The 57,671-nt window shown below is 48.5% G+C and carries 50 protein-coding genes (2 of these 50 running past the window's edge); 22 read left to right on the forward strand and 28 right to left on the reverse strand.

All coding sequences use genetic code 11. The features are described from left to right. The 5 genes from zwf to pgi all read left to right on the forward strand — a co-directional run. Positions 1-1,439, forward strand: the 3' portion of a protein-coding gene (zwf, locus tag ACTHSN_RS00535; RefSeq protein WP_070461365.1) for a glucose-6-phosphate dehydrogenase. 7 nt of this gene lie to the left of the window's left edge; 1,439 of the gene's 1,446 nt are visible here — the last part of the coding sequence; the start codon falls outside the window, past its left edge; the stop codon is at positions 1,437-1,439. Between the two features lie 63 nt (positions 1,440-1,502). Continuing rightward, complete coding sequence (gene pgl, locus ACTHSN_RS00540) at positions 1,503-2,198, forward strand: 6-phosphogluconolactonase (RefSeq protein WP_070461366.1); 696 nt, start codon at positions 1,503-1,505, stop codon at positions 2,196-2,198. Beyond that, positions 2,179-3,159, forward strand: a complete 981-nt coding sequence (locus tag ACTHSN_RS00545; RefSeq protein ID WP_070461367.1) for a glucokinase — start codon at positions 2,179-2,181, stop codon at positions 3,157-3,159. Before pgl ends, ACTHSN_RS00545 begins: the two co-directional genes overlap by 20 nt. A gap of 77 nt (positions 3,160-3,236) precedes the next feature. Continuing rightward, positions 3,237-4,085 carry a DNA-binding transcriptional regulator HexR gene (hexR, locus tag ACTHSN_RS00550; RefSeq protein WP_004519348.1) on the forward strand — a complete coding sequence of 283 codons (849 nt, stop codon included), beginning with the start codon at positions 3,237-3,239 and terminating at the stop codon, positions 4,083-4,085. Between the two features lie 143 nt (positions 4,086-4,228). Next, positions 4,229-5,872 carry a glucose-6-phosphate isomerase gene (gene pgi, locus ACTHSN_RS00555; RefSeq protein ID WP_070461368.1) on the forward strand — a complete coding sequence of 548 codons (1,644 nt, stop codon included), beginning with the start codon at positions 4,229-4,231 and terminating at the stop codon, positions 5,870-5,872. Between the two features lie 52 nt (positions 5,873-5,924). On the opposite strand, the gene ACTHSN_RS00560 is transcribed toward pgi, so the two are convergent. From ACTHSN_RS00560 to ACTHSN_RS00590, 7 genes are all read right to left on the reverse strand, one after another. Continuing rightward, a complete protein-coding gene (locus ACTHSN_RS00560; protein ID WP_070461369.1) occupies positions 5,925-7,022 on the reverse strand; it encodes an NnrS family protein in 1,098 nt (365 codons plus the stop codon). 294 nt (positions 7,023-7,316) lie between these two features. Further along, positions 7,317-7,931, reverse strand: coding sequence for a CadD family cadmium resistance transporter (locus ACTHSN_RS00565; RefSeq protein WP_003678684.1), 615 nt, complete (start codon positions 7,929-7,931; stop codon positions 7,317-7,319). Positions 7,932-8,240: 309 nt separating this feature from the next. Next, positions 8,241-8,933, reverse strand: a complete 693-nt coding sequence (locus ACTHSN_RS00570) for an ATP-binding cassette domain-containing protein (RefSeq protein ID WP_440365026.1) — start codon at positions 8,931-8,933, stop codon at positions 8,241-8,243. Further along, complete coding sequence (locus ACTHSN_RS00575) at positions 8,933-9,730, reverse strand: ABC transporter permease (protein ID WP_440364997.1); 798 nt, start codon at positions 9,728-9,730, stop codon at positions 8,933-8,935. The genes ACTHSN_RS00570 and ACTHSN_RS00575 overlap by 1 nt, the downstream gene beginning before the upstream one ends. A gap of 98 nt (positions 9,731-9,828) precedes the next feature. Beyond that, complete coding sequence (locus ACTHSN_RS00580; protein ID WP_440364998.1) at positions 9,829-11,187, reverse strand: HNH endonuclease; 1,359 nt, start codon at positions 11,185-11,187, stop codon at positions 9,829-9,831. 375 nt (positions 11,188-11,562) lie between these two features. After that, positions 11,563-12,540, reverse strand: a complete 978-nt coding sequence (locus tag ACTHSN_RS00585; RefSeq protein ID WP_440364999.1) for an ABC transporter substrate-binding protein — start codon at positions 12,538-12,540, stop codon at positions 11,563-11,565. 57 nt (positions 12,541-12,597) lie between these two features. Then, the gene (locus ACTHSN_RS00590; RefSeq protein ID WP_440365000.1) at positions 12,598-14,517 is read right to left on the reverse strand and encodes a TonB-dependent receptor; all 1,920 of its coding nucleotides are present in this window, start codon (positions 14,515-14,517) and stop codon (positions 12,598-12,600) included. A gap of 323 nt (positions 14,518-14,840) precedes the next feature. On the opposite strand from ACTHSN_RS00590, the gene fumC reads away from it, so the two are divergent. Next, positions 14,841-16,229: a class II fumarate hydratase gene (fumC, locus tag ACTHSN_RS00595; protein ID WP_440365001.1), complete on the forward strand. Its 1,389-nt coding sequence runs from the start codon at positions 14,841-14,843 to the stop codon at positions 16,227-16,229. 50 nt (positions 16,230-16,279) lie between these two features. On the opposite strand, the gene ACTHSN_RS00600 is transcribed toward fumC, so the two are convergent. Both ACTHSN_RS00600 and argH read right to left on the reverse strand, forming a co-directional pair. Continuing rightward, on the reverse strand, positions 16,280-16,804 hold the full coding sequence (locus ACTHSN_RS00600) for a hypothetical protein (RefSeq protein ID WP_070645540.1): 525 nt from the start codon (positions 16,802-16,804) through the stop codon (positions 16,280-16,282). Between the two features lie 167 nt (positions 16,805-16,971). Continuing rightward, on the reverse strand, positions 16,972-18,351 hold the full coding sequence (argH, locus tag ACTHSN_RS00605) for an argininosuccinate lyase (RefSeq protein ID WP_107810851.1): 1,380 nt from the start codon (positions 18,349-18,351) through the stop codon (positions 16,972-16,974). 93 nt (positions 18,352-18,444) lie between these two features. Between argH and ACTHSN_RS00610 the strand changes: the two genes are divergently transcribed. Together ACTHSN_RS00610 and acnB are read left to right on the forward strand one after the other, a co-directional pair. Continuing rightward, positions 18,445-19,482: a sensor histidine kinase gene (locus ACTHSN_RS00610; RefSeq protein WP_070461376.1), complete on the forward strand. Its 1,038-nt coding sequence runs from the start codon at positions 18,445-18,447 to the stop codon at positions 19,480-19,482. 200 nt (positions 19,483-19,682) lie between these two features. Beyond that, on the forward strand, positions 19,683-22,268 hold the full coding sequence (acnB, locus tag ACTHSN_RS00615) for a bifunctional aconitate hydratase 2/2-methylisocitrate dehydratase (protein ID WP_070461377.1): 2,586 nt from the start codon (positions 19,683-19,685) through the stop codon (positions 22,266-22,268). A 184-nt stretch (positions 22,269-22,452) separates the two neighbouring features. Here acnB and ACTHSN_RS00620 read toward each other — a convergent pair whose 3' ends face one another. Further along, entirely contained in the window at positions 22,453-23,847 is a 1,395-nt protein-coding gene (locus ACTHSN_RS00620) for a DEAD/DEAH box helicase (protein WP_107810871.1), read from the reverse strand. Positions 23,848-24,276: 429 nt separating this feature from the next. Here ACTHSN_RS00620 and ACTHSN_RS00625 point away from each other — a divergent pair, with 429 nt between their 5' ends. After that, positions 24,277-24,609, forward strand: a complete 333-nt coding sequence (locus tag ACTHSN_RS00625; protein WP_070461378.1) for a hypothetical protein — start codon at positions 24,277-24,279, stop codon at positions 24,607-24,609. Positions 24,610-24,817: 208 nt separating this feature from the next. On the opposite strand, the gene clpX is transcribed toward ACTHSN_RS00625, so the two are convergent. After that, positions 24,818-26,083, reverse strand: a complete 1,266-nt coding sequence (gene clpX, locus ACTHSN_RS00630) for an ATP-dependent Clp protease ATP-binding subunit ClpX (protein ID WP_070461379.1) — start codon at positions 26,081-26,083, stop codon at positions 24,818-24,820. A gap of 313 nt (positions 26,084-26,396) precedes the next feature. On the opposite strand from clpX, the gene ACTHSN_RS00635 reads away from it, so the two are divergent. Next, the gene (locus tag ACTHSN_RS00635; protein ID WP_371459479.1) at positions 26,397-27,305 is read left to right on the forward strand and encodes a serine hydrolase; all 909 of its coding nucleotides are present in this window, start codon (positions 26,397-26,399) and stop codon (positions 27,303-27,305) included. A 108-nt stretch (positions 27,306-27,413) separates the two neighbouring features. After that, positions 27,414-28,187: a M48 family metallopeptidase gene (locus tag ACTHSN_RS00640; RefSeq protein ID WP_003745777.1), complete on the forward strand. Its 774-nt coding sequence runs from the start codon at positions 27,414-27,416 to the stop codon at positions 28,185-28,187. Between the two features lie 63 nt (positions 28,188-28,250). Here ACTHSN_RS00640 and ACTHSN_RS00645 read toward each other — a convergent pair whose 3' ends face one another. Then, a complete protein-coding gene (locus tag ACTHSN_RS00645; protein ID WP_440365002.1) occupies positions 28,251-28,745 on the reverse strand; it encodes a DMP19 family protein in 495 nt (164 codons plus the stop codon). A 110-nt stretch (positions 28,746-28,855) separates the two neighbouring features. Here ACTHSN_RS00645 and ACTHSN_RS00650 point away from each other — a divergent pair, with 110 nt between their 5' ends. Together ACTHSN_RS00650 and ACTHSN_RS00655 are read left to right on the forward strand one after the other, a co-directional pair. Beyond that, positions 28,856-29,053 carry a zinc-finger domain-containing protein gene (locus ACTHSN_RS00650; protein ID WP_003745781.1) on the forward strand — a complete coding sequence of 66 codons (198 nt, stop codon included), beginning with the start codon at positions 28,856-28,858 and terminating at the stop codon, positions 29,051-29,053. 3 nt (positions 29,054-29,056) lie between these two features. Further along, complete coding sequence (locus ACTHSN_RS00655; protein WP_036473192.1) at positions 29,057-29,413, forward strand: hypothetical protein; 357 nt, start codon at positions 29,057-29,059, stop codon at positions 29,411-29,413. Between the two features lie 6 nt (positions 29,414-29,419). Here the strand turns inward: ACTHSN_RS00655 and mutY are convergent, their stop codons facing one another. Next, a complete protein-coding gene (gene mutY, locus ACTHSN_RS00660; RefSeq protein ID WP_440365003.1) occupies positions 29,420-30,454 on the reverse strand; it encodes an A/G-specific adenine glycosylase in 1,035 nt (344 codons plus the stop codon). 162 nt (positions 30,455-30,616) lie between these two features. Here mutY and ACTHSN_RS00665 point away from each other — a divergent pair, with 162 nt between their 5' ends. Continuing rightward, complete coding sequence (locus ACTHSN_RS00665; RefSeq protein WP_296186457.1) at positions 30,617-31,657, forward strand: zinc-dependent alcohol dehydrogenase family protein; 1,041 nt, start codon at positions 30,617-30,619, stop codon at positions 31,655-31,657. A gap of 69 nt (positions 31,658-31,726) precedes the next feature. Here ACTHSN_RS00665 and trmA read toward each other — a convergent pair whose 3' ends face one another. The 7 genes from trmA to ACTHSN_RS00700 form a co-directional block, all read right to left on the reverse strand. Beyond that, positions 31,727-32,809: a tRNA (uridine(54)-C5)-methyltransferase TrmA gene (trmA, locus tag ACTHSN_RS00670; RefSeq protein WP_440365004.1), complete on the reverse strand. Its 1,083-nt coding sequence runs from the start codon at positions 32,807-32,809 to the stop codon at positions 31,727-31,729. A 117-nt stretch (positions 32,810-32,926) separates the two neighbouring features. Further along, positions 32,927-34,429, reverse strand: coding sequence for a phosphate acetyltransferase (gene pta / locus ACTHSN_RS00675; protein ID WP_440365005.1), 1,503 nt, complete (start codon positions 34,427-34,429; stop codon positions 32,927-32,929). A 161-nt stretch (positions 34,430-34,590) separates the two neighbouring features. After that, the gene (gene prfA, locus ACTHSN_RS00680; protein ID WP_049329850.1) at positions 34,591-35,667 is read right to left on the reverse strand and encodes a peptide chain release factor 1; all 1,077 of its coding nucleotides are present in this window, start codon (positions 35,665-35,667) and stop codon (positions 34,591-34,593) included. A 155-nt stretch (positions 35,668-35,822) separates the two neighbouring features. Next, positions 35,823-37,091, reverse strand: a complete 1,269-nt coding sequence (locus tag ACTHSN_RS00685) for an NRAMP family divalent metal transporter (protein WP_070461382.1) — start codon at positions 37,089-37,091, stop codon at positions 35,823-35,825. A 287-nt stretch (positions 37,092-37,378) separates the two neighbouring features. Beyond that, entirely contained in the window at positions 37,379-38,146 is a 768-nt protein-coding gene (locus ACTHSN_RS00690) for a TatD family hydrolase (protein WP_070461383.1), read from the reverse strand. 13 nt (positions 38,147-38,159) lie between these two features. Then, positions 38,160-39,143, reverse strand: coding sequence for an asparaginase (locus ACTHSN_RS00695; RefSeq protein WP_107810849.1), 984 nt, complete (start codon positions 39,141-39,143; stop codon positions 38,160-38,162). A 66-nt stretch (positions 39,144-39,209) separates the two neighbouring features. Next, positions 39,210-39,872, reverse strand: a complete 663-nt coding sequence (locus tag ACTHSN_RS00700; RefSeq protein ID WP_440365006.1) for a DedA family protein — start codon at positions 39,870-39,872, stop codon at positions 39,210-39,212. 249 nt (positions 39,873-40,121) lie between these two features. Here ACTHSN_RS00700 and ubiD point away from each other — a divergent pair, with 249 nt between their 5' ends. Further along, positions 40,122-41,600, forward strand: coding sequence for a 4-hydroxy-3-polyprenylbenzoate decarboxylase (ubiD, locus tag ACTHSN_RS00705; protein ID WP_440365007.1), 1,479 nt, complete (start codon positions 40,122-40,124; stop codon positions 41,598-41,600). A 284-nt stretch (positions 41,601-41,884) separates the two neighbouring features. Here the strand turns inward: ubiD and ACTHSN_RS00710 are convergent, their stop codons facing one another. From ACTHSN_RS00710 to nirK, 4 genes are all read right to left on the reverse strand, one after another. Further along, positions 41,885-43,978: an AsmA family protein gene (locus ACTHSN_RS00710; RefSeq protein WP_070461387.1), complete on the reverse strand. Its 2,094-nt coding sequence runs from the start codon at positions 43,976-43,978 to the stop codon at positions 41,885-41,887. A 178-nt stretch (positions 43,979-44,156) separates the two neighbouring features. Beyond that, positions 44,157-44,426 carry a 30S ribosomal protein S15 gene (gene rpsO / locus ACTHSN_RS00715; protein WP_003679932.1) on the reverse strand — a complete coding sequence of 90 codons (270 nt, stop codon included), beginning with the start codon at positions 44,424-44,426 and terminating at the stop codon, positions 44,157-44,159. A gap of 212 nt (positions 44,427-44,638) precedes the next feature. After that, positions 44,639-45,394 carry a formylglycine-generating enzyme family protein gene (locus tag ACTHSN_RS00720; protein ID WP_070461388.1) on the reverse strand — a complete coding sequence of 252 codons (756 nt, stop codon included), beginning with the start codon at positions 45,392-45,394 and terminating at the stop codon, positions 44,639-44,641. Positions 45,395-45,568: 174 nt separating this feature from the next. After that, positions 45,569-46,726 carry a copper-containing nitrite reductase gene (nirK, locus tag ACTHSN_RS00725; RefSeq protein ID WP_440365008.1) on the reverse strand — a complete coding sequence of 386 codons (1,158 nt, stop codon included), beginning with the start codon at positions 46,724-46,726 and terminating at the stop codon, positions 45,569-45,571. Positions 46,727-47,124: 398 nt separating this feature from the next. On the opposite strand from nirK, the gene ACTHSN_RS00730 reads away from it, so the two are divergent. The 3 genes from ACTHSN_RS00730 (at position 47,125) to ACTHSN_RS00740 (ending at position 51,339) form a co-directional block, all read left to right on the forward strand. Further along, a complete protein-coding gene (locus ACTHSN_RS00730; protein WP_296184722.1) occupies positions 47,125-49,380 on the forward strand; it encodes a nitric-oxide reductase large subunit in 2,256 nt (751 codons plus the stop codon). A gap of 95 nt (positions 49,381-49,475) precedes the next feature. After that, positions 49,476-50,375: a 50S ribosomal protein L3 N(5)-glutamine methyltransferase gene (gene prmB, locus ACTHSN_RS00735; RefSeq protein ID WP_063076008.1), complete on the forward strand. Its 900-nt coding sequence runs from the start codon at positions 49,476-49,478 to the stop codon at positions 50,373-50,375. Between the two features lie 274 nt (positions 50,376-50,649). Continuing rightward, positions 50,650-51,339: a toxin-antitoxin system YwqK family antitoxin gene (locus ACTHSN_RS00740; RefSeq protein WP_440365027.1), complete on the forward strand. Its 690-nt coding sequence runs from the start codon at positions 50,650-50,652 to the stop codon at positions 51,337-51,339. 46 nt (positions 51,340-51,385) lie between these two features. Here ACTHSN_RS00740 and ACTHSN_RS00745 read toward each other — a convergent pair whose 3' ends face one another. After that, positions 51,386-51,946, reverse strand: coding sequence for an adenine phosphoribosyltransferase (locus tag ACTHSN_RS00745; protein ID WP_003682296.1), 561 nt, complete (start codon positions 51,944-51,946; stop codon positions 51,386-51,388). 168 nt (positions 51,947-52,114) lie between these two features. Between ACTHSN_RS00745 and gmk the strand changes: the two genes are divergently transcribed. From gmk to ACTHSN_RS00760, 3 genes are all read left to right on the forward strand, one after another. Then, entirely contained in the window at positions 52,115-52,732 is a 618-nt protein-coding gene (gene gmk, locus ACTHSN_RS00750) for a guanylate kinase (protein ID WP_003686079.1), read from the forward strand. 52 nt (positions 52,733-52,784) lie between these two features. Further along, positions 52,785-52,991 carry a DNA-directed RNA polymerase subunit omega gene (gene rpoZ / locus ACTHSN_RS00755; protein ID WP_003682294.1) on the forward strand — a complete coding sequence of 69 codons (207 nt, stop codon included), beginning with the start codon at positions 52,785-52,787 and terminating at the stop codon, positions 52,989-52,991. A gap of 104 nt (positions 52,992-53,095) precedes the next feature. After that, a complete protein-coding gene (locus ACTHSN_RS00760) occupies positions 53,096-55,252 on the forward strand; it encodes a RelA/SpoT family protein (RefSeq protein ID WP_440365009.1) in 2,157 nt (718 codons plus the stop codon). Between the two features lie 119 nt (positions 55,253-55,371). On the opposite strand, the gene ACTHSN_RS00765 is transcribed toward ACTHSN_RS00760, so the two are convergent. The 3 genes from ACTHSN_RS00765 to ACTHSN_RS00775 all read right to left on the reverse strand — a co-directional run bounded on the left by ACTHSN_RS00765 (position 55,372) and on the right by ACTHSN_RS00775 (position 56,884). After that, complete coding sequence (locus tag ACTHSN_RS00765; protein WP_049344044.1) at positions 55,372-55,533, reverse strand: hypothetical protein; 162 nt, start codon at positions 55,531-55,533, stop codon at positions 55,372-55,374. Between the two features lie 75 nt (positions 55,534-55,608). Then, positions 55,609-56,070: a recombination regulator RecX gene (gene recX, locus ACTHSN_RS00770; RefSeq protein WP_070461394.1), complete on the reverse strand. Its 462-nt coding sequence runs from the start codon at positions 56,068-56,070 to the stop codon at positions 55,609-55,611. Between the two features lie 100 nt (positions 56,071-56,170). Further along, the gene (locus tag ACTHSN_RS00775; RefSeq protein WP_070461395.1) at positions 56,171-56,884 is read right to left on the reverse strand and encodes a phosphoglycolate phosphatase; all 714 of its coding nucleotides are present in this window, start codon (positions 56,882-56,884) and stop codon (positions 56,171-56,173) included. A 421-nt stretch (positions 56,885-57,305) separates the two neighbouring features. Between ACTHSN_RS00775 and ACTHSN_RS00780 the strand changes: the two genes are divergently transcribed. After that, on the forward strand, positions 57,306-57,671 hold the 5' portion of the coding sequence (locus ACTHSN_RS00780; RefSeq protein WP_049331560.1) for a Glu/Leu/Phe/Val family dehydrogenase. The gene runs 900 nt beyond the window's last position; the window shows 366 of its 1,266 coding nt (coding positions 1-366); it begins with the start codon at positions 57,306-57,308; its stop codon lies off the right edge, out of view.

The raw sequence follows: 57,671 nt of genomic DNA on the forward strand, positions 1-57,671 counted from the left end.
CACAGACAAATTTTGATTTGGTGTTGTTTGGCGCGACCGGCGATTTGGCAATGCGTAAACTTTTGCCTTGCCTGTATCAGGCGCATGTAGCCGGTTTGCTTCATCCCGAAGGTCGTATTTTGGGCGTAAGCCGTAGCGAATTGGATACCGCCGGCTTTTTGGCTAAAGTGGAAACGAATTCTAAAATCCATGTCAAACAAAACTTCTCAGAAGAAGCGTGGGCATCGTTTATCCAACGTCTTGAGTATTTGAAAGTCGATGTGACAAAGAAAGACGACTTCATTGCTTTGGGCGACTTGGTAAAAGCGCGCAAGAATACTGAGAATGTCGTGATCTACCTCTCAACTGCGCCGAAATTCTTTGCGCAAGCCTGTGAAAACCTTGCCGAAATCGGTTTGAATGCCGATAACGTGCGCGTAGTTTTGGAAAAACCGTTGGGTACGGACTTGGCTTCTTCCCAGCAAATCAATACAGATGTGGCCCGTTATTTCAAAGAAGAGCAGATCTACCGTATCGACCATTATTTAGGTAAAGAAAGCCTGCAAAACCTGCTGGCCTTGCGTTTTGCCAATGTGATGTTCGAGCCTTTGTGGAACAACAAATATATTGAAAGTGTACAGCTGACCATCGCCGAGCAGTTGGGCGTGGAAGAACGCGGCGAGTTTTACGACATTACCGGCGCGTTGCGCGATATGGTGCAAAACCACTTGATGCAAATGCTTTGTATGACTGCCATGGAAGCACCGGCGAGCTTGGATGCGGATGCCGTACGCGACGAGAAAGTAAAAGTCATTAAATCGCTGAAACCGCTGACCATCGAATCCGTCAACGAAAATGTTATTCGCGGCCAATATGTTGCAGCAAACGGCATGAACGGCTATCTGGAAGAAGTCGATGTACCGAAAGACAGCTTCACTGAAACCTATGTTGCCATCAAAGCCGAAATTGAAAACGAGCGTTGGAAAGGCGTACCTTTCTACCTACGTACCGGCAAACGCATGGCAGGAAAAGTGGCGGAAATCGTGTTGAACTTCCATCCGCTGCAAAACCATATTTTTGACAACAGCCAACCTGCGCCGAATCGTTTGGTTATTGAACTACAACCGACCGAATCCGTCCGCCTTTACACTCAAGTAAAAACCCCGGGTGCAGGCAACAAAGTCGAAGTGACACCGATTGGCGTGGACTTGGGCACAGCAGTAGAGGGCCGCCGCGCTGAGGCTTATGAGCGCCTGCTGCTGGATGTGATTAACGGCAAACTCGCTTTGTTCAACCGCCGCGACGAACTCGAAGCCGCTTGGGAATATGTGATGCCTATCCTGGAAAACTGGGCGAACAATACAACGCCTCCGCATGCTTACGAAGCCCATTCTTGGGGTCCTGAAGCTGCGCGCGCGCTGTTGGCGCGTGACGGCAACAAGTGGCACGAAGAGCAATAATATTTCTTTCAGACGGCCTTGTTTTCCAACAAAAGGCCGTCTGAAACCATGAAAGGACGAAACATGTTTGTTTGGCACGAACAAGAAAACGCTGCAACTGCCGCGCAGGCTCTCGCTGATGCCGTTGCCGCTGCATTACAAACCGCGTTGAATGAGAAAGGCCATGCGGTTTTGGCTGTTTCCGGCGGTCGTTCGCCGATTGCGTTTTTCGAGGCTTTGTCGCAAAAAGATTTAAATTGGCAAAATGTCGGCATTACTTTGGTGGACGAGCGTATTGTCCCGACCACGCATGCCGACAGCAATACAGGCTTGGTACGTGAATATCTGCTCAAAAATAACGCGGCCGTTGCCACATGGATTCCTGTTGTTGAAGACGGAAAGTCTGAAACTGAATTACAACCTGAAGTTGTCGTTGCTTATGCATTGAAACATTACAAGCAACCTGACGTGCTGGTGTTGGGCATGGGAGGAGACGGGCATACAGCGTCGTTGTTCCCTCAAGCGCCTCAATTACAGGCCGCAATCAATGAAGCTGATGACCCGACATTGATTCATACTACGCCGGTTACCGCGCCGCATGAGCGTGTGAGCATGACTTTGGGTGCGATTGCCAAGACGCCGAATGTATTTTTGGCCATTCAAGGCGCAGAGAAAAAAGCAGTATTTGATAAAGCTGCCACAAGGGCTGATACCGAATATCCGACCAGCCTGATTCTCAATCACCAAGGAATTAACTGCCATGTCTACTATGCACACTGAAGCTTATCCCCGCCTGGTCGCCGATATCGGCGGTACGAATGCCCGTTTTGCGCTTGAAACTGCACCGCAAGTGATTGAGAAGGCTGAAGTTTTACCTTGTAAAGATTACGATACCGTCGTTGATGCCGTCAAAACTTATTTGGAACGCGCAGGCAGCCCGAAAGTTTTGCACGCCGCCTTTGCGATTGCCAATCCGATTTTGGGCGACTGGGTGCAGATGACCAACCACCACTGGGCGTTTTCCATCGAGACCACCCGTCAGGCTTTGGGTTTTGAAACGTTGATTCTGTTGAACGATTTTACCGCCCAAGCTTTGGCAGTGACCAAAACTGAAAAGAATGACTTGGTACAAATCGGCGGTCAAAAGCCCATCGAATTTGCACCTAAAGCCGTTATCGGCCCGGGTACCGGTTTGGGTGTCAGCGGTTTGGTGCACAGCGCTGCCGGCTGGGTGGCATTGGCAGGCGAGGGCGGCCATACCAGCTTCCCGCCGTTTGACGATATGGAAGTGTTGATTTGGCAATACGCTAAAAACAAATACGGCCATGTTTCTGCCGAGCGTTTCTTGAGCGGCGCAGGTTTGAGCCTGATTTACGAAGCATTGGCCAAACGCGACAACATCAAACAATGCCGTCTGAAACCTTCGGAAATCACCGATAAGGCATTGAGCGGAACATCGCCGATTTGCCGTCAGACTTTGGATATTTTCTGCGCCATGCTGGGTACGGTTGCTTCCAATTTGGCTTTGTCATTGGGTGCGCGCGGCGGCGTGTATTTGTGCGGCGGCATTATCCCGCGCGTGTTGGATTACTTTAAAACGTCCCCGTTCCGCAGCCGCTTTGAAAATAAAGGCCGCTTTGAGGCTTATCTTGCCGCTATTCCCGTGTATGTCGTATTGAGCGAGTTTCCGGGCATCGTCGGCGCGGCGGTCGCATTAGACAATCATTTAAATAACGTTTAAACACACAAACGGCGGTGCAGGGCAGGGGGTGGAAAAAACCCTTGTCCTGAACGTCAAAAAATCAAAGGGTAGAGTATATGTTAAGCAAAATCAGCGAATCATTGTCCAATCTCTCCGGCGCAGAACGCAAAGTTGCCGAATCTGCGTTGGCCGAGCCGAAATGGTTCGTTCATGCCGCTGTGGCCGAAATCGCCGAGCGTGCATCCGTCAGTCAGCCGACTGTAATCCGTTTCTGCCGCAGCTTGGGTTACAAAGGCTTGCCTGAGTTCAAACTCGCTTTGTCTGCCAGTATCGGTCATGAAGGTATGCCTTACGTTCATGAAGAATTAAACGCCGATGACAACATGGGCAGCGTGGTCGAAAAAGTGTTGGGCAACGCCGCAGCCTCCCTCTTGGGCGAGCGCCGCTTTCTGAAAGAATCCGAGCTGGAAAACGCGATTGCCATTCTGATGCACGCGCGACGCGTTGAGTTTTATGGAGTCGGCAACTCCGGCATCGTTGCCCAAGATGCGCAACACAAATTCTTCCGCTTCGGTATGTCCACCGTTGCCTATGTCGATACGCATACCCAGTTGATGGCAGCTTCCGTGTTGACCGAGCAGGATGTGTTGGTGGCGATTTCTAATACCGGCTCATCTATCGAATTGTTGGACGCGGCCAGTATCGCCAAAGAAAACGGCGCAGCCGTTATCGCGCTGACCCGCAATGATTCGCCGTTGGCTCAAATGGCCGACTGTGTATTGAGCATTGCCACTCAGGAAAATGCCGAGCTTTATACGCCTATGGTGTCCCGCCTTCTGCAGTTGGCCGTTATCGACATTCTTGCTATCGGCTTGGCCTTGCGCTTGGGCGATACTGCCAGCACGCAACTGCAAAAAAGTAAAAAAAGCATACATAACAAACACATCGAATACGATAAAGATTGATTCTTCACTGATATCTTCAGACGGCTCCAACCCACATCAAGGCCGTCTGAAACCTCAAAAAACGGAAACCACCCCGTTCCCGTTTCAGACGACCTCACGGCCGTTTTCTCAACAAAACTGTCCACTATCCAGGAGAGCATCCGATGAAACACCTTCACGATTTACCAGCTTGGTCAAAATTATGGATACATTTTGACGAAACCAAAGAACAACACATGCGTGAAATGTTCGAGCAAGATCCCGAACGTGCCGAGCGCTACTGGCTGCAGGTTGGCGGCCTGACTTTGGATTATTCTAAAAACCGTATCAACGACGAAACCATGGCACTGTTGTTCGAGCTGGCGCGTGAAGCAGGCGTACCGGAGCGGATGCAGCAAATGTTCCACGGCGAAAAAATCAATACGACAGAAAACCGCGCCGTACTCCACGTTGCCCTGCGCAACCGTACCAACGCCCCTATCGTCGTGGATGGCGAAGATGTCATGCCTAAGGTTAACCATGTCCTGCAACGCATGGGCGAGTTCGCGCATGAAGTCCGCAGCGGTAGCTGGTTGGGCTATACCAATCAAGTCATTACCGACGTCGTCAATATCGGTATCGGCGGCTCTGACCTCGGCCCTCTGATGATGTGTACCGCGCTCAAGCCTTTCGGCCATCCGCGTTTGAACATGCACTTCGTCTCCAATGTGGACGGCTCCCAACTGCGCGACGTATTGTCCAAAGTCCACCCCGAGACCACCCTCTTCATCATCGCCTCCAAAACCTTTACCACCCAAGAAACCCTGACCAACGCCCTGACCGCACGTAAATGGTTCTTGGATCATGCAGGCGATGAAAGCGCCGTGGCCAAACACTTCGTTGCCGTATCGACCAACCAAAAAGCCGTTGCCGAATTCGGTATCGATACCGCCAATATGTTTGAATTTTGGGACTGGGTCGGCGGACGATACAGCCTCTGGTCGGCCATCGGCCTACCGATTATGCTGTATCTCGGCGAAGAAAACTTCATCGAAATGCTCAACGGCGCACACCTGATGGACCAACACTTCATCAACACGCCGCTGGAGCGCAACCTGCCGGTTATCCTTGCCCTTATCGGTGTTTGGTACATCAACTACTACGGCGGCGGCAGCCACGTTATCGCTCCTTACGACCAACATCTCCACCGCCTGCCCAAATTCATCCAGCAGCTCGACATGGAGAGTAACGGCAAACAAGTTACCCTTGACGGTAAACCGGTCGGTTACGAAACTTCCCCGATTATTTGGGGCGAAACCGGTATCAACGGCCAGCATGCCTTCTTCCAACTGCTGCACCAAGGTACGCACATCACGCCGATTGACCTGATTGCATCCCTTGAAAAACGCAGCAATTTGCAAGGCCACCACGAAATCCTGTTGGCAAACGTCTTTGCCCAAGCCGAAGCCTTTATGCGAGGTAAAACGCCTGACGAAGTACGCGCCGAGCTTCAAGCACAAGGCATGGACGAAGCGCGTATCGAAGAGCTGGTTCCGCACAAAACCTTCTCCGGCAACCGCCCGACCAACCTCATCCTCATGGACAAAATCAACCCGCGCAATATGGGCAGCCTGATTGCCATGTACGAACACAAAACCTTCGTGCAAGGCATTATTTGGGGCATCAACAGCTTTGACCAATGGGGCGTAGAACTCGGCAAACAGTTGGCCAAAACCATTCTTGCCGAATTGACCGGCGAGACTGAAGTGCAAAAACACGACAGCTCCACTACACGCCTGATTAATCTTTATTTGAACGCCAACAAATAAAGCATTTATTTAAAACAAAAGGCCGTCTGAAAGTTTCAGACGGCCTTTTGTTTCATTCCGGATCATCCGTAAACGCATTTTCCCGAAATATCGGTACAAACGTGAAAAGATACAGTACGAACACGGCGATGGTCAGAATCGCAGGAACGGTAATGAAAAATATCGGGTTCACGTTCATCAAGAAAGCGCGCGAGATGGCGGCCATAAAGAGTAGGGGGATGGCAATGCGGCAGAGTTTCGGGTAGTCGAGTTTGGTAAAGCCGCTGTGCCACAGTCCGGCGGTCAGCCACACCATCATCACGCCGCCCATCATACCGCCGAGGGTAATCAAGTGTAATGGGGCGGAGGAAGGCAGATTTTGCAGTTTCTCCACGCCTGTCCACAGATAGCCTGCGGCGGCAAAAAGCTGGAGCAGGTAATAAGTGCAGACGTAGTGTTTGCGCAGGAGTTCGTGATGGTGGAGCTCACGCAGCTTGGCGAGCAGGATGAATCCGACGGCAAGCGCGGTAAAACCGGCGGTTTGTGCGGGCAGCCAAAGTTCGGCGGCGGCGTGCAGCAGCAGGAAAGTAATGGCGATGTTTTTATAAACGATATTTGGAATAAAAACAGGGTCTTTCAGACGGCATTCTTTAAGGGCTTCCGCGCCCAAAAGAATGCTGACGCGGACGGATACAAACATGACAGCTGCTATGTTCAGATGTACTTGCGCGCGCAGTAAGTTCAAATCGCCAGTTGCGGCGTAGGCCGTCTGAAAAACGGTAAATGCGGCGAGCAGCATTAGTAGGGCGAAGTTATCAGTGTTGCGATCAAGCCAAATCAGCCAAGTGCAGAACAGCAGCAATACCAGCCAATAGACAGCAACGAAAAACGAGGCAGTTTGCGGCGAAAAGGGCAGTATGGCGGATGCGGCGAGCAGTAATGCCGCCATCAAAGTAGCGACAGGTTTCAGACGGCCTTGATAGCCCGTCCATTCAAGCATGGCGGCAGTCAGAAAACCGCCGTATGCCGCAGGCAGCATGAGCTCTAAGAAGATTTGGCGGTGCAAAATGACGGCACCGGGGCCGATGAAAAACACCAACGCGCCGAGTATGGCAAGCACCGCCGCACCGACGAAAAACGGCCGCATGGGGTGGGTAAAAAACTTATTCATAGTTTGGCTTGATTCTGCATGAAGATGCTTTCGGATATAGATTTATTGGGAGGACAGGGCTGTATTTTTGCCAAACAGGCAAGCCTTCGGCTTGCTTACCCTCTCCCTAGCCCTCTCCCACGGGGAGAGGGGATTAAACTGCCAAACCCGAACATTTTTAGGTTTACCTGACATCTGATTCTCAATTCTACGTTCTTTGATTTTCAGCAACCTGATCCCCTCTCCCCGTGGGAGAGGTTTAGGGAGAGGGCAACGAACCGCAAGGTTTGTCAGATACTCAAATGCCCGTATCATTCATATTATTGATATTATTGTTTGAATTGTATTATTTTCAATAATAATAAATAATCCTAAACCAATATAAATAACAGCCATTATCCAACGACTAAACTTCTCTACAATTTCACCAACACCTGCAATATTAGCCAATCTTTGTGCTGTATATACTAAAACAAAAATCAATATTAAAAATACAAGAAGAGTAACTAATAAGTCGACAAGATCTAAAGTCACAAAGTAAGGAACAAAAAGTCCAATATTATCTGCACCACAGCTAGCAACTGTAACCAAAGCAACAATACCGACTAATTTTGACAACCCTTTTTCATCCAATTCTTTTTTAGCTCTTTTTTCGCCCTCACAATCGTCGTAAATAGCAACTTTAATACCTAAGTAAATTGGTATTAAACCTAATAAACCCAACACCCATTTTTCCGGAACATAATGCAAAACAAAAGCTAGAAATAAACTAACTAATATTAAAATTACAGAACCTAAATATTGTCCGATATAAATATCTCGATATTCTTTTCTAGTATTTGCTCTAGCAAAAAATATTAATAGTATTACCAACAAATCTACTGCTGTAGCAATATATAAAACAGCAGCAGTAATCACAGTCGAAAACATAAAGCACCTCATAATGAATCCCCTGCCCCCTTGGCACCACGGCTTTTTCAAAAACCGAATCGCGTTCGGATAACAGATTCGTATCTTTCGCTAAAGAGGCAAGCCTGCGGCTTGCTTACCCTCTCCCTAGCCATCTCCCACGGGGAGAGGGAATTGGGCTGTCGAGCCTGAACATTTTCAGGTTTACCTGACATCTGATTCCCAATTCTACGGCTCTCTGATTTTGAGAAACCTGATCCCCTTTCCCCGTGGGAGAGGGTTAGGGAGAGGGCAACGAACCGCAAGGTTTGTCAGAAATTTAAATTCCTATCACTCATAATAATGAATCCCCTGAAACTCTCTTGCCACCACGGCTTCTTCAAAAGCCGAATCGCGTTCGGACAGCGGCGTAGGCAGGGTAATCACGTTTTGCACGTTCATGCCCTTAGTGGAAAGCAGCATGATTTCATGGCTCAGGCGTGCGGCTTCGAAGCGGTCGTGCGTTACCAGCATACACGCCATGCCCTGCCGCTCGATTTTTTCCACCAGCATGGCGACTAAAATATCGCGCAAATCGCGGTCCAAACCGACAAACGGCTCATCCAGCAAAGCAAGGTCACAGCCGCACAGCAGCAGGCGCAAAAACGCTACCCGTTTCGCCATGCCGCCGGACAACTCGGTCGGATATTTGTTCAAATCGCCCGCAGTCAGCCCGACTTTCGCCGCCAGCTCGATGATTTCGCCTTCATCGGGTTTGTCCATAAAAATCGCGATATTCTGCATCGCGGTCAGGTTTTCAGGCAGGCGGTTTTCCTGAAACAGAAAACCCGTTTTACGAAAAGTATTGCGTATCGTGCCCGATTTCGGCGTTTCCAAGCCCGCAATCAGCCGCAAAACCGTCGTCTTGCCGCAGCCGCTCGGCCCGAACAAGGCCTTCACTTCGCCCTGTTGCAGGTTCAAACTGAAATCGCGTACGATGGGGTCGCGGAGAATTTCAAAACGCACGTTTTCAAGACAGAGCATCATCTCCTCCACGGCATAAACAAAATTTCCAAAGGCTTGGTAATCAGGTATTCAAACAGCGATACAAACACGATAACCAGCACCACATAAGCCATCACCGTCGAAGTCTCCAGCATCGCCCTCGCGTCTGCAATCCGCGCGCCCACGCCTTCGCTCGCGCCCAAGAGTTCCGCCATAATCACCACCTTCACCCCCATCGCCACCGCCACGCCGATGCTGGAAATCACATAGCCCGTCAGATGCGGGATATACAGATAACGGATTTTTTTCAGACGGCCTAATTTATAAGCGTCAAACAATTCCTCATGCTGCTTGTTCACGCTCGCCATCCCGACCGCCGCACTCGCAAACGTCAGCGGCGCAACCAACACAATGATGGTAAACAACACGCTCGGATTGCCGAAACCGAACCAAAACAACGCCATCACCACCCAAATAATCGGCGGCATCGCCAACAAAATCGTAATCACAGGCTTGAGCAACGCCATCGCCGTCTTAAAACTGCCCGCCACCAGCCCCGCCGCCAGTCCTGCTACCAAAGCAACCGAAATGCCCACCACCGACCGCCACAGCGAAATCCCGATGTCGTTTTCCTGAAAATGTTGCAATAAATCCAAAGATTTTCGAAACACCTCCACCGGCGCAGGCAGCATAAACTCACCGAACACGGCACTGCCCCACGCCCACAACGCCACCACCACCATCGCCACACTCAGACCGGCAAAGCCGCTCCAAAGGTAGTCGATGATGTAAAACACCGCAGGCTGCGGTTTGCGGATTTTGTCGGTTTTAATCATGGTTTGGGTGTTGGTTGATGGGGATGGTCTGGGAACGGTAAGTCGTCTGAAAAAATGGTGGTTAGGTTACGCATGTAGCTAACTGAATTTATAGATACTTATTTATATTCTATATCCCAAACTTGAAAATACTCTTTATTATCTCGAATTATCTTTATCATATTTTCTAATTTTTCTATTTTCCTATAATTGTATTTGCGAATAATATCTTCGTTTTTATTTTGGAGATAACATAAATCTTCCCAATAACAATCTTTTTTTATTTCTTTAGGATTTAAGCTTAGCATATATAATTTATGCCATATTTCAACTTCGGAATTATTTATTAATTTAGCATTTTTCTCATAGAATGATTTTAAACCTTTATACTGAATTAAGTCTTTACTTTGTTTATTACCGAATAATGTCAAACTTATAGTGATTGCATTAATTAAGTCAGAATAATATTTATCAAAATCTACTTCGTTAGGTTGTTTTCTAATTGCAGTATTAATTTTATTTAACGTACTTTCTGTGTAATCTAATTCGTCATTCTCTGATAGTAAGTGCCTATAAAGTAAAAGATCTTTATGTCTAGGTAAAGATGGTAACTCTTCTCTCTTTAATTTAAATATTGGTTGCATATATGAGCTATTAATATCTTGTCCTTTATAGCTCTCACTAAGAAGTATATAGCATTGAAAAGTCCCAAATATCTCAATATAACAAAACAATCTTTTTCCTATATTAAATAATTTTATTTGATGACATAAATACCGCAAATCATCACTAGAAAAACGTACTTCCTCAATAGCACCATTTATAAAATCCCATGGCATATAAAGTAGTAATGGTATTTTTTGATTTATATGATGATGCTCAATATCCAGAACATATTCCAATTCTTCACGTTTAACACCGTGCGCAATAGCAAACCCAATAGCTATTTTTGCCATACCTTGTTTGTATGCTTTATTATCTAAATTAAATGGAATGGCATAGTTATTATCAGAATAGCTATTAAAATCCCTAATAACAATAACATTCTCAGAATTTTCTATTCCAAAATTTTTCATCTTAGCCTTCTTAAGTCCTTCAAGATTTATTTCAGGCATTCCTTTAGGATAAAGGATAATTAATTTATTACCATGTTCAAATGCATCAACACCCGCAGGTAAAAAATTATTCTTATTAATTTTAAATTTAAACGATCTATTAAACTCAGGAATGAATATATCTCCGTCTTCAGTAAAATTTTTATTTTCCGATTTTCTATCAAAATTTATAGGTAACCTAGATGTATAATTTTTAAAAATCTCAACAAATGGTACATCTATCTCTTTACCTAAACGGTTTCCACAGCTTTCGCATAAAACACCTTTTTTTACTAATGTTCCTCCTAATGCTTGTTGGAAAATATGTTCACCATGATCATTTTCAGGTGTTAAATCCTCATTACATAAATAGCAATTTCCCATTATTATTTTTCCTTCTATCTAAAAAACTGCATATTACGCTACTGATAATGTCCTAAGAGGTCGTCTGAAAAATAATAAATCAGCAAGCGTAGGTTGGGTCATGACCCAACATTTCAGATAGTTCAACAGTTTTGTTGGGTTTAACAACTCAACCTACGGTTACTACCCGCCGTCATTCCCGCGCAGGCGGGAATCCAGAGGTTTGACGTCGCTGCAATTTTAAAACATTACTGCAATATCTAAGACTGGATTCCCACCTGCGTGGGAATGACGGCTTTTTGTGTACTGTTCTAACTATTATCTGATAGGTCGTCTGAAAAGGGTATATTGGATTCCCCAATACTACTTCTCCCTTTTCAAACGACCTCTTTCCCTTTAAGCCAAGAAGAACCCGTTATCCGGCAGCTTGCCGCCCAGAAGTTTCGGGTTGAACTGCATCAGGATTTCGTAAAACTTCAAAATCTCGTTCTTCACTTCGCTGCCTTTGGTTACCGTCAGCCGCGCACCGTCCAAGCCCATGACTAGGGCGGGCTCGGGGGCGGGGAGGTAGTTTTTGCCGATTTTCGCCGCGCTTTGGCGGTTGGCGAGTATCCAGTTGAGCGCGTTTTTCAAATCTTGATGGAAGATGTCAAACTGCGCCTTGTGCGCGTGGAAATATTCTTCGTTGGCGATGATGCCCGCCATCGGAATCAGCGGTTTGGTGTCAAACGCCTGTCCCCATGCTTTTACCAAATCAAAGCCGCGCACGACGTTTACGCCCATGGTTTTGCCTTTGAGCATACTGGCGCTCGCCATCGGTTCGGGTAGGATGGCGGCGTGGTAATCCTTACTCAAAAACAGCCCCACGGCTTCGGGCGGCGTGGCGGTGTAAGTGATGCCGACTTTGTGTGCGTCGATTTTCAGTTTTTTCAACAAGGCTTGCAACACGATGTCGGGCATGTCGTTTTTAAACGGCACGAGGATTTTTTTGCCGACCAAATCCTGCGGCGAGGTAATCGCGCTGCCTTTGCACATCAGCTGCGTGATGCCGTTGGTCAAAATATTCACCATGCCGACTTTCTGCCCTTGGTTACGCAGGTTTACGCCGACATTGCTCGGACTCATCATTACTTTAAATTGTCCGCTCGCCACGCCCGCGCGCAGTTGGTCGGGCGAGCGCCAGATTTTCAGCGATACATCCGCCTGCTTCGCCAGCTTGCCTTGCAACGCCGCTACGGCAATGGTTACGCTAGGCATTGCCGGTGCGCCGTACACGGTAAATTGTTCTTTACCGGCTGCTAACAATGAAGGCGAAACGCCTGCGGCTGCCAGCGCGGCGGTCATTTTTAAGAAATCACGTCTTTTCATATCCATTTTTTATCTCCTAATTCTTAATAAGCCAGTGTAGGCATTCTTTCAGACGGCCTGATTTTAAAACGCCGCGTGCAAACTCAACCAATATGTCCTGCCCGGTGCATACACTACGCTGGGCGACAGGGCGAGGACGTGGTCGCCGCTGATGTGTTCGGCGTATTTTTTGTTGAATACGTTGTTCACGCCCAAGCGCAAGCCGTATTTGTCTTTGATGTTTACGCCGGCATACACGTCGGCAACGGTAAAGCCTTTGGCTGCTTCGCGTTTGTCTATGCCCAGACCGCTTGCCGCGTCAAAATCGCCGCGCGTTTGTTTGGCGACAAAGCGTGTTGCCGCGCCGATGTTGTAGCTGCCGTGGGCAAAGTAGTTTTTGTAGTCGGCTTGAACGGCGGCTTCAAACGGACGGATTTGATAGAGCGGCCTGCCGTCGGTTTCGTTGTGTCCGTAGTTGTAGGTGGCTTTGATGCCTGCCGCCCAATGCGGATTGAAGTTGTAACGCGCGTAGGCTTGCGCGGTAAATAATCGCGCGTCCACGTTGCGTGTGATGATGCCGCCGCCTTTGGATGAAATACCGCTTTGTCCGTGTGCGCGGTCAAAAATAATCAGGTCTTTGACTTTGTCCGCCACAAGTGTGCCGCCCACGTTCCAGCCTGCGCCGGCCAACGAGTTCATGTAGCCGTTGTAGTAGTCGTTATGGCTGTCGGCGGTAAGCTTGATGCGGTTGTGTTTTTCGGTTTTCAGCAGGGGATTGCCTGCGATGGCGGCGGCTGGGTTTTGGTTCATCAATGCGCCGTTCATGCGGTTTTGCACGATGGCGGCAAGCGAGTTGAAGCGTTCGGTGTTGTCGCCGATTCGTTCTAAGTGAGCAAGGGAGACACTGTATTTTTGCGTTTCAGACGGCGTGAAATCGTATTTGAGTTCGCCCGACAAAGCATGACGGCGCACTTTGCCGTTGAAGTCGTAGCCGTAATGGGTTTTCCAGATTTGTTGCGATGAGGCGAAGGCAAGGTTGCGGTTCATCGGATGGGCGGGCTGCGCCGTATTTTTGCGTACGTCCGCTTCGTTGATTTCGTAGCTTAAGCCCAACCCCAGTTTGTGTTGGTCGTTGAACTTGTAAGACAGGGTATCGGCGATGCGCCAGCGGTCAATGTGCACATCGGCGAAACGGTAGCCGTTGAGGAAGTCACGCATGGCGGTGTGGGCGTTGCGCTCGCCGTTTTGGCTGTCGTTGCGGTAGCTGACGGCGGCCGTGTTGTGGAATTTGCCGAAATCCGCGTCGTGTTTGAGCGAGAAGTCGTACACTTTGCGGTCAAGCTCTACGAATACTTGCTGCGGCGTGTTGTTTGGACGCAGGGAGTAATTGTCGGCATGGCGTTTGAGTTTGATGACGCCTGCTTCCGCGCTGACCGTATTACTCAAATCGGCATTGCCCCAACGCGCGTTGAGTTTGGCGATGTGGCGTTCGGTGTCCAATGCATCGTTGACGAATTGCGGTTGGCGGTCATCGTTGATGTCGTCGTGTAGGTAGGTGAGGCGGTATTCTTGATTTTCAGACGGCACGAAACCGAGTACCAAAGCTTGATTGAAACGGCTGTATTTCCAATCGGTCTGATTGCCGTCGCCGTCTTTATAGCCGTTGGCCTTGGTGTGATTGAGGTTGGCCACGCCGTACACTTTCGCCCCGCGCGCTTGCGCGGTAACGGAGTTGTAAAAGCTTTTGCCGTAGAAGCCACTGTTTGCTTTCAACGGACGGAAGGCTTGGTCTATGTTTTCGGTAACAAAGTAATGATCGCTGCGGTCGGTGCGGTCGAATTGGTTTTCGGGGAAATAGCCTTGTGCGGCGGTCGGTGCAATCGGTTTGGGAGGGGAGAAGGTTTTGACAGACTGGATTTCATCAGGGTCTGCCAAGGTTTCGGCAAAGCCGTTTGCGGCGGCAAAACTGCTCATTAACAAGCAAATCAAATGGTTTTGTTTCATGATCTATATCCTGATAATCATTTTTATTTATTATGCTCTTAGAGAGAAACAAAGTAAAGAAACGATAAAGTGTCTGAAGCCGACAAAACTTTATTGTCGGCAAGGAAAGCTTTAGCCTTGAACACAAGCCGATACGGGCTAAAAACTTTTAGAAGAGGGGAGTGTTAGCGAGGTTTATATTTGCGTTTCATCTTGCGGTTGTGTTTTCCGTTTATAAAGCAGATAGGCCGTCTGAAAAAATATCTCTCTTTTCAGACGGCCTATTGCTGGTTATAATAATTTTACGAATCATTATTATTTCTATTTTAATGTAGGAGAAACGCATGAGTACCCGTACCGAACACGACACCATGGGCAATGTCGAAGTCCCATCCGAAGCCTATTGGGGCGCGCAGACCCAGCGTAGCCGCAACAATTTTAAAATCGGCGGCGAAACCTTGCCGCAGCCGTTGATTTATGCTTTGGCGCTGGTAAAAAAAGCCGCAGCCGCCACCAATGTTTCCCTCGGCAGAATTAAGCCCGAGCAGGCGGATTTGATTACGCAGGCAGCGGATGATGTGTTGAACGGCAAGCTTGACGGGCAGTTCCCATTGGTAGTGTGGCAGACCGGCTCCGGCACGCAATCCAATATGAATATGAACGAAGTGCTGGCAAACCGTGCCAACGAAATCGCTGGTACGGGTTTGGCAGCGTACCAGCCCGTACATCCCAACGACCATGTGAACCACGCGCAATCGACTAATGATGCGTTCCCAACCGCCATCCACGTCGCCGCCGCGATTGAAATCAACCGCCACCTTATTCCAGCGGTAAAAACCTTGCGCGACACCTTGGACAAAAAAGCCCAAGCCTTCGCCCCCATCGTCAAAATCGGCCGCACACATTTGCAAGACGCAACGCCGCTGACTTTGGGACAAGAGTTTTCCGGTTATGTTTCCCAGCTTGATCACGGTTTAGGCCGTCTGAACGATGCACTTAAAGACTTGTATGAACTCGCCTTGGGCGGCACAGCAGTCGGTACGGGATTAAACAGCCATCCCGAATACGCCGAAAAAGCCGCCGCCAAACTCGCCGAATTGTCCGGCCTGCCGTTTGTTAGTGCACCGAACAAATTTGAAGCCTTGGGCGGACGCGATGCCGCCGTTGCCGCTTCGGGCGCATTGAAAACGCTTGCGGCAAGCCTGAACAAAATCGCCAACGACATCCGCTGGCTGGCAAGCGGCCCGCGCTGCGGTTTGGGCGAGATCAAAATCCCCGAAAACGAGCCGGGTTCGTCCATCATGCCGGGTAAAGTCAACCCGACCCAATGCGAAGCGATGACCATGGTGTGCTGCCAAGTGTTCGGCAACGACGTCACCATCGGCATGGCGGGCGCATCGGGCAATTTCGAGCTGAACGTCTATATGCCCGTTATCGCCTACAACCTATTGCAATCCATCCGCCTCTTGGGTGACGCGTGCAACAGCTTCAACGAACACTGCGCCGTCGGCATCGAACCCGTGCCGGAAAAAATCGACTATTTCCTGCACCACTCCCTGATGCTGGTTACTGCGTTGAACCGTAAAATCGGCTACGAAAACGCTGCCAAAGTCGCCAAAACCGCCTACAAAAACGACAAATCGTTGCGCGAAACTGCCATCGAATTGGGCTTGTTAACAGGTGAAGAGTTTGACGAATTGGTCGTTCCTGCCGATATGGTTCATCCGCGTTAAGCTTTAATAATGAAACATGCCGTCTGAAAATGTGTTCAGACGGCATGTTTTTATGCTGCGGTTGTTTTTTCCTCGAATAGGGTAAAAATCATTGGCGTCAGATTGACGACCATTAGAAACATTATTGAGCTCAAAAATGTACGCCAGGCGTAATGCCACGCTTCCGTTCTGTCTGCTTGGGGGAGGAGCGATGCAGTATAGCGGTTGTGTAGGGTTTTTGCGGTGTCATTGTTTTCCAAATAGTCCAACGAAAGTACCAATAATTTGCCCGTGTCTTTGTGTTGCAAGAATTTGGCATGTTCAACCCAGATTCCTGGCTTGGCGTGTTCGCATAAAGATTCAATGCCGACGCAAGAGGCTAAGCTGTTTTGGTTGTTTTGCAAAATCGACAGCTCGTTTTTTTCGGCCTGCATGGCTGCGGGGGAGGTTTGATGAAGGTATACGCTCATGCCGTTGCTCTCTATTGCTTGAAAATCATGGAGCTGGCTGAATCCGCCATTTTCCCAAGCGACGAATACGGCATAGCATCCGCAGCATAGGCAGATCATGATCAATTTTAAGACAATGTTTTTCATCCTTGCTCCTTTTATTTGAAGATGGCGGCAAAGTCAGGAGGCGTGTTTTCTCGTTTGAAGGTAAGTTTAGGTTTATCTGTTTTTATTGTGAGGTTGAGTGTAACACAGGTAATCAAAAGGCCGTCTGAAAATTTTCAGGCGGCCTTTTATTATGTGTTTAGATGGGTTTAAGCCAATAATTCACGCCAGCGTTTGACTTGGAAACGGACTTGTTCAGGCGCGGTACCGCCCAAGTGGTTGCGCGCGTTTAAGCTGCCTTCGGGTGTCAGCACGCTGTAAACGTCGTCGGCAATCAAACCGCTGAAACCTTGCAGGACTTCAAGCGGCAATTCGCTTAAATCAACGCCAGCTTCATCGGCATGGCGCACGGCTTGGGCAACGACTTCGTGGCTGTCGCGGAAAGGCATGCCTTTTTTCACTAAGTAATCCGCCAAATCGGTAGCCGTTGCAAAACCCTGCATTACGGCGGCGCGCATATTGTCGGGTTTGACGGTCACGCCGCGCATCATGTCGGCGTAAATGCGCAGGGTGTCGATAAGCGTGTCGGCAGTATCAAACAAAGGCTCTTTGTCTTCCTGATTGTCTTTGTTGTATGCTAAAGGTTGCGATTTCATCAGGGTAACCAGGCCGATCAGGTGGCCAATCACGCGACCGGATTTACCGCGCACGAGTTCGGGTACATCGGGGTTTTTCTTTTGCGGCATGATGGAAGAGCCGGTGCAGAAACGGTCGGCAATATCGATAAAGCCGAAACGCGGGCTCATCCACAAAATCAATTCTTCGGAAAGACGGCTCAGATGAACCATAATCAGGGAAGCGGCGGCCGTGAACTCAATGGCAAAATCGCGGTCAGATACGGCATCAAGCGAGTTTTGGCAGATTTGTTCAAAGCCCAGCAGCTCGGCGGTAATTTCGCGTTGAATCGGGTAGGTGGTACCGGCCAGTGCTGCAGCGCCGAGCGGCATACGGTTGACGCGCTTGCGGCAGTCGGCCATGCGCTCGAAATCGCGGCCGAGCATTTCAACGTAGGCGAGCATGTGATGCCCGAAGTTGACCGGCTGGGCAACTTGCAGGTGGGTAAAGCCGGGCATGACGGTTTCGGCGTTTTGTTCCGCCAAATCAACCAAGGCCGTCTGAAGGTTTTGAATCAGGCTTTGAATAACGGTAATTTGATCGCGCAGCCACAGGCGGATGTCGGTAGCGACTTGGTCGTTGCGGCTTCGGCCGGTGTGCAGGCGTTTGCCGGCATCGCCGATTTTGTCGGTGAGGCGGCGTTCGATGTTCATGTGGACATCTTCCAAATCCAGCGACCAGGAAATCGTTCCTTCTTTGATTTCTGCTATAATCTCGGCCATGCCCTGACGGATGGCGGAGAGGTCGTCTTCGCTCAAAACGCCCGACTGTGTCAGCATTTGCGCATGTGCCAGCGAGCCTTGGATGTCCCATTCTGCCAGTCGTTTGTCAAAATCAATCGAGCCGGTATATTTTTTGACCAGCTCGGAAACAGGTTCGTTAAAACGGCCTGACCAGGTTTTGTCCTTGCTCATATCAGCATCCTTAAAATATAAATAAAAAAACAGGGTCTACGTCTTCAATATAGCAGACCCGTCTATACATTATGAAAGAAAACGGTTGAAATCATGTCTATTATACGTCAAATAAACCAGAATTTCGCAGTGCCGGATTTGCGCAATTCCGCAACTTTGGTGCGCCTGCTCATTGTTTTGTTAATCAGTTTGTTTATCTTTCCGTTGATGACGGTATCGGGCGTGCCTTATCCGGAACAGATTTTCCAACATTTTTCATGGGCTTGCCCCGTCATCCTTTTAATTTTACTTAAAGTCTATTTCTTACAGGCATTTGCGCCGTCCCTGCTTCGCTCGCAGTACAGCGTTGTGGTTTCCTACGTCTCCAACCTGCTGATTTTCTTGTTTGTCGATCTAGTGATTTTGAAGACGGAAATTTGGCCGCTGATTCAACACTTCTTCTTGCTGACCTTTTTTTGTTTCAGTTTCATGTACATCGAAGCATCCCGTCGCAACAGCCTCGCGCCTTCCATTTCCGAAGCCAGACTGAGCGCGTTGACGGCGCGTATCCGTCCGCATTTCTTGTTTAACAGTCTAAATGCTGCTATCAGCCTGATCCGTTTGCGTCCGTATGATGCGGAAACTTTGCTGGAAAATCTGGCCAACCTGTTCCGCGCGCAACTGCGCGACGGTAGTCAAAACAGTACCTTAGGGCAGGAAATCGAGTGGGCGCAGGAATATATTGCCATCGAGCAAATCCGCATGGGACATATGCGCGTACAGGTTATGTGGCAGCACCATGCGCCGGATGATGCGGAAACGCCGCATCTGCTGTTGCAACCGCTTTTGGAAAATGCCGTATTTCACGGTGTCGAATCCATCCACCGTCCAGGGATAATTACGGTATTAACAAAATTGGAAAAATCATCTATTTTCATCAGTATCGAAAATCCGTGCGGAACGGAGCCTAACGAAAATACCAAGCCGCATAAAGGCAATTCTATGGCTCTGCGCAATCTGAAAGAGCGCCTGACTTTGATGTATGACACCGACGCGAAAATCAGAAACATCCAATCAGACGGCCTGTTCCGCGTTGAAATCATATTGCCGTACCGTAAAAAATCAGCCGAAGTTTCCCGTCTGTTTGGCTAAAACGCATAGAAGAGGGCGGCTTTAGATAGGTTAAACTATTAACACATTAAATAAAATAGTTTAAATTTATTACATTCAGTAACATAACTGTTCCCATTTTTTGAAAACTGGTCTATGATGCTTAAAAGGATTGTTTACAATCCTTAATTGCAAATCATTTGCAACTGCCCAGAAGAAAAAACAGAAAAAGGAACAAAGAGATGTTAGAAGCCTATCGTAAAGCCGCCGCCGAGCGCGCCGCCCTTGGTATTCCCGCCCTTCCTCTGACTGCTCAGCAGACTGCTGATTTGGTTGAGCTGCTGAAAAATCCACCTGCCGGTGAAGGTGAATTCTTGGTTGAGCTGTTGGCTCATCGCGTACCACCCGGTGTGGACGATGCCGCCAAAGTTAAAGCCTCATTTTTGGCAGCCGTTGCCGAAGGCAGCGCATCCAGTCCGCTGATTTCCCCTGAGTATGCTACCGAGCTGTTGGGCACCATGCTTGGCGGTTACAACATTCATGCACTCATCGAACTCTTGGACAACGACAAACTTGCGCCTATCGCTGCAAATGGTCTGAAACACACTCTGCTGATGTTTGACTCTTTCCACGATGTTCAAGAAAAAGCCGAAAAAGGCAATAAATACGCACAAGAAGTATTGCAATCTTGGGCAGATGCCGAATGGTTCACCTCACGCGCCAAAGTTCCAGAAAAAATCACTGTTACCGTCTTCAAAGTCGACGGTGAAACCAATACAGACGACCTCTCTCCTGCACCTGATGCATGGAGCCGTCCTGATATCCCTCTGCACGCGCTGGCGATGTTGAAAAACCCGCGCGATGGCATCAATCCTGACAAACCTGGCGAAGTCGGTCCGATTAAATTGTTGGAAGAACTCAAAGCCAAAGGCCATCCGGTTGCTTACGTTGGCGACGTGGTCGGTACCGGTTCTTCACGTAAATCTGCTACCAACTCCGTGATTTGGCATACAGGCGAAGATATTCCGTTCGTACCGAACAAACGTTTCGGTGGCGTATGTCTGGGTGGCAAAATTGCTCCTATTTTCTTCAATACTCAAGAAGACTCCGGCGCATTGCCGATTGAAGTCGATGTATCTGCTCTGAAAATGGGCGATGTCGTCGATATCCTGCCTTATGAAGGCAAAATCGTGAAAAACGGCGAAACCGTTGCCGAGTTCAGCCTGAAATCTCAAGTCTTGCTGGACGAAGTGCAAGCCGGTGGCCGTATTAACCTGATTATCGGTCGCGGTCTGACTGCTAAAGCACGCGAAGCACTGAAACTGCCTGCTTCTACCGAATTCCGTCTGCCTCAAGCGCCTGCTGAAAGCAAAGCCGGTTTCACCTTGGCTCAAAAAATGGTTGGCCGTGCCTGCGGTTTGCCAGAAGGCAAAGGCGTGCGCCCAGGTACTTACTGCGAACCACGTATGACTACTGTCGGCTCGCAAGATACTACCGGTCCGATGACTCGCGATGAATTGAAAGACTTGGCTTGCTTGGGCTTCTCAGCAGATATGGTAATGCAGTCTTTCTGTCACACCGCCGCTTATCCAAAACCTGTCGATGTGAGAACCCATAAAGAATTGCCAGCCTTCATTTCTACCCGTGGCGGTGTGGCTCTGCGTCCGGGCGATGGCGTGATTCACTCATGGCTCAATCGTCTGCTGTTGCCTGATACAGTCGGTACCGGCGGCGACAGCCACACCCGATTCCCTATCGGTATTTCTTTCCCTGCCGGCTCCGGCTTGGTTGCTTTCGCAGCAGCCACAGGCGTAATGCCGCTCGATATGCCTGAGTCCGTATTGGTACGCTTCAGCGGCAAACTGCAACCGGGCGTAACCCTGCGCGATTTGGTGAACGCCATTCCGTTGTACGCGATTAAACAAGGCCTGCTTACTGTTGCTAAAGCCGGTAAGAAAAATATCTTCTCCGGCCGCATCCTCGAAATCGAAGGTCTGCCTGATTTGAAAGTGGAACAAGCCTTTGAATTGACTGATGCGTCTGCCGAACGTTCTGCTGCAGGCTGTACTGTGAAGCTCAACAAAGAGCCGATTATCGAGTACATGAAATCCAACATTGTGTTGATGAAAAACATGATTGCCGACGGCTATCAAGATTCGCGCACTTTGGAACGCCGTATCAAAACCATGGAAGCATGGCTGGCGAACCCGGAGCTGCTCGAAGCGGATAAAGATGCCGAATACGCCGCCGTGATTGAGATCAACATGGACGACATTAAAGAGCCGATTATTGCTTGCCCGAACGACCCTGACGACGTGTGCTTCATGTCTGAACGCTCCGGCACCAAAATCGACGAAGTGTTCATCGGTTCTTGTATGACCAACATCGGCCACTTCCGCGCCGCTTCCAAACTCTTGGAAGGCAAGAGCGATATTCCCGTGCGCCTGTGGGTAGCGCCGCCGACCAAAATGGACGCGAAAGAGTTGTCCGACGAAGGCCACTACGGCGTACTCGGCCGTGCAGGCGCGCGTATGGAAATGCCGGGTTGCTCATTGTGTATGGGTAACCAAGCACAAGTACACGAAGGCGCGACTGTAATGTCCACATCTACCCGTAACTTCCCGAACCGCTTGGGTAAAAACACCTTTGTTTACCTCGGCTCGGCTGAGTTGGCGGCAATCTGCTCCAAACTGGGTAAAATCCCGACTGTTGAAGAATACCAAGCCAATATCGGTATCATCAACGAGCAGGGCGACCAAATCTACCGCTACATGAACTTCAACGAAATCGACAGCTACAACGAAGTAGCCGAAACCGTGAATGTTTAATGTAACAAGGTAAACCGATTTTCAGACGGCCTTAAATAATAAAGGCCGTCTGAAACGGAAAAAATAAAGGGCGTGTTTATCACGTCCTTTTCATTTTTAGTTTAATAAAAGGCCGTCTGAAAGATAAGTTTCAGACGGCCTTTGCTTAGGATAAATAATCAGAAAACCGATTAATCAGCGTTGTTTACTTTACGCCAAAACCAGGTTGGAGCAGGGCGCAAGGCTGACGCTCGTGACGGCTGCGGCGTGTTCTGCCGGCAATTTTGCCGCAGACAATACCCGGATCATTTTTCTCTTCTGCTTTTTTTGAGCTTTTATCTGATTTATTTGCGTATTCGTTGCGTTTGTTTCTATCCTCACGGCGAGAGCGGCTGTCGTTGTGCTGAACCGGTTGCGCTTCGGCTTCATCTTGATTGTCGTTACCCCACCAATGCGGCTCAAAGCCTTCGATGCGTTCCACATTCAAATCGCTGCCGGTTAGTTCTTTAATAGATTCAAACATTTTCTGTTCGGTTTTATCCATTAAGGAAATGGCAACGCCGTCAGCACCGGCCCGGCCGGTACGTCCGATGCGGTGGACGTAGTCTTCAGGTTGGGTTGGCAGCTCGTAGTTGATGACGAAAGGCAACTCGGCAATATCCAGGCCGCGTGCGGCAACGTCAGTGGCAACCAAAACGCGTAATGTACATTCTTTAAAGGCGTTGAGGGTTTCCAGTCGGCTTTGTTGGGATTTATCGCCGTGGATGGATTGCGCGGCAATGTTGCGGCGTACGAGGTCGCGGGTAACTTGATCGACGCTTTGTTTGGTTTTGCAGAATACAATGACTTGATTCATATGCAAATCAACAATCAGACGTTCGAGCAGGTTGCGTTTTTTGAGTGCATCAACGGCAATGATGTGTTGCTCGACATTGGCGTTGGTGGTATTTTGCGCAGCCACTTCAACCATTTCAGGCGTGTGCATAAAATCTTGCGCAAGCTTGCGGATAGGCGGTGAGAAAGTGGCGGAGAAAAGCAGGGTTTGTCGCTGTTTGGGCAGCATCTGCATGATTTTGCGGATATCGTCGATGAAACCCATATCAAGCATACGGTCGGCTTCGTCGAGTACAACGATTTCAACTTTGTTTAAATTGATGTTTTTTTGTTTAAAGTGGTCGAGCAGTCGGCCAACCGTAGCGACAACGATTTCGCAACCGGCGCGCAAGTCGGCAGTTTGTTTGTCCATATTGACGCCGCCAAAGAGGACGGTATGGCGTAAAGGAAGATTCTTAATGTATGCCTGCACGTTTTGATCGATTTGATCGGCCAGTTCGCGGGTCGGGGTCAATACCAACATGCGGACAGGATGCATGGCAGGGGAGGTGCTGGATGTGGCGTAGCGTTTCAGGCGTTCGAGGCTGGGCAGCATAAAGGCGGCGGTTTTACCTGTGCCGGTTTGTGCTGCGGCTAAAAGGTCGTGTCCTGCCAAGGCTTTAGGAATCGCTGCGGCTTGAATAGGCGTCGGGTTTTCATAACCCTGATCGGTGAGGGCAGAGACTAATTCGCTGCCTAAACCGAGTGAAGAGAAAGGATTCATGATGGTGGCTTTCTGTTCAGACGGCCTTCTGAATGATGAGGCCGTCTGAAAAATCTGATTCTGAAATGGATAAACCGCAGTATGATTTTGATTCTGCGGTTTGAAAAAAGGGGGAGCGGAATAATCCGTCAAGTAGTTCATTATGCCATAAAAAGAGGGACTCCCCAAATGATGGTTGCGGCTAGAATTGACCAAGTTTTGATATTTTTATAGTTCAAAATCAGAAAAAATGACTGGCCTGCAAGGTTTTGAGTTTATTGAGGATTAAGCATTTGTCTTAACTTCAATAGAATTAATTTATCAAAAACTTACAGGCTGAAATGAAACTAAATTGTACTCACGTACTCAATATTGAGGTGCAGAGCTTGTTTTGCAGCCTGTATCTCCCGTTTAACGGTAAACCATAAAATCAAAATTTAGGAATATACAATTATGAAAACTTTATTGATCGCTCTTGCAACCGGTAGCCTGATGTTGGTAGCTTGTTCTTCTTCCAAGCCTGAAGAAGCGGTAGCGCCACGCATCACTGTTGAAGAAGCAATGACTCAATGCCAACAAGCATCTGGTGAAAATGCTGACCGCGCTGTATTTGATGCCTGCATGAAAGGCAAAGGCTATCAACGTACCGCTGAATCAGTTGCCTCCGAGCCTGCTGCCTCCGAGCCTGCTGCCTCTGAACCGGTAGCAGCGCCTGAGGCTGCGGCTTCTAAGCCTGCCGCCAAAGCTGCTACTGCTAAAAAAGCTGTTAAAAAAGCAAAAAAATAAGTTTCATAAAATTCAAGGAAGTCACCATCATCAATACTCCGGATGAAGGCAGACTTAGAGCAACTTGAAAACAAAGGCCGTCTGAATATGTTTCAGACGGCCTTTGTTTTTCATGTATAAGACCATTATTCAAAGATATGCTTTTGGTTTTATTAAGAAAATAAAAAAAGACGTGTAACGGTTACACGTCTTTTTCGGAGAATAAACCTTATTGCTTGTATTCGTTGCCGTCTTCACGGAAAAGTTTTGGCTGATCGCCTTTTTCCACCACCTCTTTATTGATGACAACTTTGGCTACGTCTTTCAAATCTGGCAGGGTGTACATGGTGTCTAAGAGGCAACGTTCGACGATAGAGCGCAGGCCACGCGCACCGGTTTTGCGTTCCATAGCCAGTTTGGCGATGCTGCGCAAAGCATCTTCTTCAAACTCAAGGCCAACATCTTCCATTTCAAACAAGGTTTGATATTGTTTGACCAAGGCATTTTTAGGTTCGGTCAAAATGTTGACCAAAGCATCTTCGTCCAATTCTGCCAATGTGGCAATCACGGGCAGACGGCCGATAAGCTCGGGAATCAAACCGAATTTAATCAAATCTTCAGGCTCGACTGTTTCAAACAGTGCTGAAATATCGGCGTTTTCATCTTTGCTGTGTACCGCTGCACCAAAGCCGATACCGCCTTTTTCAGTACGTTGTCGGATGACTTTTTCCAAGCCGGCAAATGCGCCACCGCAGATAAAGAGGATGTTGGTAGTATCAACGTTGATGAATTCTTGGTTTGGATGTTTGCGGCCGCCTTGAGGGGGAACGCTGGCTACCGTGCCTTCAATCAGTTTCAGCAAGGCTTGTTGCACGCCTTCGCCGGATACGTCGCGCGTGATGGACGGATTGTCGCTTTTGCGTGAAATTTTATCGATTTCATCGATATAAACGATGCCGCGCTGGGCTTTTTCAACGTCAAAATCACATTTGCCCAAAAGTTTGGTGATGATTTGTTCGACGTCTTCACCGACATAACCGGCTTCGGTCAAAGTTGTGGCATCCGCCATGACAAAAGGTACATCCAGTTTGCGCGCCAAAGATTGCGCCAACAGGGTTTTACCTGAGCCGGTAGGGCCGATGAGCAGGATATTGGATTTGGACAACTCGACTTTGCCCTCCGCTTTCGGGTGGCGCAGGCGTTTGTAGTGGTTGTAAACCGATACTGCCAACGCTTTTTTTGCGTGTTCCTGACCGATAACGTGGTCGTTGAGGTTGGCAACGATTTCGGCCGGGGTAGGCAGTTTTTTCTCGGCGTTTTCTTCTTTCGCTTTGACAAGCTCGTTTTCAATTTCGCCGAACTCGTTGTCTTGCAGCATTATGCCGCAAGTTTCTACACATTCGTTGCAGATGAAGGCGTGTTCGCCTTCGATCAGGTTTTTAACGTCGTTTTCGGACTTCCCGCAGAATGAACAGGTGCGTTTTTCTTCAGACATAATAATTTCTTCGTATGGTTGTATGGAGGCTGTGTTGTAAAGGGGGAACAGATATTTCGGGCGTATTGCCGGATTGAGGGAATGCCTCTGACAAAGGAGCCTAAGTATAATGACTATCTTGTGTTTTTTCAAATCAGAGCAGGCATTGCGCCATATCGTCTAAGAAACAGATGCGGGCGCTGGATTTGAATATCTCGCAAACAAACGCAAAGTTTTCTCAACTCGCTTTACAATTGCCGAAAAATTTAACAGAATGTTGAATTAAATGTATTTTTTTGAATTGGCAGATATGAAATTCTATAAAACTTTAGGAATGGTATGGACAGGTGTGGCATTGGCCTTTGCTTCTGCGCCTGCCGTTGCCAATGATATGGATGTATTGGGACAATTTTTGGAGCAAAATTTCCCAGTGCAAAATGACCCGCTGGAAGCTTTTGCATTGAGTCATGCCGACCAAGTCGAAGCTCAAGCCGCTTTGGCAGGCCCTCTGTTGTCTTCGCAATCTGCTTTGATTTTCAATAATAAAACCGGTGAAGTGCTGTATCAGAAAAACCCTGATCGTGTCATGCCGATTGCCTCTATTTCCAAATTGATGAGCGCGATGGTGGTGTTGGATGCGCATCTTGATATGAACGAGCCTATCACGATTACCGAGGCTGAAATCGACCGTTTGAAAGGTACAGGCAGCCGTTTGAGCATCGGCACGACGCTGACACGCGGCGAACTGTTGCACCTGAGCCTGATGAGCAGTGAAAACCGTGCTACTCATGCATTGGGCCGTACGTATCCGGGCGGTATGAGCGCATTTGTTGCGGCTATGAATGCCAAAGCGCAAAGCCTGGGTATGACCAGCAGTCGTTTCTATGAGCCTACCGGTTTGAATTTCCAAAACGTTTCCACTGCACGCGATTTGAACCGCATGGTTGCGGCAGCCAGTAAGTATCCGCTGATTCGCAAAAATTCGACTTCAAATTACGGCTCGGTTTGGACGGCAAATGGTCGTCAAAACTACAAAAACTCCAATGCCTTGGTGCGTGAGGGCAGCTGGAATATCGAATTGCAGAAAACCGGCTATATTCGTGAAGCAGGACGTTCTATGGTGGTTAAGGCCAATGTACAGAATCAGCCGATTACCATTGTATTGCTCAACTCTCCGTCTTCCACAACCCGCGTGAACGATGCGCGTAAGATTGAGTCTTGGATGCTGCAGCGCCGTTCTTAAATATTACGCTTAAAGGCCGTCTGAAACCGTTCAGACGGCCTTTTGTGTAAAGGGTATTAAATTTGGGTACAATGTTGTTACATTAATTTTAAAACACAGAGAGAAAACATGTTGAAAAAATGGAATAAAAAATATTGGGCCGGCATGGGTGTGATTTTGGCGTTGACCGGCTGTACTTCTGTAGCGGATATGGTTGGCTACGATACTGCGACTTTAAATGAAGACGCGGCTAAAAGTTACTCACAAGTCATTCAAAACGCGCGTGGTCAAAAAGCTTTGGATGTTTCATCTCCAACTGCTCAACGCGTTCAACGCGTGTTTGCACGTCTGCGTCCTCATGCTGAGCGCGCCAACAAAACCGGCGTGCCTTTCAACTGGCAGATGAACGTTATCCGCAGTGATGAAATGAACGCATGGGCAATGCCAGGCGGTAAAATGGCCGTGTACACCGGTATAGTAGAGAAATTGAAGCTGACTGATGATGAAATTGCCGCCGTTGTCGGCCATGAAATGACCCATGCTCTGTTGGAACACAGCAAAAAAGCTTTGGGCGGACAAGTATTGACCGGCTTGGGCGGTTCGATTTTGGCCAGCTCAACCGGTGTGGATGGCGATTTGGTCGGCTTGGGTGCAGATTTGTTGGCGACCAAACCGTTCTCACGTCATCAGGAAAGCGAAGCGGACGCCGGCGGTGTACGTTTGATGGCTGAAGCAGGCTACAACCCTGAGGCTGCGGTAAGCGTGTGGGAAAAAATGAACAAAGTACAGGGCGGCAGCTCATTGTCTATTTTGTCGACCCACCCGACCAATCAGGCGCGTATCAATGCAATCCGCAAAATGTTGCCTGAAGTGATGCCGATTTATCAGAAAAACAAACGTTAATTTGACGTATTGATGATTTTGCCGGTTTGAACAGATGATTCAAACCGGCAAAGTTTTATGGTTTCAGTCTGACAGTTTGGCAAATTTATCCCAATTTGCCTGAACATACGCTGCCGCAGTTTCCAAGTCTTCATCGGCAACGTCATAATAATCGCCGTCAAGCTCTTCAAAATCAGGAAAAGCTTTGCGGATTTCGTCGAAATCCCTTTGCTCGTCTGCCATTTTTTCAATGGCTTCGCCGTGTTTTTCGTACAGGGCTTTGGCTTTGTCTAAGATTTTCGGTATCGGCTTGATGCGCCAGCGGCGCAGGCTGTCGGCAACCGGGTTGCCAAAGATGTATTCTCCGTATCCTGAAGCGATAAGCTGTACGAAGCCGCCTTCTTGAACCTGGCTGTCGAGATAGCAAAGGGCGGTCAATGTATGCTGTTCGTCGTTGAGGCCGGACATGTCTTCATCGCCTGTCTGTTCGGTGTAATCCAAATAGGCTGCGCTGAGTGTATAAAGAAATGAAGCGGAATCGGAAGTATCGAAATCTTGAAGGCGGAGCGGGGTAGTCATCATCAAAGGCCGTCTGAAAAAAGTGATTATATAATGTTTTCAGTCTGAACCTACCGGCCGTTTTGCTTTACAATATCGGAAGATAAGAAAACATAGTGAGGAACCAAACCATGAGTACACAGTCTGAAAAAAACGTTGTAGTCATCAAGCCGCAGGATTTGCCGCTGCATTGCTCCGGCCCTAATCATGAAACATGGAACGGCCATCCGCGTGTGTTCTTGCCGATTCAGTCCAACAGTGAGATTGAATGCCCGTATTGCGGCACTTATTACCGTCTTGATGGCGAGATTCCGCATCACCATTACTGATCTATGCCTATGTTGAACAAAATCATCTGCGCTTTGTGCGTGAGTTTGTGCGCTGCGTGCGGCTCGTATAAGGCCGTGCGCCCTGATGCGCCGTTACCAGTCATTGCGCAGGCGCAGACGTATTCTGTCCGTTATCAATCCGCACAGGGTAGGACGATTACTGCAATTTATATCAACAGCCACAGCCCGATGATGGTTGAGCTGCGTGAAGGCAATACGGTTGAGAAACTGGTGCAAGTCCGCTTGCGCAGTCAGGGTGTCGAGTACGCCAATCCAAGCTCGCGTTGGCAAATTGGCGACGGGTTTGCCGTACTGATTCGCGGTGGGAAAGAAGTTGTATTTAAAGAGATTGTGGAATAGGGTGGTTTAGCCTTTCGCCAAATATTTGATTAAAGGTTTGGGCAAGCCATAATCCGCCAACTGTTCCAATGATACCCAAAGGCCGTCTGAAAGATGTTCAGACGGCCTTTGTTGCGTCTGAAAAGGAGTAATCATCAATAAGCGGTGGGTCAGGCGGTGGGTAAACGTGGTTTGTTCTTCAAGGCCGTCTGAAACAATGCCGAAGCGTTCGGCGTAAGCATACAAATCGTCTAATTTTTCAAAACAGGGGACGCAATACAGACCGCCCCAAATGCCTTTGGCAGGGCGTTTTTCAAGCAATAATGTGCCGTCAGCGTTATGAATAATCAGCCAATAAAGCGGTAGGGTTTGCACTTCGGGAGCGATTTTTTTGCGGGGCAGCTCGTCAATGCGGTTTTGTTTTTTTGCTTCGCAGATGTCTGCCATCGGGCATTGATGGCACAAAGGTTTTGTTCGTTTGCAGACGGTTGCGCCTAAATCCATCAGCCCTTGTGTATAGGCAGGCATATCGGTGTTTTCAGACGGCAGCAGGCTTTCGGCAAGCGTCCAAAGTGAGTTTTCAAATTTTTTATCTTGCGGATTGCCATCTTGGGCAAAGACACGGCAGAGAACGCGTTTGACGTTGCCGTCCAAGATGGTTTCGCGTCGGTTGAAAGCAAAGGCAGAAATAGCGGCGGCGGTACTTCTGCCTACGCCGCAGAGCGTTTCCAAGTCTTTGCGTTCGGGCGGAAAGATACCGTCGAATTGTCCGACAACTTGTTGCGCAGCTTTGTGCAGGTTGCGTGCGCGGCTGTAATAGCCCAAGCCTGCCCACAATGACAAAACCTCGTCTTGCGGCGCAGTGGCTAGCGATTGAACGGTTGGGAATTTAGCTAAGAAACGCGGATAGTAGTCCAATACGGTAGCAACCTGCGTTTGTTGGAGCATGATTTCTGAAAGCCAGACGGAATAGGGGTCTTTGACCTGCCAAGGCAAGTCGTGACGGCCATGCTGCCGCTGCCAATCGATGAGTCGTCGCGCGAAGGATGTGGATGTGTTCATTAATATTTACTTTTTAATTATTTATTTTTAAAACAGTATGTTACAGTATAACATAAAAAATAATAATCAGGATTGACTTATCTGATGTAGGGGTATATAAATATAGTTAACGTAGATTTACGCTGTATTGTTAAAGTTTATTAACCGATCAAGGAGATTCACATGAAAGCAATGGTTTATCATGGCGCAAACGACATCCGTTTCGAAGAAAAACCTCGTCCTCAAATTATCGATCCGACCGATGCAGTCGTCAAAATCGTTAAGACCACGATTTGCGGTACTGACTTGGGTATTTGGAAGGGTAAAAACCCTGAAGTTGCCGACGGTCGTATTCTCGGTCATGAGGGTATCGGTATTGTAGAAGAAGTCGGCGATGCTGTAAAAAACATCAAAGTCGGTGATAAAGTCATTATTTCATGTGTCAGCAAATGCTGTACTTGCGACAACTGTAAAATCCAACTTTATTCACACTGCCGCAACGGCGGTTGGATCTTGGGCTATATGATTGACGGTACTCAGGCCGAATACGTCCGTACTCCTTATGCCGACAACAGCTTGGTTCCGCTGCCTGACAACGTCAACGAAGAAGTTGCCCTACTGTTGAGCGATGCCCTGCCGACCGCCCACGAAATCGGCGTGCAATATGGCGATGTCAAACCTGGCGATACCGTATTCATCGCCGGTGCCGGCCCTGTCGGTATGTCTGCGTTGCTGACTGCGCAACTGTATAGCCCTGCCGCCATCATCGTTTGCGATATGGACGAAAACCGCTTGAAACTGGCGAAAGAATTGGGCGCAACCCATACCATCAGCCCTGCTTCCGGCGATGTGAGCAAGCAAGTTGCCGACATTGTTGGCGAAGACGGCGTAGATTGCGCCATTGAAGCGGTCGGTATCCCTGCGACTTGGAATATGTGCCAAGACATCGTGAAACCTGGCGGTCATATTGCTGTGGTCGGTGTACATGGTCAATCCGTTGATTTCAAACTGGAAAAACTGTGGATTAAAAACCTTGCCATTACTACCGGCCTGGTTAACGCCAATACCACCGAAATGCTGATGAAAGCCATTTCCAGCAGCTCAGTGGATTACACCAAAATGATGACCCACCATTTCAAATTCAGCGAATTGGAAAAAGCTTACGATGTGTTCAAACACGCTGCTGAAAACCAAGCCATGAAAGTGGTTTTGGAAGCAGATTGATTTGAAAATCGCTTAATATGCCCTTAATTAAAGGCCGTCTGAACATTCAGACGGCCTTTTTGTATGATTTTATTTTTTCTTCAACCAAACGCCGCTTTCGATATGGTGGGTAAATGGGAATTGGTCGAACAGGGCGGTGCGTTCAATGGTATGGGTTTGACAGAGCGTATCAAGGTTGGCGCGGAGGGTCTCAGGATTGCAGGAAATATAGAGGACGTTGTCGAATCGGGCAACCAATTTGAGCGTCTCATCATCAACACCGGCGCGTGGAGGGTCAACGAAAATAGTTGAAAAATCATAGTTTTTCAAGTCGATTCTTTGTTCTTGCAGGCGGCGGAATTCACGGTTTTGCGTGTAGGCCTCGGTAAACTCTTCCGCAGACAGGCGGGCGATTTTAAGATTGGTAATTTGGTTGGCTTCAATATTCCATTGGGCGGCATTGACGGAAGTTTTGGAAACTTCGGTTGCCAGAACCTGATTGAAATGTTGCGAAAGCGGCAGGGTAAAATTGCCGTTGCCGCAATATAGCTCAAGCAGGTCTTTGCCTAAGTTTTGAGCGGCATCACACGCCCAAGTCAGCATTTTTTGGCACACTTGGGCATTGGGTTGGGTAAAGCTGCCTTCGATTTGACGATAGCGGAAGGTCTTGCCGTTGACTTCTAATGTTTCGGTCACAAAATCTTGGCTCAATACGATTTTTTGTCCGCGACTGCGGCCGATGATGTGGATGCCCAAATTGTGTGCCAGCTCTTGCGCGGCTTGTTGCCATGCTTCGTTCAGCTTCTTGTGGTAAATTATGGTAACCAGCATTTCGCCGCTTAAAGTGGACAAAAATTCGACGGCGTACCAGCGGTTTTTTAGTTCGGGATGATTGGATGCTGCTTCAATCAATTTCGGCATCAAGGTATTGATGGATTCGGACGCGGCAGGAAATTGGTCGCAACGGATCAGACTTGCCCTGCTTGCCTTCTGCCCGCGTTCAAACATGGCGTAAAACATTTCGCCGCCTTCATGCCAGATGCGGAACTCGGCACGCATTCTGTAATGCTGTTCCGGAGATTCGAAGACTTCGATTTCTGGAAAATCCAGTCCTTGGAAAAGTTGCTGAAGATATTGCTTTTTGTCGGCTAGTTGTTGCTGGTAGGCAGTCATTGGGGCAGTCTTTCAAAAAATAATGGCGAATTATAATATAGTTGGCGCAAAGATACGAAAGGCCGTCTGAAACATCGGTTTCAGACGGCCTTTGATTTCAAAGCATCAGCTTGTCAATCAGCCTTGCATTTGTTTGGCTTGAACGGCAGTCAGGGCGATGGTGAAGACGATGTCTTCAATCAATGCGCCGCGGGACAAGTCGTTAACCGGTTTACGCAAACCTTGCAACAACGGGCCTACGCTCAGGACGTTGGCGCTGCGTTGTACGGCTTTGTAAGTACAGTTGCCGGTATTGAGGTCTGGGAAAATCAGGACAGTTGCCTGACCAGCGACAGCGCTGCCCGGAGCTTTGGATTGGCCGATAGATGGAACGGTAGCCGCATCGTATTGCAACGGACCTTCGATGACCAAATCAGGGCGTTTTTCTTTCGCCAGTTTGGTTGCTTCAATCACTGCATCGACATCAGGGCCGCTGCCTGAGTTGATGGTAGAGTAGGAAATCATGGCTACTTTTGGATCGATACCGAAAGCTTTGGCACTGTCGGCAGATTGGATAGCGATGTCGGCCAGTTGTTCCGGAGTTGGGTTTGGATTAACCGCGCAGTCGGCAAATGCCAATACTTGGTTAGGCAGCAACATGAAGAATACGCTGGATACGAGGCTTGCGCCCGGAGCGGTTTTAATCAGTTGCAGGGCAGGGCGGATGGTGTTGGCAGTAGTGTGGACTGCGCCGGAAACCAAACCGTCTACGTCGTTTTGAGCCATCATCATGGTACCCAGTACGACGGTGTCTTGCAGCTGTTTGCGTGCATCTTCAGGAGTCAGGCCTTTGGATTTGCGCAATTCGCACATTGGCTCGACGTATTGCTCAACCAAAGAAGCAGGATCGATGATTTCCAAAGAATCAGGCAGGGAGATGCCACGCTCTTTAGCTACGGCTTCAACTTCTTCGCGGGTAGCCAACAGTACGCAACGGGCGATGCCTTTTTCGTGGCAGATGGCGGCAGCGGCGACGGTGCGCGGTTCTGCGCCTTCAGGCAGAACGATGCGCATATCGGCTTTGCGGGCAAAATCGATCAGGTTGTAACGGAATTGGGCTGGAGACAGGCGTTTGGCTTCGCGTTTGGCCAAAGCGGATACGTCTTGCAGTTTGTCGCTGGAGCCGAAGAAAGTCAGGCCGGTTTGCTCGCCGACTTGTGCGCCTAAAGCAGCGGCTGCACCGTCAATGATGAAACCTTCCAATAAGCCTGGAGAGTTGGTATAGAGCTGTTTGGCAAGATTCAATTGTTGGGTGACGGCAGCGGCATCAGTGTTGTCGGATTTCAGCGCCAATACAACGCCTGCATCCAAAGACAGCGCCAATTCGACGTTTTTGCCTGCCAAGAACAATTTTTCTGCATCAGGAGTGATGCCTTCGATAACGAGGTTATCTACATTCAATGCTGCAACTTTACCGATAAGCGCGTCAAACCAGTCGTCGCTCTTGCCTTGAGCCAACAGGGTTTCTGTAGTGGAGTCAACGGCTTGGAAAACTTGCGCATTCAATGCTGCTGCAAATGCTTTTGCCGCTGCATCGGCGCTCAGGCCGGCAGATACCGGTGCGATCAGGATTTTTGCCATTTTGTGTCCTCTCTTTCGGTGATTGTAGAAGGGTGTTGCTGTGGCGCAGCTGGTGCTGCATTTTAACACTTCAGGATTGAAGTTTCTTTAATGTATTCACGGTCATATTAACATATGTCATCAGGCCGTCTGAAAAGTATAAACGCAATGGACCAAATCCATCAATCCCCCATTGCTGCCAAAAGCTCGGCTTGATGCTCAGCAATCAGGGCGTTGGTGATTTCTTCCAAATCGCCGTCCATCACAAAATCCAGCTTGTGCAGGGTGAGGTTGATGCGGTGGTCGGTCACGCGGCCTTGCGGGTAGTTGTAGGTGCGGATGCGTTCGCTGCGGTCGCCGCTGCCGATCAGGGATTTGCGTTCGGCGGCTTCTTTGGCTTGGGCTTCGCGTTTTTGCGCGTCATTTAAGCGAGCGGCGAGGACTTTCATCGCCTGCGCTTTGTTGGCGTGTTGGCTGCGGCCGTCTTGGCACTCGACCACCATGCCTGTGGGCAGGTGGGTGATACGGACGGCGGAGTCGGTTTTGTTGATGTGCTGACCGCCGGCGCCGGATGCGCGGAAGGTGTCGATCCGCAGATCGGCCGGGTTCAGTTCAATGTCTTCCAGCTCGTCCGCTTCGGGCATGACGGCAACGGTACAGGCGGAGGTGTGGATACGGCCTTGGCTTTCGGTGGCAGGGACGCGTTGCACGCGGTGGCCACCGGATTCAAATTTTAGACGGCTGTATGCGCCCAAGCCGATAATGCGGGCGATGACTTCTTTATAGCCGCCCAATTCGCTTTCGTTGGCGGAAACAATTTCAACCTGCCAGCGGTTGCGCTCGGCGTAGCGGCTGTACATACGCAGCAAATCGCCTGCAAACAGCGCGGCTTCGTCGCCGCCGGTACCGGCGCGCACTTCGATAAAGATGTTTTTATCGTCGTCGGCATCTTTTGGCAGTAGCAGTTTTTGCAGTTCGGTATCGAGTTCGTCGATTTTGGCTTTTGCGGCTTCGATTTCTTCGGCGGCAAAGTCTTTCATTTCAGGGTCAGACAGCATTTCTTCGGCATCTGCCAAGTCGCTTTGCGCCAGTTGGTAGTTTTGGAAGACTTCGACAACGGGGGTCAGTTCGGCGTGTTCGCGTGTGAGTTTGCGGTAGTTGTCCATGTCGGACGTGGCTTCAGGCTGACCGAGCAGATGTGTGACTTCTTCCAGTCGGTCGCTGAGTTGTTGTAGTTTTTCTAAAATAGACGGCTTCATAAATTTTCCAAAATACGGATGCCGTCGAGTGGTCTGCAACGGCGAAATAAGGAGTCATTATAATGGGTTTGAATGAAAATTCAAAAAGATATGATTGATTGGAAAGGCCGTCTGAAACTTGTTTTTGAGTTTCAGACGGCCTTTTTTATATGGGCTTATTTAGGCGCAGCCAAGATGCCTGTTTGGTTCAGCAGGAACAAAACGGTAAAGCCGGTCAAATAAATCAAACCGATAATGGCGAGGAAGTTCATGCCCATGGTCAGTTTGTGGCGTTTGTCGCCTTTAACGAGGCGGTAGTTCAGCCAAGCGAACACAGGGGCGGCAACGAAAGCGGTAATCATGGCGAATTTGAGCAGCTCTGCCATTGCGCTGTTGAACCAGAAAATTACGGCCAAGCCTGAGCCTGCGACCCAAATGTTCCAAGCAAACAGTTCGACGTTGCCGGTTTTGTCTTTACCGCGCAACAGGCGTACCGGTTCGGCAATCGCGCGCGCGTAGCCGTCTACTACGGTAATGGTGGTGCCGTACATACAAGCAAAGGCGATAAATGCCACCAGCGGACGCGACCAGTCGCCGATGGTCACGGCGTACATATTAATCAGCTGGCCAACATATTTGCCGCCCGCCATTTGTACGGCTTCGCCGTTGCCGTATTGGACATATGCACCCAAGGCCAAGAAGACGACCGCCAACACTGCGCTGGTGATGTAGCCGACGTTGAAGTCGAAAATGCCGTCTCGGTAGCTGGAAGGGTTGATGCGTTGTTTTTCGGTAACCCACAAAGAGTTGATGGCGGAAATTTCAATCGGTGCAGGCATCCAGCCCATCAGCGCGATGAGGAAGCCCAAGCCTGCCAGTGTCCACGGGGTAGGCTCGATAAAGTCGGGTTTCATCTGCATGCCGCGAGACATGGCCACGGCTGCTGCGGCGACGGTGGCGATGGTCAGGCTGACGATGATGATTTTGGAAACGTTGTCCAAGGCTTTATAGCGGCCACTTGCCAAAATCAGCAGGCAGGAAACCATAATCATGACGGACACCATGCCGGCATCGAAAGTCAGCGATGGGATCGCCATTTTGACGATGGCGGCGGTAACGATGGCGACCGCACCGGCATTAATCGTTGCCGATGCAATACATAAAATCAAAAATACCCACAAATAAACGCGGCTTTTTTCGGCATAGCCCTCAATCAGACTTTTGCCCATATCCAGCGTGTAATGTGCGCTGAAACGGAAAAACGGGTATTTGAACAGGTTGGTCAGAATAATGATCAGCGCAAGCTGCCAGCCGTAAAGTGCACCTGCCTGCGTGGAGGCAATCAGGTGCGATCCGCCGACCGCTGCCGAAGCCATCATGATGCCCGGGCCGAGAGCATTGATTTTGCTCTTCCAGGTGGAAGCGTGTGTATGTTGTTCAGCCATAATTAGTTTCCGCCTTTTTCAGACGGCCTTATTATCAAAAAAAGGCATATTTTAACGTAAATAAAAAGTTTGCCCAATAATATGCGTAATACTTTTTATCAATCAAAGGGAAAATACGGTGTTAAAAAGCCGAGATGACGGAGTGAACGATATTTTGTGCCAAAAACATTTTTTCAGACGGCCTTGTATCGCTTTTTATTCATGAATATGGGGTAGGGAGGGCAGAGTGTGTCGGTTTGGAAACGAAATGGCTGGGCAAGGCTTTTTGATGCCTTGAGGTCGGCATATTAAGGGGAAGTATGGAGCAGGGAATCCACGTTTTGCTCGGTGATTTCAGCCAGTTGTACCAGTGGTACGTCGCGCAATTCGGCGGCAATTTCGGCGATACGGCGGATGTTGGCTGGTGTATTGGTTTCATGGCCGAGCATAAAAGGGCTGTCGGTTTCGAGAACAAAATCCGTGTCGTCTAAGGCTTGTAAGGCGGCACGGACTTTTTTTGCATTGGGATTGAGCAGCAGCGAGCCTATGCCGATTTTGAAGCCGAGTTTCACCAAAATCCGTGCTTCTTCTACGCTGCCGGAGAAGGCGTGAACGATACCGCCTCGTGTGAAACCGGCGGTTTTAACGGCGGCGACAATGGCGGCGGTGGCTTTCAGATTATGGATGATGACGCGGCGATTGAGATTTTGGGCGAGGATGAGTTGGCGGATAAAGACATCGGTCTGCGTGTCGCGTTGCGCTTGGGTTTGCTCTTTGCCATAAAAATCCAAGCCGATTTCGCCAACCCATGCTTGCGGATGCTGGATTAATTCGGACTCTAACTCTTGGAATGCCACTTCGTTGAGGCCGTCTGAAAACCACGGATGAATACCCAAAGCGATATGGATATTTTCAGACGGCCTCTCCAACTGCGCAACTGCCTGCCAATCATTGGGAGATGTAGCCGGTACGATAAAACGCACCACGCCGGCGGCTTGCGCTTCGGTAAGCACGGCAGGCAGCGTATCGGCAAGTTTGGGATCGGCAAGATGGCAGTGGGTGTCGGTGAAAGTCATATTTAATGGTGGTTTACAGCAGATTTAATTGTCGCAATTCTTGTTGCACCTTATCTGCATTCCAGTCATGAGATACGGCGAGGGTCATCAGCGCAGTGGCGGTTTCGAGATTGCATTTGCCGCCGTTGATGATACCTGCCTGACGCAAAGCATCGCCTTGGGCATAGACGGCAGCGGCGCAACCTTGCGGCACTTGGCTGATGTTGAGCAGCAACTTGCCTTGTTGCGTAAAGGCTTGGACGGCTCGGACAAACGCATCGTTGCTCGGCGCATTGCCGTGGCCGTAGCTTTGCAGAATCAGGGCTTGGGCGGAAAGGTGGGGCAGGCCGTCTGAAAGTTCTTGCGTGGCATAACCGGGAATCAGCGTGCGGACGGAAACTTTGGCTTCGGGATTTGGAAGACGCGGCTTGAGGCCGTCTGAATGTTGGGTTGTGGCAATATGGATATTATGCCAACCTTTGTTTTCATCCCATTCGGTGAGCGCACCAAAATGCAGGTTGTCAAAACCTGCGGCGGTTTCTGTGCTGACCTTGCTGCTGCCGATGGCGGGGAAGAGCTTGCCGTCAAAGGCAATCGCCACTTGTTTGAGTTTGAGCGAGAAAGCGGAAACGGCGGTAGCAAGGTTGCGCGGCGCATCGCTGTTGGCGGCATCGTAAGGCCATTGCGAGCCGGTCAGGATAACGGGTTTGTCCAAACCTTGCAGCGAAAGGGCGAAGAGGTTGGCGGTGTATGCCATGGTATCCGTGCCGTGCAATACCAAGATGCCGTCATAGTCAGGCAGTTTGGCAATAATAAGCTCCAGCCAGTCGCGTTGGTTTTGCAGCGTTACTGCGGAAGAGTCGATGAGCGGCTGGCAAACGTGCCATTCGAAATCAAGGCCGTCTGAAAAGGGGGCAAGGGCTTTATCGACGAGAGCGGTGTCGGGACGCAGGCCGGCGCTGCTTTGGGTCATGCCAATGGTGCCGCCTGTGTAGAGGACAAAGATTTTTTGTTTCATGGTGTTTCTGATGAATGATTGAGGCCGTCTGAAAGAGGGGAAGTGTTTCAGACGGCCTGGAATGATTTATTGATTGGTTTGTTTTTTGGCTTTTGCTGCGCGTTTTTCGTGCAGTTTCTCGCGGAAGAAGGTGTGGCGGCGGTGTTTTTTCCACCAAATCCAACCGACAATGACTGCGCCGATGCCCAGTGCGATAAAGATACCTGATTGCAGGCTGTGCATTTTTTTCATCAGCCAGTCGGTATTGCGTGCGCCGTATTCGCCCAAATAAATCCAAACCGGAACGGAAATCAGCGCGGCCAAACCGTCCATCAGGATAAAGCGCAGGTAGGAAACCTTGCGGCTGATGCCTGCGGTCACGAAAACGGCGGTACGCAGGCCGGGCAGGAAACGTGCAACGAATAAAACCCAGTTGCCGTATTTGTCGAATTTTTCCTGTACTTGGGCATAGCGTTTGGGCGTCATCACGCGCGCAATCGGTTTGAATTTAAGGATTTTTTGTCCCCAAATCCGGCCGGCCGCAAACATAAAGCCATCGCCTACCAATACGCCGAGCATGCCGACGGCAAACATAATATGCGAGTTGGTATAACCCAGGCCGGAAATTACACCGCCGGTTACCAGCGTCAAATCTTCAGGAATCGGCACGCCGAAGCCGCAAATAACCAAAACGAAAAACACGGCCGCATAGCCGTATTCAACGAAAAAAGATTCTAAAAATGCAAACATGGCCGCCGTCCCACGATAGATATTGATTGATGACTGGATTAAGTTGGAATTCTACCAAAGATAAGGCCGTCTGAAAGCAATCACAAGCAGATATTGTTCAAATTTGACGGTAGTTTGCAAAAAATATGGAAATTTGGATGTGGAAAGTTGGGATATGGACGGATTTGGCAGGTACAATAGCTGCTGGTTTATCTTTCAAACCCGAAATGGCGGTCTGTTTTCAGACGGCCTGTTCAGGAAAATGAAATCATGAAATACAGAGATTTGCGAGAATTTATCGCCGGATTGGAAGCCGATGGCAAACTCAAGCGCATTCAGCATCCGGTGTCGCCGCATTTGGAAATGACCGAAATTGCCGACCGCGTACTGCGCGCCGAGGGGCCGGCGTTGCTGTTTGAAAACCCGATTAAGCCTGACGGTACGCGCTACGATTATCCCGTGTTGGCGAATCTGTTTGGCACGCCCGAACGCGTGGCGCTGGGCATGGGCGCGGACAGTGTGTCCAAGCTGCGCGAAATCGGGCAGACGCTGGCGTATTTGAAAGAACCCGAACCGCCCAAAGGCATTAAAGACGCGTTTTCCAAACTGCCGCTGTTGAAAGATATTTGGAGCATGGCGCCGAATGTGGTGAAAAACGCGCCGTGTCAGGAAATTGTGTGGGAAGGCGAAGACGTTGATTTGTATAAACTTCCGATTCAGCATTGCTGGCCGGAAGACGTTGCGCCACTGGTCACATGGGGCTTGACCGTCACGCGCGGACCGTACAAAAAACGCCAAAATCTCGGCATTTACCGCCAGCAATTAATCGGCAAAAACAAGCTGATTATGCGCTGGCTGTCGCATCGCGGCGGTGCGCTGGATTATCAGGAATTCCGCAAACTCAATCCTGATACGCCGTATCCCGTCGCCGTTGTCCTCGGTTGCGACCCTGCCACCATTTTGGGCGCGGTAACGCCTGTTCCCGATACCTTGAGCGAATACCAGTTTGCCGGACTGCTGCGTGGTTCGCGGACGGAGCTGGTGAAATGTATCGGCAATGATTTGCAAGTGCCTGCCCGTGCTGAAATCGTATTGGAAGGCGTGATTCATCCGAACGAAACCGCGCTGGAAGGACCATACGGCGACCACACGGGCTATTACAACGAGCAGGATCATTTCCCCGTGTTCACGGTCGAACGCATCACCATGCGAGAAAACCCGATTTACCATTCCACCTACACGGGTAAACCGCCCGATGAGCCCGCTGTTTTGGGCGTGGCGTTGAATGAAGTGTTCGTGCCGCTTTTGCAAAAGCAGTTCCCCGAAATCACCGATTTCTACCTGCCGCCCGAAGGCTGCTCCTACCGCATGGCGGTGGTCAGCATGAAAAAACAGTACGCCGGACACGCCAAGCGCGTGATGATGGGCTGCTGGTCATTCCTGCGCCAATTTATGTACACCAAATTCATCATCGTGGTGGATGACGATGTGAATGTGCGCGACTGGAAAGAAGTCATCTGGGCGGTAACCACGCGCATGGATCCCGTACGCGATACTGTTTTGATGGAAAACACACCTATCGACTACCTCGACTTCGCCAGCCCCGTCAGCGGACTTGGCGGCAAAATGGGTTTGGATGCGACCAACAAATGGCCGGGCGAAACCGACCGCGAATGGGGACGAGTAATCAAAAAAGACCCTGCCGTTACGGCCAAAATCGATGAGATTTGGGAGCATTTGGGTTTGTAGATGTCGGATTTATTGGAATTTCTACTTCAAATATTGATGGAAATAATTGGGTCTATGTTTGAGGGTACGGTAGAAATAGTGAGGTTCGATTGGAGAGAAAGAAAACTCTCCAAAAAAGGCTTGATTAATGTTGGCTATATGGTTTGTCATCATTATGGTTTGTCATCATTGTTGCACTGATTGCGTATATAGTCATTCCTAAGTAAACATCTTATTCTGACAATGTATCTGTTAAAAGGCCGTCTGAAATTTTTTGGGTTTCAGACGGCCTTTGATTTGAAAACCTAGCGCGGTTTGAGCCACTTCCATTGTTCTTGTATGGTTTCTTGCAGGGCTTTTTGTTTTTCTGCAGGCGTATTCATACCATTGGTCAAGCGGCTGTAATCAAGGGTAATGGAAGGGTTTTGTACGGTTCCGCCGATTTTGAGGGGAATCGGTTTGTTTTTAGGCTGCAGTACGTTGCTGATAAGCAGGTTTTCGGACAGCTTTTGGGTATTCAAATCGGTATAGCCGCTGCTGACAACGTGCAGGCTGTCGGAAAACAGTTCGGTGTTGATATGATGGCTGATGCCTTTCTCGATTTCGCTATTGAGGGTGAAATGATGGAAAGGAGTTTTGAGGTTGCTGTTGTCGATTTTTTCCGAAGAGATGCCGTTTTTCAGAATGCTGTCCATATCGATGCCGTGCCATGCGCCGTTGGTAATATCGAGGAGCAGGCTGCCGTTTAGGGCTTGTATCATTTGGGCGCGGTTGTTGCCGGTGGTTTTAATGTCGATAACGGCGTCGCCGCTGCCGCTGAAGCTGTGGAAACCGAACAAGTCTTGCAGCAGCGGCTGAATTTGTATGCCTTTTGCGTTTTGCTGAAGGTGGTAGGAGGCAGGTTGGGTCGCCGCAATACTCAGACCGCCCTCGGTTTTGCCGCCATAAAGCCCAGCTTTGAAACGGTGCAGGGCGATATGTTCTTTATCGGCGGTGAGCAGGGATTCGACGTTTTCTAATTGCAGGCCGGCAGTTTGAATGCTGCCGATTTGGAGGTTGGCCTCAATGTCGGGCAACCAGGATTTGGCCAGCAGAGAAGGAAGATTCAGTGATGGCTGGGTTTTCAGATCTTCCAAGTAAGGGGTCAGATTGAGTTTTTGTAAGGCGATACCGGCGTCAAGGTGCGGACGCGGTTGGGCATCGCGCTGGTATTTAAAGGCCAAGGCAAGGGCTTGTCTGTCAAATGCGCCTTTCAGACGGCCTTCCCATGTATTGAGGCTGAAATTGGCCTGCCCTTCGAGTGTACTGATGAATCTGGGGCGGGGAAGGCGGTTGATGGTGTCTTGCAGGGTGCTGAGGTGCAGTTTGGGCGCATCAATGCCTTTGCCTTTTTGCCAAACCAACGGGCTGGAAAAGGTAAAGTTGGTTTGGAGGCGGTCGTTTTTATGGCTGCCTTTGAGTTCAAAATTGGCTGCGGTCAAAACGGTTGCATAGAGGTTGGTTTTGTCCAGTTTGAATGAACCGTCCCATTGGTTGTTTTCACTGCCGGCAGTCAATGCGCCGTTGAGTGTGTTTAGGTGTAAATAGCCGTTCTTGAATTGCAAGAGGGGAGAGCGTGCATTGATATGCAAGTTTTGATAGTCGCTTTCGGCTTGCAGATTGAAGTCGCGCAAAAGGGCGGTTTGGTTTTGCCAATTAAGGCTGCCTGCGATTTGGGCATCCAGCTTGTTTTTGAGTAATACGGTTTGCAGGTTTAATTTGAGGGCGGGAACGCTCCAGCCGGCATCATCTTGTACAAGATGGCCGGCGCCTTGCCAACTGATGGGGTTGCCGATGTTTTGCAGTGTGCCGCTGATATCGAATGGACGGCCGTCTGAATCAGCTCTGCGCAGGGAAAATTGCAGATCGTTTAAGGCAATATCTTGCTCTTTATTGTGATAGCGGATGCTGCCGTTATTGATGATGACGCGGTTGAGCTGGAAGCTTTCTTTCGATGTATGGTTTTGTTGCAGGCAGGCAGGCAGGTGGTTTTTGGGACCCAGCGTCAGCGACGGATTGGAAAGAATCCATTTTTCAAGAATGGGGGCATCTGACCATAGGCTGCTCCAGCCAAAGCCCATTTTAGACTCGGCAATATTCAGCGTCGGCGTATCAGGTTCGGAAGAGGAAAGGCTGAGGTCTTTTAAAATAAGCGTAGGGCGCGGCAGCCATTTTCTGCTGATGTTGGCATTGTATTTGACTTGGCAGCCATGGGCGGAAAAGTTTTTTTGTATGAATGCGTCGATGTTTTCTGTGTTGAATATGCGGAACATTAAGGCACTCAATACCGCCGCGAGGCATAAAAGCGCGGTAATGCCGAAAACCAGGGTTTTCAGCCAAAATTTTCCTGAGTGCAACATGGAATGAACAGACAATTCAGATTCTCGCTTTGATGGGAGCTTTAAGGAGTGATTGGGAGTTTAAGCCTTGCTGCTTAAGCGTGTGGAAGTATAACACAGAGCGTGGGCCTGTGTTTCAGACGGCATCGGTATGTCAATAAAAAACACCGCCCGAAGGCGGTGTTGATTTAAGCATAAATTATTTACGCAGACCCAGGCGGGTAATCAGTGTACGGTAAGTATCAGGCTGAGTACGACGCAGATAAGACAACAGGCGACGACGTTGGCTAACCATTTTCAACAGGCCGCGACGGCTGTGGTGGTCTTTAGGGTTGGCTTTGAAGTGAGGAGTCAGGTCGTTGATGCGGAAAGTCAATAGAGCGACTTGTACTTCAGAAGAGCCGGTATCGCCTTCTTTGCGTTGGAAATCTTTAACAATTTGTGCTTTTTGTTCTACGGTCAATGCCATGATGGATAACTCCGAAAATAAAAGAACCTTTTCAGGTTCGGACAAGTTTGCCAAGCCGAACGACCTAAGCAAACTCCTAAGTGCCTTTTTATAAGGACGGGCGGATTATGCCACAATTTGTCTTTGTGCGCCATATCTTTTCAGACGGCCAAAAAAAAAGCGGCGATACCTTTCAGTACCGCCAAAGCTGCTTTGGTGATAAAAACGAAACTTTATTTGCTTGCGCAACGGAAGCCCAAGTTATTTAAAACATATTTGGACTGTAGGCTGGTGCGGATGCCGTAGCGTAAGAATGCCGCATAGTTGGACGGATCGCTTGAACCCACGGATGCGCCGCTACAGAACATTTGTGTGTTGGACGAGCCGGCAGAGAGTTGGCTGCTGTTGAAGTCTTCAGTCCATTCCCAAATCAGGCCGTGCATATCGTATACGCCCCAGTAGTTGGGTTTGTTTTTACCGATGTCGTGCAGGCCGTTGCGGCCGCCGTCTGCATACCAATCTAAGATGGTGCGGTTGTAGCCAGGCTCGGCAGAGCCGTCTTTTTGAGTGGCAGAAGCCAAGCCTGCAAATTCCCATTCGTCAATAGTCGGCAGACGTTTGCCTTTGGAAACGCAGTAAGCATTTGCGGCGAACCATGAAACATTGGTTACTGGGTGTTTGAGTTCGCTGGCTTTAGGCGCAAAACTGTTGCTGCCATTTTTTACCCAATGTTTCAGGTAAGCTTTTTCAGCATGTTTGGAATTGATTTTTCCTTTTTGCCATTGCGGATGTGTGTTCACAAATTCGGCAAATTCGGCATTGGTTACCGGATATTTGTCAAGCTGGAAAGGTTTGACTTTAATAAGGGAAGTTTCTTTTTTGAGATAGAGAGGACGGTAGCTGCCTCCTTCGATTTTTACCATTTCGGCAGCAAATGTATTGCCGCAGATTAAGGCACTGCCTAAGAGGAGGAGTCGTATGAGTTTCATGGTACGCCCTTATTATCGATTGAAACAGGAAATTTATTTTTCAGATAGCCTAATCATAACAAGGCCGTCTGAAAAATCAATCTGTCTGATTTGAACAGGAAGATTAATCGTGATGGAAGCCACTGCGGCTCTAAAGAGTAGGGCAGCAGTGGCTTGGCGTATTAAACCGAGAGATTATTTAGCGGCTTCAGAAGCACCAGACGCAGCTGCTGGAGCAGAAGCGGCAGCACCGGAAGGTTGGTAAACGGTGTCGCTCAGTTTTTTGGTCATGATTTCAGGGTTTTCATCACCCTCAACTTTCAATTGACCCAAAGCACCTTTGTTGAACGCACGGAAGATAGAGTGGTCAACCAAGGTGTAGCTGCCTGGAATGTCGACTTTGAATTCAACGATAGCGGCACCACCAGCAGGAACAATTGTGCTTTGTACGTTTTCGTTAATCAGTTTACCACCTTCAACATATACTTTGTCGAAGATTTCGCCGATAACGTGGAAAGAAGATACCAAGTTAGGACCACCGTTACCAACGTACATACGAACAGTTTCACCAGCTTTAGCTTTCAGGGCGTTGTCGCCGGCGATAGAGCCTACGTGACCGTTGAATACAACGTATTCAGGTTGTTCGGCAATCGCTTTATCCATATCGAAAGGTTGCAGGCCTTGAGCACCTTTTTTACCTTTAGTATAGAAGTCGCCTTGTACGATGTAGAACTCTTTGTCCACTTTAGGCAGACCTTCTTTAGGTTCAACCAAGATCAAACCGTACATACCGTTGGCGATGTGCATACCTACAGGAGCAACGGCACAGTGGTAGATGTACAAACCGGCTTGCAGTGCTTTGAAGCTGAAGGTAGAAGTGTGGCCTGGGGCAGTAAAGGTAGCTTCTGCACCGCCGCCTTGACCGGTAGCAGCGTGGAAGTCAACGTTATGAGGAACGGTAGAAGAAGGATTGTTAGAGAATTCAACTTCAACAGTATCGCCTTCGCGTACACGGATCATTTGACCTGGAACGTCGCCGTTGAATGTCCAGTAGTGGTACTCAACACCGTCTTCCATGGTCATGGTTTTTTCAACGGTTTCCATTTTAACGCGTACTTTAGCCGGATGGTCGCGATCAGTTGGAGGTGGAACTTCCGGAGCGTGAGTCATGATAGCATCGATTACAGGCAGTTCTGAAGAAGGAGTCTCTGCAGCAGCTTGTGAGTCGGAAGCAGCAGGAGCCTCAGCAGAAGCGGTGGCAGCTGGAGTTTCAGCAGGTTTAGCAGCTTGCTCGCCGCATGCGGCCAATGCAAATACAGAAGCGATAAGTGCGGCTAAGGTTTGGCGTTTCATGTTTAAAGTTTCCTTATAGTAAGAAAAGTTAAGTATCCTGATAGGATGGTTTGAAGTTTTGTATGATTATGTAGGCGCTTGTTTGGTCATATTTTGATGTAAATCAAATTGTTCAGGGAATATGAATCTTTTACTACCTAAATACTCCTTTAGAAGTATAAAAAAATACATCGAAAAGTTTATTTTTGTGTGAAAATGTTAGCGAAAACTTAACATAAAATATGATAGAGGAGGGTTTGTATAAGAAAATGGGAATCAATATCATATAAGTTAATGGTTTTAAAGGAATATTATTGACAAAATATTTCTTTACTTTTAAAACCGTGATACAATCTTTAACATTCATATTTGATGAATTAATACCCAACCACTTTTACCAAAATTAAGGAGTACTTAAAATGGGACAGTACAAGAAGCTTTGGTACTTGCTGTTTGCCGTACTGGCAGTATGCTTTACCATTCTTGGTTATATGGGTAGCGAAGTCTATAAAAAGGCTCCGCCATACCCTGAACAAGTCGTTTCTGCATCCGGCAAAGTCCTGATGACCAAAGACGATATTTTGGCAGGTCAATCTGCATGGCAAACTACCGGCGGTATGGAAGTCGGCTCTGTATTGGGTCACGGTGCATACCAAGCTCCGGACTGGACTGCCGACTGGCTGCACCGCGAGCTGGTTGCATGGTTGGATCTGACTGCGCAAGAAACTTACGGCAAAAAATTTGACGAAGTTTCTCCTGAAGAACAAGCTGTTCTGAAAACACGTTTGGCTGACGAATACCGCAACCAAAGCCGTGTTAAGGAAGATGGTTCTGTCGTTGTCAGCGAAACCCGCGTGAAAGCGATCGAAAGCATCCTGCCTTACTACCATGGTGTGTACAGCGACGATCCTAAGTTCCAAACCACTCGCGAACACTTTGCAATGAAAAACAACACATTGCCAAGCCCAGAAGCGCGTGAAAAACTGTTCAATTTCTTCTTCTGGACTTCTTGGTCTGCTTCGACCAACCGTCCTGACGAAACTTTCACCTACACCAACAATTGGCCGCACGAGCCTTTGATCAACAACGTACCGACTACTGAAAACTACATGTGGTCTTTCACCAGCGTGGTATTGTTGCTGATGGGTATCGGCTTGCTGATGTGGGGTTACTCTTTCTTGACCAAACATGAAGAGGTTGAAGTACCTACTGAAGATCCTATCTCTAAAGTACAACTGACTCCTTCTCAAAAAGCGTTGGGCAAATATGTATTCCTGACTGTTGCGCTGTTTGTCGTACAAGTACTGTTGGGTGGTTTGACCGCTCACTATACTGTCGAAGGTCAAGGCTTCTACGGTATCGATACCGCACTGGGCTTTGAAATGGCCGACTGGTTCCCATATGCATTGACCCGTACTTGGCACATCCAATCCGCTATTTTCTGGATTGCAACCGGCTTCCTGACAGCAGGTCTGTTCTTGGCTCCGATTGTGAACGGCGGTAAAGATCCTAAATTCCAACGTGCTGGTGTGAACTTCCTGTACATCGCCCTGTTCATCGTAGTTGGCGGTTCTTACGCAGGTAACTTCTTTGCTTTGACTCACATCATTCCACCTGAGCTGAACTTCTGGTTCGGCCACCAAGGTTACGAATACTTGGATTTGGGTCGTTTCTGGCAACTTCTGCTGATGGTCGGCTTGCTGTTGTGGCTGTTTCTGATGTTGCGTTGTACTATCTCTGCCTTTAAAGAAAAAGGTACAGACAAAAACCTGTTGGCTATCTTCGTAGCTTCTATGGTCGGTGTGGGTGTGTTCTATGCTCCTGGCCTGTTCTACGGTGAGAAATCTCCAATTGCTGTGATGGAATACTGGCGTTGGTGGGTGGTTCACCTGTGGGTAGAAGGCTTCTTCGAAGTGTTCGCTACTGCCGCCTTCGCATTCATCTTCTACAACATGGGCTTTGTCCGCCGTAGTACTGCTACTGCTTCTACTCTGGCAGCTGCTGCAATCTTCATGTTGGGCGGTATCCCAGGTACATTGCACCACTTGTACTTCTCCGGCTCTACCTCTGCTTCTATGGCAATCGGTGCATGTTTCTCCGCTTTGGAAGTTGTGCCTTTGGTTCTGCTGGGTCGTGAAGCTTACGAACACTGGTCTTACCAACACCTGTCCGACTGGGCGAAACGTCTGCGTTGGCCTCTGATGTGCTTCGTAGCAGTTGCCTTCTGGAACATGATCGGTGCCGGCGTATTCGGCTTCCTGATTAACCCGCCGATTTCCCTGTTCTACATCCAAGGTCTGAACACTACTGCAGTTCACGCTCACGCGGCTCTGTTCGGTGTGTATGGTTTCTTGGCTCTGGGCTTCGTATTGCTGGTTGCACGTTACCTGAAACCTAATGTTCAATTTGACGACAAACTGATGACTTGGGGCTTCTGGCTGCTGAACGGCGGTCTGGTGGGTATGATTGCCATCAGCCTGTTGCCGGTCGGCGTGATTCAAGCTTACGCTTCTATCACTCATGGTCTGTGGTATGCACGTAGCGAAGAATTCCTGCAAATGGAAATTCTGGATACCCTGCGTTGGGTTCGTACCGCTGCTGACTTGATCTTTATCGGTGGTGCTGTCTGTGTTGCTATCCAAGCTACCAAAATCGTATTCAGCCGCGATAAATAATCTTAAGCTGAGTTAAATCGAAGGCCGTCTGAAAAGTTTTCAGACGGCCTTTCTGTTATAATTTCAACATTCTTAAATTGACAAGACAAAACATTATGTTCAACCAAGCTGCTCAAGAGCTGACCACTGTTCGCGATTTATTGCGTTTCGCCGTCAGCCGTTTTAATGATGCCGGACTGTTTTTCGGACACGGAAGTGATAATGCCCATGACGAGGCAGCCTATCTGATTTTGCACACTTTGAATCTGCCTTTGGATACGTTGGAGCCTTATTTGGATGCCAAATTGTTGCAAAGTGAGAAGGAGGAAGTGTTGTCCATTATCGAACGCCGCGCAGTGGAGCATATTCCTGCCGCGTATCTGACGCATCAGGCATGGCAGGGCGAGTTTGATTTTTATGTCGATGAGCGCGTTATTGTGCCTCGTTCTTTTATTTACGAATTGCTTGGCGACGGTATTCGTCCTTGGATTGAACATGATGAGTTGGTGCATCGAGCTTTGGATTTGTGTACCGGTAGCGGCTGTTTGGCCATTCAAATGGCGCATCACTATCCCGATGCACAAATTGATGCCGTTGATTTAAGCTTGGATGCGCTGGAAGTGGCCGCGATCAATATTGAAGATTATGGCTTAGAAGACCGCATCAGCTTGGTGCATACCGATTTGTTTGAAGGTTTGGATGAAACCTACGACTTAATTGTTTCCAATCCGCCTTATGTTGATGCAGAATCTGTGGAAGCGTTGCCTGATGAATACCTGCACGAGCCGGAATTGGCTTTGGGCAGCGGCGAAGATGGTTTAGACGCTACGCGTCAAATCATTCTGCAAGCGGCAAAATATCTGAATCCGAAAGGTGTATTACTGGTTGAAATCGGTCACAACCGTGAAGTATTGGAAGCGGCTTATCCCGAATTACCGTTTACTTGGCTAGAAACCAGCGGTGGCGATGGGTTTGTATTCCTGTTGACCCGCGAGCAATTATTGGGTGAAGAATAGTTTATTTTGATGTAAATAAAATAAAGGCCGTCTGAAAAAAGTTTCAGACGGCCTTTGTTTTATAAAATTTTTAATATTTTAAGAAAATACAAATGCCTATGGTATGCTGAATATGAAATCCAAGCAGGCTTTGAAACTATGGCTTATAATATTTGTCATAGTTTCTAATGTCAGTAGATTTTTATTACTGACTTTTTGTAGAACATATACTGCCAAACTCCATATTATGAATAATTATTTAAAATCAGGCCTGTTGGCTGCTGCCTTGTTCAGTATGCCCGTTGTCGCCTTTGCCCAGCAACATACCGTTTATTTCAATCAAAACGGTAAACTGACGGCGACCATGCCTTCGGTTGCTTATGTCCGCCAATACAAGATTGAGGCAGGCAAGGCGCAGGTGCAGGATTTTTACTATCCATCGATGAAAAAATATTCTGATCCGTACGAGATACCTGCTGGTCAGATTAAGGTTTTTGTGCCGGCTCTGGATAACGGTACGCTGACTCTGTGGCATTTTAACGGGCAGAAAAAGATGGTTGGCAGCTATCGCAACGGCAAACCGCATGGTGAATGGGTCAACTGGTATCCAAACGGCAAAAAATCTGCGGTAATGCCTTATCAAAATGGCTTGAGTGAGGGCGTGGGTTCACGCTATTACCGAAATGGCGTGAAAGAAAGCGAAATTCAGTTTAAGCATGATAAAGCCAATGGTCATTGGAAACAATGGTATTCAGACGGCAGCCCGAAAACCGAAATGATGATGAGCAATGACAAACCGACGGAGATCATCAGTTGGGATGAAAATGGCCGCATCGTGTCTGAATTGAGTATTCGCAACGGTAAACGCAGCGGCATTATTTTGGATTGGTACGATGATGGTGCGAAGAAATCTGAGCTGGTTTATAAAGACGACCAGTTGGTGAAAAAAACTTTCTGGGATACGGACGGATACGTCCTTGAATAATTTTGATCATAAAAAACCGCAGGCTGATCAGCTTGCGGTTTTTTTATTACATACAGCCTTTGTTTTGGCACAGGGTAAATAATGGCGCGCCGCTTTCACGGATTTTTTTGCCGCCATCCAAGTCGGTAAATTCCAAAATGGCAGCCGCTTCGATTACTTCACCACCCAGTTTGCGGATAAGCTCTACACCTGCCAGCATTGTGCCGCCGGTTGCCACTAAATCATCTACCAACAAAACGCGTGCGCCCGGCTTGATGGCGTCGGTATGGATTTCTACCGTTGCTTCGCCATATTCCAAAGCATAACTTTGAGAAACCGTATCAAACGGTAGTTTGCCTTTTTTGCGGATAGGGACAAAGCCGACATTCAGCTGATAGGCCAAAGCTGCGCCAATAATGAAGCCGCGCGCATCCAAGCCCGCAACGACATCAACTTTTTGCCCCATATAGCGGTAAACCAGTAAATCGACCAGCAGGCGGAAATATTCTGCGCTTTGCAAAACGGGAGTAATGTCATGAAACAAAATCCCTTTTTGCGGCCAGTTTTCAATTTTACGGATTTTGTCCGCCAAAGCTTCTACGCCCATTACTTCAGGATGAATCAACATCTCGACATTCCGAAATCAAAAAGTTTTTAACGCGATATTGTAGCGGTCATATGCGGACTTGCCAAATTAATCGATACAATAGCCAAATTTTGCAACATGCCGTCTGAAATTCCGAGAAACATTGTGTTGTGTTATAATTTACAGGTACATACCATCGGCTGAACCACCATGCAAAATCATAAAAAAGGCAATATTTACATCATTTCTGCCGCTTCCGGCACAGGTAAAACGACCTTAGTGTCGCGCCTGTTGAAAAATCATGACGACATCCGTGTTTCCATTTCTCATACCACGCGCCAGCCGCGTGAGGGTGAGGCACATGGTGTGCATTACCACTTTGTTCCCAAAGAAGAATTTGAATCACTGATTGAGCAAAGAGCCTTTTTGGAACACGCCAATGTGTTCGGCAACTATTACGGCACCAGCATCGCCGGCGTAAATTCGTTGAGCGAAGAGGGCTATGATGTGATTTTGGAAATCGATGTGCAAGGTGCAGCGCAAGTGCGTAAATCGTTGCCTGAAGCCAGCAGTATTTTCATTCTGCCGCCTTCCTTTGAGGTATTGGCGCAACGTTTGATCGGCCGTGGTACAGACAGCGAAGAAGTTATTCAAACACGCTTGTCCAAAGCCCGTCATGAGATTGAGCAATCCGTTTTGTTCGATTACGTCGTCGTGAATGACGATTTGGATCGTGCCGAAGCCGATTTGTTCCACATTATTAAAGCAGGCCGTCTGAAAAAATCCTCTCAACAGGGATTTATCTCAAACCTGTTGGAAAATTCGTAAAAAACAGCGAAAATAACCGTTTATTTGAAACATAGAAAGAAAGCAAGCAAACATGGCCCGTATTACTACTGAAGATTGCACAGGTAAAATCCCTAATCACTTCGACCTTACCCTCGTTGCCGCCCGTCGCGCACGCCAATTAGAAAACGGCAATACGCCTTTGGTTGACGACATCCGCAACAACAAACCAACCGTTACCGCCCTGCGCGAAATCGCAGCCGGACAAATCGGAACCGAGCTGTTGACCCGCAATAAATAAACCAACCGGCAAACCGATAAAACCACCGCGCGGACTGTATCGGTGCGATATCACAACCGATACAGTCTGACGGCTTAAAAATAGCCATAAAAGGCCGTCTGAAAATGCCAGCCCCACTGCCTACCGCCCCCTATGATCCGTTGACAGCAGAAGCGCGCGAGCTTCTGTTTCGCACCGCATCCTATCTCAATACCAACGAGCAGGCCGAGCTTGAAAGAGCCGTTGCCTACGCTTTCCACGCCCATGACGGACAAACCCGTAAAAGCGGCGAACCCTACATCACCCATCCCCTTGCCGTTGCCACGCAGCTTGCGATTTGGCACATGGATGTTCAAGGCCTCTGCGCGGGTGTTATGCATGATGTATTGGAAGATACGGGTGTAACCAAAGTCGAAATGGCGGCAGAATTCGGCGATACCATTGCTGAAATGGTAGACGGCCTTTCCAAGCTGGAGAAACTCAAATTTGAAGATCATGCCGAGCATCAGGCGGAAAGTTTCCGCAAGCTTATCCTCGCCATGACTAAAGACGTGCGCGTTATCGTCGTCAAACTTGCCGACCGATTGCACAATATGCGTACCCTTGGCTCTATGCGTCCGGAAAAACGCCGACGAATCGCCAAAGAAACCCTCGAAATCTATGCTCAAATCGCCAACCGCATTGGTCTGAACAATGCGTATCAAGAGCTTCAAGACTTATCGTTCCAAAATCTCCACCCAAGACGCTACGAAACCCTGAAAAAAGCCATGGACAACAGCCGCAAAAATCGCCGCGATGTTGTTGGCAAAGTGTTGCGTGCATTTGGTCAGCGTTTGGTCGGTGTTAATATTGAAGCCAAAATCAAAGGCCGCGAGAAAAACTTATACAGCATCCATCAAAAAATGCTGGCTAAAAAGCTGCGTTTTGCCGAAGTAATGGATATCTACGGCTTTCGGGTCATTGTAAACAATATTCCTGCCTGTTATGCCGCGTTGGGTGCATTGCATAATTTATACCACCCCAAGCCCGGCCGTTTTAAAGACTATATCGCCATTCCGAAAAGCAACGGCTACCAAAGCCTGCACACGACTTTGGTCGGTCCTTACGGTTTGCCGATCGAAGTGCAAATCCGTACGCGTGAAATGGACGCTGTGGCAGAGGGCGGTATTGCTGGCCATTGGATTTACAAATCCGGTGAAAATACTCCAGACCAAGCCGTCCTCCATATGAACCGATGGATGAAAAATATTCTTGACCTGCAAGCCAGCAGCTCAGATGCCATCGAGTTTCTGGAGCATGTCAAAGTCGATTTGTTCCCCAACGAAGTCTATATCGTTACCCCAAAAGGCGATATCCTTACCTTGCCTAAAGGTGCGACGCCGATTGACTTTGCCTATGCCGTGCACACCAACATCGGCCATAAAACCGTTGCCGCGCGCATTAATAATGTCATGATGCCGTTGCGCACTAAGCTGAAAACCGGTGATACGGTCGAAATCATTACTTCCGAACATGCCAAGCCCAATGTGGCATGGTTGAATTTTGCCGTTTCCAGCCGTGCGCGCAGCGCCATCCGCCAATACATTAAAAATCTGAATCGTCACGATGCCGTTGTTTTGGGTGAAAACTTGCTGCAAAAAGCTTTATCCAGCCTGTTGCCTAAAGATATACTGCTTTCAGACGACCTCAAAGAAAAATACCTTGCCGATTTGAATACCAAACAAACCTCGTTTGAAGAGGTCCTCTACAATGTCGGTATGGGGCATACTTTGCCGGTACACGTTGCCATGCACATTGCCGAGTTGGCAGGCCAACATTTTGGCAGCACGGTCAAACTCAGCCCGATCAAAGTCAACGATCAGGAAACCGGCCGGATTCATTTTGCCGAATGTTGCCATCCGATTCCCGGCGATGCGATCCGCGCCTTATTGGTCAAAGACAAGGGTATGATTATCCACCGTGATACCTGTCAAACTTTGGTCAAAGCTGATCCGGAAGAGCAACTCGATGCGGGTTGGGACAGTTTGCGCAATCAAACGTACCGCACCATCCTCAACGTCAAATCCGAAGATGCGCATGGTTTGTTGGCTTCAATGGCGCAAGCGATTTCCAATTCCGGTGCGGATATCGAATCTGTCGATACGCCAACCAAAGCGCAAGCAGGAACGGAAGGTTTTGTAGAATTTAAATTCACAATTAAAGTCAAAGACTTGGATCAGGTTAATCAGATTATTCATGCAATGCATGCCAATCCGAATATCCGCAAAGTGATTCGAGGATGATCTCGTTATAAGCAAAGGCCGTCTGAAAGTGTTTTCAGACGGCCTTTTTGATGTTTACAAATAAAAGCTGTTGGCTTCTTTTTAAGAGGGTTTATGGCTTTTTTGTAATTGGATTGGGTTTAATTCAACCAAAAACGGAAAACCAAGAAGAAGACCAAGGCCAAAACGCCGGCCCAAACCAGCAACATGAATCCGGCTACTGCCTGACCCAAGCGGTAAACAGGATTTTTGCGTTCGTCTTCGAGTAGGGGATTTGGTGTATCGTGCGGTTTGTCGGACATGATGAAACTCTGATTGAATTATTGAATAAAAGCGTAAGGGTACGCCGATAGAAGCAAAGATTCAAGTGGGAATGATTATTGATAGAAGTCTTCGTCTTCATTCCACGCGGTTTTTAAGGCCGTCTGAATGGTGTCGGCACCAAAGCCGCGATAGGCAAGGAAACGCGCCTGTTTTTGTTTTTCTTTCAAATCTTGAGCTTCTTGCTTGAATTTTTTACGCAAGACGGAAATAGCGGTTTGCAGCTCGTCCTCTCTGTCGGGTAGGAACTCCCGACAGTCATCTGCATCAATACCTTGTTGAGCCAAGGCTTGTTTGAGGCGGAGCGTGCCGTAACGGTTGCTTTTACTGTGAATATAGGCTTCTGCGTAACGTTGGTCGGATTGCCAATTTCGTTCGGCGAATTCGTCCAAAACCTTTTCCAATTCTTCTTCGCTTTCAGCGTGTGGAGTCAGTTTGCGTTTCAAGCCGACACGGCTGACTTCCTGACGGGAAAGAATATCCAAGGCGCGGGCGCGTAAGGTTTTGGGAGGTTTCATGGGGATATGGAAGGGGAGGGATTTAAACTACATTGAATTACATTTCAGACGGCCTGATTAGGTGAAAGCACTAAAAAGGCCGTCTGAAAATAAAGCCGAATTATTCTTCGTCTTTGTTTTTTTGCGGTTGCAGATTTTCGTAGATTTCAGGCAGGGCTCGAATCAACAAATCAGGTTTGGTCGCTTTGTCTTGGGAGAGCAAGGTCATGTCGCCGTAGCCGAATGTTACGCCGACGCTGAAGCAACCGGCCGCTTTGGCGGCAATAATGTCATTTTTGGAGTCGCCCACCATCAGCATATTGGCAACGTCGATGCCCAAAACTTCGGCCGCATGTTGAAGCGGCAATGGGCTGGGTTTTTTCTCAGTCAGGCTGTCTCCGCCGAGAACCAAGCTGAAATAGCCGTCGAGATTGAGTTGTTTCAGCAACTCAGCAGCCAGAATTTCATTTTTATTGGTAATGACAACCAATGGAATACCCAAGGACTTCAGCAGGCCGAGACCGGCTTCAGTTTCAGGGTAGGGGCGGGTAAAGTCGCTCAAGTGTTCGCGATAATATTTCATAAAGAACACAAAACCTTTTTCCCAGATTTCAGGATCGGCTTCTTTTTCACGATCATGGGTAATGACGCGATGAACCAACTTGCTGATGCCGTCGCCGACATAACTTCCAACCGTTTGGGTAGGCAAAACAGGTAAACCTAAGTGCGCACACATGGCTTGGGCTGCTGCGGCCAAATCGGGAACGGAATCACATAAGGTACCGTCCAAATCAAAGGCAACGGCTTGAACGTGTTCTAAAGCAGCAGTGGTCATTGAGTAGCTTTCTGTCATATTATTTAAGCGCTTATTTTAACATTGTTTGCCTGATTTGCCGATGTTTTGCTGATTCTTTAAAGGGATATTTGTTTAAATTGTTAACAATTTTTGCTGGTGTAAGTCTGTCAGTCTGTTGGCAATGTGGAAAGGATTTTGTCAACAAAAAGGGTGATTTGGTAGGCATTAAAAAACAAAGGGTTTGTGTGCTTTTTTGAATAGTTTGATGAGCATTTATACTGGGCCGTCTGAAAATTTTTTGGTCGGCGTGCCGATATTTTCAGACGGCCTCAAACTAAATTTATATATAAATGAATGGATTTGCTTTTTATCGACTACATGCTATTACATTTTTTCCTGTTTTTGTATATAGTAACAAGTATGGCTCTCGTCTAATCATGTGTATGAAAAGGAAAAATACATGTCCGCATCTGCTGTTAAAGAAACACTGAATCCGTTTGAAATTGCACAAAAACAAGTAAAAATTGCCTGCGATCGCCTGAATGCCGACCCAGCAGTATTTGAAATCTTGAAAAAGCCGCAACGTGTTTTGGAAGTCAACTTCCCTGTCAAACTCGACAACGGTACAGTAGAAAACTTCACCGGCTATCGTTCACAACACAATAATGCCGTCGGCCCTTACAAAGGCGGCGTGCGCTTCCATCCCAATGTAAATCTGGACGAAGTCAAAGCCCTGTCTATCTGGATGACCATCAAATGCTGCGTGGCCGGTATTCCTTACGGCGGCGGTAAAGGCGGTATCACTTTGGATCCGCGCAATTATTCC

The organism is Neisseria sp. P0009.S010 (assembly GCF_051958545.1).
Lineage (GTDB): Bacteria > Pseudomonadota > Gammaproteobacteria > Burkholderiales > Neisseriaceae > Neisseria > Neisseria subflava_A.

Coding starts and splice junctions, on each gene's coding strand:
- pgl (WP_070461366.1), top strand. CDS start 1,503: ATGTTTGTTTGGCACGAACAAGAAAACGCTGCAACTGCCGCGCAGGCT.
- ACTHSN_RS00545 (WP_070461367.1), top strand. CDS start 2,179: ATGTCTACTATGCACACTGAAGCTTATCCCCGCCTGGTCGCCGATATC.
- hexR (WP_004519348.1), top strand. CDS start 3,237: ATGTTAAGCAAAATCAGCGAATCATTGTCCAATCTCTCCGGCGCAGAA.
- pgi (WP_070461368.1), top strand. CDS start 4,229: ATGAAACACCTTCACGATTTACCAGCTTGGTCAAAATTATGGATACAT.
- ACTHSN_RS00560 (WP_070461369.1), bottom strand. CDS start 7,022: ATGAATAAGTTTTTTACCCACCCCATGCGGCCGTTTTTCGTCGGTGCG.
- ACTHSN_RS00565 (WP_003678684.1), bottom strand. CDS start 7,931: ATGTTTTCGACTGTGATTACTGCTGCTGTTTTATATATTGCTACAGCA.
- ACTHSN_RS00570 (WP_440365026.1), bottom strand. CDS start 8,933: ATGCTCTGTCTTGAAAACGTGCGTTTTGAAATTCTCCGCGACCCCATC.
- ACTHSN_RS00575 (WP_440364997.1), bottom strand. CDS start 9,730: ATGATTAAAACCGACAAAATCCGCAAACCGCAGCCTGCGGTGTTTTAC.
- ACTHSN_RS00580 (WP_440364998.1), bottom strand. CDS start 11,187: ATGGGAAATTGCTATTTATGTAATGAGGATTTAACACCTGAAAATGAT.
- ACTHSN_RS00585 (WP_440364999.1), bottom strand. CDS start 12,540: ATGGATATGAAAAGACGTGATTTCTTAAAAATGACCGCCGCGCTGGCA.
- ACTHSN_RS00590 (WP_440365000.1), bottom strand. CDS start 14,517: ATGAAACAAAACCATTTGATTTGCTTGTTAATGAGCAGTTTTGCCGCC.
- fumC (WP_440365001.1), top strand. CDS start 14,841: ATGAGTACCCGTACCGAACACGACACCATGGGCAATGTCGAAGTCCCA.
- ACTHSN_RS00600 (WP_070645540.1), bottom strand. CDS start 16,804: ATGAAAAACATTGTCTTAAAATTGATCATGATCTGCCTATGCTGCGGA.
- argH (WP_107810851.1), bottom strand. CDS start 18,351: ATGAGCAAGGACAAAACCTGGTCAGGCCGTTTTAACGAACCTGTTTCC.
- ACTHSN_RS00610 (WP_070461376.1), top strand. CDS start 18,445: ATGTCTATTATACGTCAAATAAACCAGAATTTCGCAGTGCCGGATTTG.
- acnB (WP_070461377.1), top strand. CDS start 19,683: ATGTTAGAAGCCTATCGTAAAGCCGCCGCCGAGCGCGCCGCCCTTGGT.
- ACTHSN_RS00625 (WP_070461378.1), top strand. CDS start 24,277: ATGAAAACTTTATTGATCGCTCTTGCAACCGGTAGCCTGATGTTGGTA.
- clpX (WP_070461379.1), bottom strand. CDS start 26,083: ATGTCTGAAGAAAAACGCACCTGTTCATTCTGCGGGAAGTCCGAAAAC.
- ACTHSN_RS00635 (WP_371459479.1), top strand. CDS start 26,397: ATGGTATGGACAGGTGTGGCATTGGCCTTTGCTTCTGCGCCTGCCGTT.
- ACTHSN_RS00640 (WP_003745777.1), top strand. CDS start 27,414: ATGTTGAAAAAATGGAATAAAAAATATTGGGCCGGCATGGGTGTGATT.
- ACTHSN_RS00645 (WP_440365002.1), bottom strand. CDS start 28,745: ATGACTACCCCGCTCCGCCTTCAAGATTTCGATACTTCCGATTCCGCT.
- ACTHSN_RS00650 (WP_003745781.1), top strand. CDS start 28,856: ATGAGTACACAGTCTGAAAAAAACGTTGTAGTCATCAAGCCGCAGGAT.
- ACTHSN_RS00655 (WP_036473192.1), top strand. CDS start 29,057: ATGCCTATGTTGAACAAAATCATCTGCGCTTTGTGCGTGAGTTTGTGC.
- mutY (WP_440365003.1), bottom strand. CDS start 30,454: ATGAACACATCCACATCCTTCGCGCGACGACTCATCGATTGGCAGCGG.
- ACTHSN_RS00665 (WP_296186457.1), top strand. CDS start 30,617: ATGAAAGCAATGGTTTATCATGGCGCAAACGACATCCGTTTCGAAGAA.
- trmA (WP_440365004.1), bottom strand. CDS start 32,809: ATGACTGCCTACCAGCAACAACTAGCCGACAAAAAGCAATATCTTCAG.
- pta (WP_440365005.1), bottom strand. CDS start 34,429: ATGGCAAAAATCCTGATCGCACCGGTATCTGCCGGCCTGAGCGCCGAT.
- prfA (WP_049329850.1), bottom strand. CDS start 35,667: ATGAAGCCGTCTATTTTAGAAAAACTACAACAACTCAGCGACCGACTG.
- ACTHSN_RS00685 (WP_070461382.1), bottom strand. CDS start 37,091: ATGGCTGAACAACATACACACGCTTCCACCTGGAAGAGCAAAATCAAT.
- ACTHSN_RS00690 (WP_070461383.1), bottom strand. CDS start 38,146: ATGACTTTCACCGACACCCACTGCCATCTTGCCGATCCCAAACTTGCC.
- ACTHSN_RS00695 (WP_107810849.1), bottom strand. CDS start 39,143: ATGAAACAAAAAATCTTTGTCCTCTACACAGGCGGCACCATTGGCATG.
- ACTHSN_RS00700 (WP_440365006.1), bottom strand. CDS start 39,872: ATGTTTGCATTTTTAGAATCTTTTTTCGTTGAATACGGCTATGCGGCC.
- ubiD (WP_440365007.1), top strand. CDS start 40,122: ATGAAATACAGAGATTTGCGAGAATTTATCGCCGGATTGGAAGCCGAT.
- ACTHSN_RS00710 (WP_070461387.1), bottom strand. CDS start 43,978: ATGTTGCACTCAGGAAAATTTTGGCTGAAAACCCTGGTTTTCGGCATT.
- rpsO (WP_003679932.1), bottom strand. CDS start 44,426: ATGGCATTGACCGTAGAACAAAAAGCACAAATTGTTAAAGATTTCCAA.
- ACTHSN_RS00720 (WP_070461388.1), bottom strand. CDS start 45,394: ATGAAACTCATACGACTCCTCCTCTTAGGCAGTGCCTTAATCTGCGGC.
- nirK (WP_440365008.1), bottom strand. CDS start 46,726: ATGAAACGCCAAACCTTAGCCGCACTTATCGCTTCTGTATTTGCATTG.
- ACTHSN_RS00730 (WP_296184722.1), top strand. CDS start 47,125: ATGGGACAGTACAAGAAGCTTTGGTACTTGCTGTTTGCCGTACTGGCA.
- prmB (WP_063076008.1), top strand. CDS start 49,476: ATGTTCAACCAAGCTGCTCAAGAGCTGACCACTGTTCGCGATTTATTG.
- ACTHSN_RS00740 (WP_440365027.1), top strand. CDS start 50,650: ATGCCCGTTGTCGCCTTTGCCCAGCAACATACCGTTTATTTCAATCAA.
- ACTHSN_RS00745 (WP_003682296.1), bottom strand. CDS start 51,946: ATGTTGATTCATCCTGAAGTAATGGGCGTAGAAGCTTTGGCGGACAAA.
- gmk (WP_003686079.1), top strand. CDS start 52,115: ATGCAAAATCATAAAAAAGGCAATATTTACATCATTTCTGCCGCTTCC.
- rpoZ (WP_003682294.1), top strand. CDS start 52,785: ATGGCCCGTATTACTACTGAAGATTGCACAGGTAAAATCCCTAATCAC.
- ACTHSN_RS00760 (WP_440365009.1), top strand. CDS start 53,096: ATGCCAGCCCCACTGCCTACCGCCCCCTATGATCCGTTGACAGCAGAA.
- ACTHSN_RS00765 (WP_049344044.1), bottom strand. CDS start 55,533: ATGTCCGACAAACCGCACGATACACCAAATCCCCTACTCGAAGACGAA.
- recX (WP_070461394.1), bottom strand. CDS start 56,070: ATGAAACCTCCCAAAACCTTACGCGCCCGCGCCTTGGATATTCTTTCC.
- ACTHSN_RS00775 (WP_070461395.1), bottom strand. CDS start 56,884: ATGACCACTGCTGCTTTAGAACACGTTCAAGCCGTTGCCTTTGATTTG.